The sequence below is a fragment of the Crocosphaera sp. genome, assembly GCF_030064895.1.
Taxonomy (GTDB): domain Bacteria; phylum Cyanobacteriota; class Cyanobacteriia; order Cyanobacteriales; family Microcystaceae; genus Crocosphaera.
On record NZ_JASJEB010000013.1, the window covers coordinates 1 to 56988 of the forward strand.

A 56988-nucleotide genomic window follows, 5' to 3' on the forward strand; every position below is an offset into this window, starting at 1 on the left:
CTTGAAACCAAAATGAAAGATGTTCAATGTTCAATGTTCAATGTTTGGTCAGTCTACTATAGCAATTTAGATGCTTAACAGTTTATATTTTATGATCCTAATTTAAGGGCTTCAATATATAAACTATAAGTTACCCCGATTTTAAAAAGATTGAGAATATCGAGACTGAGAGATCGCCCTTCTTTTTTGTTTCTACTATAGACAATTCTACTAATTCCTTCCGTAAAAATTAGTAAAAAGATTCCTACAGTAATATCCCAATAAGCTTCTTGTCCTGCGGTAATAGAAACAGCTTGACCGACAAAAAAGCCCAAAAGAACACTAATCAGACTTAAAGAAATACGTCGCCAAGGATTACTAAAAGTTTCATTAAACTTGGTTTGAGTTACTTCCACCAAAGTATTTAATCTCGTTCTTTGCATAGGTTAAATTTCCTCATTTTTTAGCTATAACATTACGCATTTATTTTATGAAATTAGGTCCAATTTTCCTTCTTAACCCATGATAGTTCAGAGGAAAAAAATGTCCTAACTAATTTTTGTATTGCTATAATTATCGATCCAAACGATCTAATAAATATAAACCTACAACAATACCAGCAAAGTGACAGAGAATTGTGTGAGTATTAGCGAGAAGTAATAAAATTTCACTAGGAGTCGGTAACTTACTGGTATCATAAACTGCCGCACCTTGAGGAATATTAGAAAGTTTGCGCCACAAAATTCCAACAAACCCTTCTGCACCAATAATTGAGAGGAAAATACCTACTAAATTGGATAATAAACCAGCCCTAATTAATTGTAGTGTAGATGATTTTTTTGGCCGTGATTTTGCCTCGGGGTTGCGCATCAATTGGGCAATTTTTTTATAACGAAAACAAATCAAAATACTGATCACCAATGCGATAACGCCGGCAATGGAACAAAAGACACTAAAAGAAGTTCCTTCGGTTGAGGTTTCTTGGGCCACTAAACCAGCTAAGGCCAAGAATAACAGAGCAGCAGCTAATACACCTAATACCAACTGTCCCCAGAAACCGATATTTCCAGACCATTGCAGAATTCTCGCAGCGCGTTTGACGTTGGGGGGAAGGGGGGGACGGGGTCGAGAAATTTCGTAGTTTTGACTCATAATCTGATGGTGAAAACTTTGATCGTTTGAACTCTGTGGGTTCTTCTTTCTAAATTTTACATTCTAAATTCTACATTCTCAACGATGGTAGCCTTTTCTTGCCCAATAGCAAAGGCCAGCAAACAATTTTCTAACATTTGGATTAACCATCGAGATTTATCTATAGAAGTTGACTCATAATACTCAAAGAGATGGGCTAATTTTTGTCGTAAAGAATATTTCAGTTTGGGACTCAAAAAAGTCAATTTTAAAAGTAACCCAACTAACTGGGTTGAGCCTAAACAGCTTCTCAAGTTCATCATATCAAGACGGTTTGAGGGTTGATTCGGATTAAATATTAGTTTATTTAATAATTGATTTCCGATGCGTAATATTATAAATTCTTTGAGTAATTTTTCGTGTGAATTAGTGAGATTTATATCGATATTTTTTATTAAATATTGATGTACTTGAAGTTGCTTACGTTCTTCTTTAATATCTTCGACTAAATAATTTATAAACTCTATTTTAAAGTCCTGGTAGGATAGGGATTCAATTTTTTCAAAAAAAAGACTTGATTTCCGATTCTTTATGTTATTTTTGGTTAATTCTGTAAAAGTTTTTGTCGCTTGATTGAAAGCTTGATTCTTTAACAAGCTTGGATTAGGAACAGCCTCAATTATTTGTGGAAGTTTAGTTTCTAAGGTGCGAAGACGAGCAACTTCAATTTTTTGTTTCTGACGTATGATAGTTCTGCTTAATTTTTGATTAAAAGACTTTTGTTGATGCCTTTTGAAACAACCTAAAAAATCAATATATTGCTGAACACTATGATTATTCAGTAAACAATCTTTATATAAAAAGGGATAACGTCCTAATAAATCTCCCAAAACTTGGGGTTTTCCTTGATGATAATTTTTACGTTGATTGGTAATATGAATTAATCTTTGTAGTTTTAAATATTCAGTTGTTTCTGAAAAAGCTTGACTCTCTTCTTGCCATATTGTGATAAATTTTTGCTGCTCTATTTGATAAATATTGGTTTTTTTAAATAAATCTAATAACTCGAAAATAGCTTGTTTAGTTTCTTTATTAATTATCCAATGAGCAATACACACTTGACAAAGACGATTGAAAAATGATAAGCAATTAGTTTTAGCTGTTGGTGAATAAACTAGATTCTTTACCATTTCTTGAACTTCACTATCAGGATAATTGTCTATTTCTACTAATAGTAAACGTATTCTATACAATACCTCACAGCTATGTTTAGTTTTGAGCAGTCTGAGAAAATATTGATAGAGACTATCATCCATCATTATAGTTTCTTCAGACATATAGCCTAATGTATCAAATGCTGCTTGTTTCACCATCATATTAATTACTTTCATTCATATAATTTTACCCAATTATTACGGAAATTACTGATAAACTCAAGAAAAAAGATCAACAAGATGATGTGATATATTCTATCGACATTTAACTAAAACTATGATAAGCAAATTAAACTCAATATTGTCCTCCTATTGTTTCACAAATAGGAGGCATTTGGTATTAGCCAAAAGAACCCAAAAAGGAGTAAGTAATACTACGTGGATTAAGAACAAAAGTTATCAATGGATAAAAGCTTTACTTTTATAGCAGTCGCCAAAGCTATTAGGACATTTTTCTGTTCCCTGTTCCCTGTTCCCTGTTCCCTTAAAATATAATTTATGTGTCCTAACTAGCCTGTCTATTGCTATATATTGCCACCTGGTGATAAAGTTTTTCTGTTTATGCTCAGTATATTCCCAGTTTTTGAATAAATTTAGTAAGCAAAAAATACTATTTTGTGTCTCTTACTCAATTATCCAATAGGCAATATAAATTTGAAAAATATGATCTTTTCTATTGACACTATTGACTTACTATGATAGTCCAAAATACTATAGTAATCTTCCACAAAATAGAACTGGAAGTATAGTTGAGAAGAGTTATTTTTACTGAAACCTAGATACTTTTGCCTGTTTAAGTTCTAACTTCAAACTTCTGAGTTTTGACTTCTGCATAAGGGGAGATTTCAGGGTAATCTAGAAGATATGGCAGTTCAAGTTTGGGTGTTTCAATAAGGCCGATTCTCACATTTTAGGTAAATACACCTTCATTAATCACTCACTTTTGCTATTACTCATCACAACCACAGAGATTAAAAAATATAATGGCTCATCCTCTATACGTTGCATTTATTTGGCATCAACACCAACCCTTGTATAAATCCCGTGAAGCGATTAATGATCCCAATGGACAGTATCGTATGCCTTGGGCCCGTTTACACGGTGTCAAAGATTATTTAGACCTAATTCTTGTCTTAGAAGAGTTTCCCAAGCTGCACCAAACCGTTAACCTCGTTCCTTCTTTGATTCTACAGTTAGAAGATTATGCCCGAGGAACAGCACTGGATCGCTACATGGCCTTAACCTTAACTTCTGCTATTGATCTCACAGATGAAGATAAAGGATTTATTTTTGACCACTTTTTTGATGCCCACCATCGCACCTTAATCGATCCCTATTATCGTTATTCTGAATTGAATATGCAAAAGCACGATAAAGGTCGAGAATGGTGCTTTGAAAACTGGAGTGTCCATGATTATAGCGATCTTTTGGCTTGGCACAACCTAGCTTGGATCGATCCCATTTTCCGAGAAAAAGATCCCGAAATTGCTGCTTGGTTTGAACAAGGAAAAGGCTTTTCTTTGGAAGATCGCAAAAAAATTATTGCTAAACATCGGGAAATTATCGGACAAATTATCCCGCAACACAAAAAAATGCAGGATTCTGGGCAGTTAGAATTAATGACAACGCCCTATACTCACCCCATTTTACCCTTACTAGCGGATACGGACTCAGGACAGGTAGCCATTCCTGAAATGACCTTACCGCAAAAACGTTTCCAGTATCCTCAAGATATTCCCTGTCATCTGCGTAAAGCCAAAGAAAATTACGTCGATCGCTTTGGTTGCCAACCGAAAGGACTCTGGCCCTCCGAACAGTCCGTTAGCCCTGCCATTCTACCCTATGTAGCGCAAGAAAACTTTAATTGGTTGTGTTCCGATGAATCAGTTTTAGGTTGGAGTGTGGAACACTATTTCTATCGGGATGAAACTGGCAATGTTTGTGATCCCCACAGAATGTATCTTCCCTATCGCTTAGAAACGGAATACGGAGATTTGGCCATTGTCTTCCGTGATCACCGTTTATCCGATTTAATCGGCTTTAGTTATAGTGGAATGGAACCCCGTCACGCGGCTTCTGATTTCCTCGGACATTTACAAGCCATTTCTCGTTCTTTGGTGGAACGTCAAAAAAGCAAAGTTACCACCCTGGAAGATCCCTGGTTAGTCACCATTGCCCTAGACGGAGAAAATTGTTGGGAATACTATCATGATGATGGTCTACACTTCCTCCGAGCCTTATATTCCCAGTTGAGCGAAGTTGATGATATAGAATTGGTCACTGTTTCCGAATTTATTGAGAAGTTTCCCCCAAAAGAAGAAATTAAGCCCCAGAAATTACATAGTGGTTCCTGGGTAGATGGTAGCTTTAGCACTTGGATCGGTGATCCCGTCAAAAATAAAGCTTGGGATCTATTAACAGATGCTCGTAAGATGATGGCCAAACACCCCGAAGCTACCGAAAAAACTAATCCCGAAGCTTGGGAAGCGTTATATGCAGCTGAAGGATCGGACTGGTGTTGGTGGTTTGGGGAAGGACATTCTTCCAGTCATGGGGCTTTATTTGATGAATTGTACCGCGAACATTTACGGGGAGTTTATTCGGCCTTGGGTGAACCCATTCCTGAAAACTTATATCAAGCTTTAGACGATCACAGCAAAAAAGGCGATCGCCCCCCAGAAGGCTTTATTCAACCGGTGATCGATGGTAATGTTGATGAAGAAGACTGGGAAAAAGCTGGACGCATCGAAATTGGGGGATCAACGGGAACTATGCACAAAGCGAGTACTGTACAACGCATTTATTATGGCGCAGATCACCTCAATTTATATCTACGCTTTGATGTGAAAATGGGGTCTCAACCTGGTCGAGATTTACCCAATGAGTTACATTTACTCTGGTATTATGCTGATACCGATGTCTTTACCAGTACGGTTCCTTTAGCGGATGTTCCGGACGAAGAGCCGGTTAACTATACTTTCCACCATCATGTAGGCATTAATTTGGTTTCTCAGTCGGCCTGGTTACAACAAGCTTGGCATAGTAATGACTGGCATCCCAAAAATCACCGTATTCAGGTGGCATTTAATCAATGCTTAGAAATTGCTATCCCTTGGAGTGATCTACACCGTGAACCGGACGCTTGGTTGCATTTAGTAGCTTTATTTGCTGATCATGGTAAGTTCCGTAGCTTTTTACCTGAAAACCAATTAGTGGAGTTGAAAGTTCCTTAAAGGTGGGTACGATATCAATCCTTTTACATACTCCCCCACTAAATTACAGATTGTAGTGGGGGATTTTTTCCAGTTGACTGTTAGAAATTCCTGTTTCAACTAGACGGTTTAAATTCTCAATTTCCCCAGTAAAAACGCCAAAATAATCTAATAATTCAAGATTATGGCATTTTTTTCTTTTTTTATTTAAAAATATTAAATACTTACTAATATTAAAAATGTTCTCATTCTGCTCTTGACCTAAGATTGAAGATTGAGTAAATATAAGCCTTTGCTTTTAAAAATTTTTAAATCTATAATAAAGCCTCTTAAATCAATAAGAAATCTGAAATCTACCCTTTTCTTTTCTCTTTTCCTGTCTTTTCAGCACGAGTCAATGTATAATCTGTACTCTGCGACCGGCAATTGCTTGACACTTTAGAAAAATGTGATAGCACAAATAAGTAAATAAAATAATAAAAAACTCATTAATTATCACTGATTTTCTCAGTTTTGCTCTTGACACTTTAGGAAAATATGATAGCACAAATAAGTAAATAAAATAATAAAAAACTTATTAATTTTCACCTATTTTTGAGAATCTTGTTGTTATCTTGGTGTTGTTACTTAAGGGTGTTTACTTAAGGGTGTTTACTTATTAATCATGATTAACAAAATTCAAACAAATTCTGCCTTAGCCGTTGTAGTTGCTCTTGCTTCCACTCTAATTGGTTCTTCAGCACAAGCCCAAACTTTCTCTGGTGATTTTTCTGGATTCATCTTAAACCAAACTACAATTGAGGACGCTATGGGTAATCCCTACACCGCAGTTGTCTTAGATAGTGGCTTAGCTAAATTAACATTTGATAACTTCAATTTTGACGGTGACTCTGAAACTGACTTTATTGAAGATGAAATTACAATTAGGTACGACCTAATACTTGACGAATTCATATTCGAGTATGCACCACTACCTACCCCTGTCCGAGCTAATGGCAAGATTTCTTATGATATCACTGGCACTGTATTACCTGTTCCTGGTGGAGAGTTTCAAACTGTTGTTACCGCTACAGAGGTTGGTAGTATCGTTAACGGATTTGATGGAGTATTCGAGATTGATGTAGATATCACCACCGATGTAGGCGGCCCATATACATTATCTTCTAATAACGGTAGTCCTGATGCTGAAGCTATTGTTCCAAATGCCAACAAACTTAGTGTTGTGAATACATTATCCGATGGTGGTGATACTATTAGTATGTTATCTAACTCTTACATCGCAGCAAACAACTTTGTACCGCAGAGTGTTCCCGAACCCGGAACTATTATTGGACTTCTTGCTTTAGGCGGATTAGGATTAGCTACCAAAGGCAAGAAACAAAAGTAAAAAGTTGTCAAGTCTTGTCAACATTGACAACCACTGTATCTATATATTTTTTATGTGGCTCTTATGAAGAGTATTTTAATAGTTCACGAGCCACTCTCCAAAACCAAATTGCCACCCATAGCTATCTAATTTTTCTGGGTTGAGAATACTAAAACGAAACCATTACCTACATTCTTTTTAACGGTTTCGCCTTGCTTATCAGCCTAGATTTATCATAACACAAAATTCAAATCTACCGACCTATAATCGGTAGATTTTTGTTAAGCGACATCTTACCGTGATTCTAGTCGGTTTGTTCGATGATATAAGGGAATTCTCCGCTATTAATGCTAAACCATTCTTTTTGTAGAATACGATTTTCTGGACTAAGAATAGTTAAATTAACCAATTGTTTAAATTCCGTATTTTCTTGAGGTAAAATACAGCCGTACAACTCTCTAGTAATGGGTTGAGAAGGCAATAAAACGAAGTCTCCAATACTACCACCTTGTTGAACAATTTCTCCTAATAACAAAATACCATCACTAACAACCGCTTTAACTTCATTTTGTTTGAGTTTTCTTACTCCTTCTTCTCGACTTTTGATATCTTTCCAGTTGGCTAAAGGATAGATTTGAGGAATAATTTCTTGAGTAGTGGTTCCTGGTAAAAATGCAATGGAAATGTCGGTTAAGTTGCCATTATAATTAAAGTTAGGAGCATCTTGTAGTTTAACTAAAAATTGCGCTCCTGTCATAAAAAAGGGAACGGAAAAATCGACTCTTGTTAAACGGGTTTGGGTGATAGTTGTCGCACCACACACAATATCAACATCTCCCCGTTGGATAATACGAAACCGACTATCTATAGTTGCTTCTCTCAGGTTTAACTTTATGGGTTGATTGAGTTCTTTTTCTAATTTTTTGTGAATTAAACGAATGAGATCAACAGAGTATCCTGTCCATTTTCCTTTTTTATTAACATAACCAAACGGAATAGCATCTTTTCTAACTCCTGCGTTTAATTCTCCTGTCCGTTTTATTTTTTCTAAGACAGTTTCCGCTAAAACAAAACGAGGTAAAAGAACAAATAAACTTAAAATTATTAAAACAGAAATTGAGTATTTCTTATTCATTTTATGATTATTTAACTATAGATATAATTCTTGAGACTCGTAAATTTTTCTAAAGTTCCTGTGATTAGTTATATCTTTTACATATTATATGGACTAACCTACAATGAATTTACCGGGCTGATCAATACGTTATCTAAAGATAACTGAATAGTAGATATATTAGACATTATAAGTCCAATCAATTGAACACCATTTGTTAGTCTTGAAATTAATTTCAATGAGCAAACATTGAACATTGAACATTGAACATTGAACATTGAACATTGAACATTTATCATTTATTGACTTTTTTTAGATTTTTTCTATATTTTTTTTGATAATTTGTTTTTGTTCTTCGTCGTATTCCCATTTCTCTAAAAAACCTTGATAACTGCCATTATTATTAATAATAGTTTGTTTTAATGCTTCTAATTTTTGGGAACTTAAATCTAAATTGGTTAACTTAATTAAATTTCCGTTTCTTTGAGCAACTTTTTCAGAACTTTGTGCTTGCTTTTCATCATTATTACGACGATGAGTGATTGCCATAGCTGAAGACATGGCGAGATTTTTTACTAATAGTTCACTAACAATCTCTGGGGAGGTTTTTAAAGCATTAATTACCCCTTCACTCGGATTATCCGCCAAAGAAAGATCGCTAGTTAAATAGATAACAAAAAAACCCCTTGCCCCATTTTCACTATTGACTAAAGTAGTAACTATTTCTTGAATCTCATCGTCTTTTAGTTTCTTGTTAACTATTGCTTCGGTGAGAGTTTCAGTTAACTGTAATGCTTCTTCAAAGGAAAGATTATTAGGAATATGCCAATTCATTTTAGTCAGTAGTTTTGATAATTATTAAGGTTGATTTTTTGGTAAATAGCTAACAGACGGGGCTAGGGTAATCAAGTCTTCAATGTTTTTCTCCATAGTATAACAAATCTGATCTAAGGGTAGATCATTAGCATCGTAACCGAAGGGATCTTCAATTTCTATGCCAATAGCTTCTATGCCGAGTATAGTAAAACTAATTAAAGCAACAATGGGTGCAGTCATCCACCCTAACTCATCTACAAATTGAAACGGTAATGTTAAACAATAAAGTAAAACTAATTGTTTCAAATGAATAGTATAGGCTAAAGGAATGGGGGTTTTGAGGATTCTTTCACAAGCACCTAATCCATCTACCATAGTATCTAATAATTTAAACATGGCAGTAAGTTGATAAGAATCAATAGCTTTTTTTTCATATTGTTGCTGTAAATAATCACCGATCCAAAAAGCGATCTCTAGAGGAGGATGATTCATGTTACACAATTGATCGTAAACCTCTTGAGGTAAAAATCGAGCGAGTTCTTCATTAACCCCTTCAGAACGCAAATGTAATTTAGTGGCGATCGCGAAAGCAATTAATAGTTTTAAATTGGTGATTTTTTCCCTGCGATCGCTACTATCATTTTCCTGAATTGTCACCCAGATAGTGCGGGATAAATTACGAACTGTGTTAATTAAAGTTCCCCAAAGTTTTCGCCCTTCCCAGTATCTTTCATAAGCTGTATTAGTGCGAAATACTAACAGTAAACCAAGAACAATACTAGGAACTAAACCACTTTTTAAGGGCAAAGCTACATTAACCCCAAAATGATACAAGCAGCTAACCCCCAGAGCAAAAAAAGCGCAGGCAGAAACTCTGGGCAAAATGGCGGGGATAACGGAACCTTGCCATTGCCAGATGAAACGAAACCAGGGGCGGTGATTAAGGTTTGGTACGAATTTTCCCCTGTTCATTGGCTATTTTTTTTCTTTAACCTTGGGACGGGGAAACTTAGAAGCAGCATGGAATTGCAGAACCGGCTGATTTTTCAGGGCTTCTGACATAAAACTACGCCAAATTGGTGCAGCATGACCACCCCCTGTGGTTCCCCTACCCAGAGGACGGTTAGCGTCGTCTCCAATCCATACTGCCGTAGATAACTGAGGTACATAACCCACAAACCAGACATTGCGTTCGTTATCGGTGGTTCCGGTTTTACCTGCGGCGGGACGGCCAATATTAGCGGCCCGTCCGGTTCCACTGGTAATCACCCCTCGTAAAACAGTGGTTAAGGAAGCAGTTGACCAAGGGTCAAGCACTAATTGTGGTTGCGGGGTATTATCTCTTAAAACATTGCCCCGACTGTCTGTAATGCGGACAATAATGGTCGGTTCAGAGTACCAACCGTTGCTGGCAAAAGTAGCATAGGCGTTGGCCATTTCTAGAGGGGTCATATCACCGGCACCCAAAGGAAGAGAAATCACCGGTTGCATGGGACTATTTATCCCCAAACGACGACAAACTTCAATCACCTTGCTAACACCGATTTTTTGCCCAATAACCACAGCAGGAATGTTGCGAGAACTAATCAAAGCTGCTTGGATGGACATGGGACCGGCAAAGCTACCACCGTAGTTTCTGGGGCTATAAACACCGCTACCGTCGCGATAACTGACGGGACTATCGTTAACCACTGAACCGGGGCCATATTTACCACTGGCAAAGGCTGCGTAATAAACAAAGGGTTTAAAAGAGGAACCCGGTTGACGAAGGGACTGAGTAGCGCGGTTTAATTGACTTTTTTCGTAATCTACGCCCCCAACAATGGCTTTGATAAAGTGGGTTCTTGGATCAACCGCTACTAGGGCAATTTGTAAATCTTTGGTTCTTAAACCTCTACGCCTTAGTTGTTTATAGCCTTTTTCAACGGTTTCTTGCGCTCTTTGCTGCATGAAATAGTCCACGGAGGTTTGAATACGCATCCCTCCTTTGGTGATTACTTCTTTGCTAAAGGTTTCTTGTAACTCCTTCATCACCGTATCGGTAACGTAGGGAAGTTTACTAGCTTGCCAGGAAGTGGGTTTTCCCACCCCTAGAGGGGTTTTGTGGGCTACTTGGGCTTCTTCTGGGGTGATCCAACCTAAATCAGCCATACGGTCTAGAACCATCTTCTGGCGTTGCTTAGCGTTGGCGTAGTTGTTAAAAGGACTATAGCTTTCAGGAGCCTGTATTAACCCAGCCATCATGGCAGCTTCGGGTAGGTTTAATTCCGAGGCGGGTTTATTGAAGTAACTTTGGGCTGCGGTTTGGGCCCCGTAGTTATTGTGACCCCAATAGATATTATTGAGGTACATTTCCATAATTTCTTCTTTCTCAAAGACTTGTTCGACACGAACGGCCAGAACTGCTTCTGAGAGTTTACGGCTAAAGGTTCGATCTTTGGTTAGGAAAATATTTTTCACTAACTGCATGGTGATAGTCGAAGCCCCTTCTACCACACCCCCACTTTTCCAGTTAACCCACAAGGCCCGTCCGATACTGTTGGGGTTAATACCTTGGTGTAAGTAAAAATGGCTGTCTTCAATGGCTAAGACGGCCCTTTTTAACTCAGGGGAAATTTTGTCGAGTGTTACTCCTTCTCGGTTGGCTTCTCCGTGGAGTCGAGTTAGGAGCCTTCCTTTGATATCGTAGACGTAACTGGTTTCTGATGGGGAATAGTTCCTCAGGGTCCGGACATCGGGAAGGTTACGGAAACTGATAGCTAAGCCTACTAAACCCCCGGCGACGAGGGAAGTGGCTAAGAGACTCACCCCCAGGGCTGTCCCTCCAGCAGTACGAACAACTCCCTTGATAAACGAAAGGTCGTTATTAGGGGAGTCCTGAGAGTTTTTTTGCTGTCTAATAGTGCTAGACGACACGATGTTTAATTTCCTCACTCCGAAAGTACAATATAGATAAATATAAACAGGTATTTACTTGTTTATGTTTTTTTAGTTATTGATATAGTAGCTTACTAGAATTTGACTGAGAGTCAATCCCTTAAGTTCATTATGGGGTACACTAAACCCAAAATTTAGGTATGTGATTAAATTGCTGTTATCTCTACAAAGGTAATTCGAGTTGGATAAACTCTTCCTTTTCAGAGCTTAAACGTCCCCGATACCCCATCGGGGGATATTCTGACTCTACAGCCAAAGCCTCTGACTTGAATTTAGTTGATAACCAACCATGTTCAAGAGCATAACTGACACTGTATCCAATAGAGTGCAGATATCGCACAGTACGATGCAACAATATCCGTCTAACGTCCCGATACTTCATATATCGAGTAATTTCTTCATCTGTACCACGATGAGCAATGACGTTAGCCGCATTGTAATCACTCTGCAATACCTCCCCATTGTAACGGTAAAAGCAATCTCCAACCCAACTCCCTAAGAGAGTCCCCGTCTGGAAATCAGTTTGCGAGGTATAGGCAGCACAAACGGTTTTAACGGTTGAACCCGTTTGTTGTCCAATTTCTTCGAGTGAAGTCTGTAATTCTCCTTTAACCCATTGATTAAGTTTTCGATTGATGCGCTTCGATTTTACTTTAGAGTTAATAGGAATTGATAAATCTTCTGCATAGATATTCGTCGGTTCAGTTAATACCTGTCTTAATCCATGTCTAATCATACTTTTAATTTCTGATTTATCTCGTTGTAATTTTCGATTTTGAACCTTTCTTCCTAAATTATTCGAGAAAATACTGTTTCTTTTTTGTCTATTTTTAAAATTAAAAGCATGATGATATAAACGAGAACGGTTCTGGCTAATTTTATTAATTCGCTCTGTTTTAGCCGTTAATTTTTCTCCCAATTTAGGGGCAACTACTCGACCATCACTTAGATAAAATCCTTCTGTATATCCTTTATCTAATCCCAGCTGTTTTTCTGGTTTATCTTGAGCCATAATTTCTTTTTCAAAAACTGTGTGAACTTCTAATTTTCCCTGATTATTCATCACTCTAATTTGACCAACAGGCAATCGATTAGACTTGATAATTAAACTAATTCTTTGACATCTCACTAATCCCTGAACTTCTAATCTAATTGTATAGCGAGATAGTCTTTTGGCTTTATAGCCTCCCTTTTGATAAACAACCTGGTTTCTATTAAAGGTATGTCCTCTTTTATATTGTTTTCTCCATTGGCGATGTAACCAAGGGTCTGTTGTTGGGTCTAATCGAAGTAATTTTATCAGTTCTTTTCTTGGTTTTTCTTCACTGTGTCTAGAATAAATTTTTCTAATTAAATACGTTTTCGCTGCTTCTTGTTGTGCCGTAATTGCCTTAAAGCAATCATTGACTGACCACTCAAACAACTTAGAAGGAAGTCCTATCTTCTCAGGATGCAATACTTTTCTGACAATATCATATTATAGTGGGGGGGAGTGGGGGAAGAGTAGAAACAATATTAATATTCTGCTCCCCCATCTCCGAATCTCCAAGTCTTACAAGGCCCCTGCGGCGGTTTTATCCAAAACTCCCCCTAAATGGGTGGTAATATTGATTGCTTGTAATACGGGATGTCCCTCAACTCCTTTAGGATAGTCAATGACACTAACACAGCCATTCCCCTGTTTAATGTTCCAAAAATTAGCTGGTTGCAATCCCAATAAGTGACATAAAATAACTTTATTAATGGCATCGTGGGCAACAACAATGCCTGTTTTGGGGTTGGCATCTTGGCTATAATCTTTAACAATCTCTTGCCAACAAGCAACGGCACGGTCCCAAACCTGTTGTAAGGTTTCTCCTTCTGGCATTTGCACGGTTTCTGGCGCATCTTTCCACTGTTGCAGCATTCCAGGAAAGTCGGCTTCAATCTCGCTTTCTAGTTTACCTTCCCAGAGTCCATGACAAATTTCTTCTAGGGGTTGGCGCAGGTCTAAGGTAATATTGGGATGATATTTGAGGATGATTTCGGCGGTTTCTTTGGGTCGTAATAATGGACTACTTACGCCAAAATTTATGTTAATTTCTTTAAGAAAATCGGCTGCTTTTTGTCCTTGTTTTTTGCCGTTTTCATTTAAGGGAATATCTCTAATTCCTTGGAATCTAGATTCACGGTTCCATTGGGTTTCTCCGTGACGAATAAAGAGTAATCGCAGCACATTATCTTGTGAACGAGGGGGAGGAATAGGAATGCCTAAATGAGAGGTTTGATTAAGGGATTCTAGCTGCACTGTTTCTCCCCAACTTCCTGTAAAATTTAAGATATTAATACAACAATTTGATTGTTGTATATGGTGATAATGGGAGGGAGGAACGCCGATAGCACTCATAATTAAACAGCGATTAATGCCGTTATGAGCTACTATTAGAATGGTCTGATCTTGGTGTTTATTTAGTAATTTTTGCCAGAATTCTTTGGCTTGTTCATAAAGAGAAAGCACGGGGAAATGATCTTTTTCTCCTTCAGGAGTCGGTAAGACCATTTTAAATTTATGGGGACGTTGTTTCCAGCGTTTATAGTCGTCGGGAAATTCCTGGGCAACTTTGTCTTTATGCAACTTTTCCCACAAAGGAAGGTCTACTTCTCTTAGTTGTTCATCTGGGGATAAAGTAGGAGGTTCTTGAAAACAATTTTGGATAATTTCTGCGGTGCTTTTTGCCCGTTGTAAAGGACTACAATAAATGGCATCAATGGCTAAAGAATTTAAGGTATTACCGACTTTTTCAGCGTCTTGGCGACCTTTTTCTGTTAGCACAGATTCATCATTACGCCCTTGAATTAATTTTTGAGCGTTGTAGCTGCTTTGTCCGTGACGCACTATAATAACGCGAGTAGTCAATCTTCTTATCCTCTCTCAGAATTATCATTTTCTAGATTACAGGTTATTGCCACTTTATACTTAACTTATTTTGCTATTTGTCAGATTTCTTATTAATATTTTTGAAGTATTTTTCATCTTCTATGGTTTTAAAGCAAAAAAAAATATCTAAATTGTCTTCTCAATCTTATTATAAAAGTAATCGTTTTGAAATAGTTTTAATAATAATTTTTGCTATCATTACCTTAATTGGTATCTTAAATCATGCCATGTGGCGTGATGAGTTAAACGGTTGGTTAATTGCTAGGGATAGTTCTTCTTTTATAAATTTTTTCGATAATATTAAGTATGAAGGACATCCTTTTATTTGGTACGTTTGCTTATGGCTTTTAAATCAAATAACGGCTAATCCTATTGCTATGCAGCTTTTTCATTGGTTAATTGCTGTTGCTACTATTTCTATTTTTGTTATTTTTTCTCCTTTTAATAAGACACAGAAAATTTTATTTAGCTTTGGTTATTTACCTTTATATGAATATTCCTTAATTAGTCGTAATTATGCTATTGGTGTTTTAGCAATTTTTCTTTTCTGTGCCTGTTTTAAAAGTCGTTATAGTTCTTATATCCCTTTAGCATTTATTCTCGCTGTTATGGCGAATACAAATGCTTATTGTTTACTAATATCTTTAGCATTAGGATTTAGTTTAACCATTGAATATATTTTTAGAGATTATTTTCAGTATCAAACCAAGGCAAATAAATATAATCTTATTGCTGCTTTATTTATATTTTTTGTGGGAATATTTATATCAGTTTTTATGTTATTACCTCCTGCTGATAGTACGCTACAAGGAGGAGCAAATCAATGGTTTTTTCACTTTGATTTTAATCGTTTAACTCAAACAATTACGAGAATTTGGCGCAGTTATGTTTTAGTAATTATTCCCAGTGATTCTAAACCGCTAGATTTATTTATTTTTTCGCTTTTCTCTCTTGGTTTATTTATTTTTTCTCTATTAATCTTGATTAAAAAGCCCATAGCTTTACTGTTTTATTTAGTGGGAAGTTTAGAAATTCTTGCTTTTACTTACGCTAAATTTTTGGGTTCTCAAAGACACTATGGACACCTATATATAATCCTTATTGCTGCTTTATGGATAGCACATTATTATGCTGATTCTCAAATTGTTATTAAGTTTATAAATAGGATTAATAATCGATTATCAAAAATAATGTTAAATGGCTACAATATTGTTAATCATCATCAAAAATATTTTTTATTAATCATCTTATGGCTACAACTTATTGCTGGAATCATTGCTTTTAGTCGTGATTTAATAACACCTTATTCCAGTAGTCACATCACAGCAGAATTTATAAAAAATAATCAGTTATCAAAGCATTTTATTGTAGGGAGCGAAGATTTTACAATTGCCCCTATTAGTGGTTATCTCAATCAGAAAATATACTATCCCGAAAGTCAAGAATTAGGGAGTTATGTTCTTTTTACCAATAATCGAAAAATAGTAAATGATACTGATATAATTAAGCAAATGAATCAGATTATAGATAAAGAAAATAAAGATATTTTATTAATTATGAATCGAGAATTTTCAGAGCGAGCGCCTAATTTAAAAATTAAATTTATAGAAAAGTTTACCGATTCTTTTATCTATAACGAAAAATATTATCTTTATTTAGTAAAATCAGCGCCTAATTTAAGTTAATCAATATGATGAAAATAAACACAAAAAATGATAGTTTTTGGTTCTTCTTTCTGTTAATACTAGCCTTATTTTTATGGCTTTTAAATTTAGGGAATGTTCCCTTAAGAGACTGGGATGAAGGATACTACGCTACTGTAGCACAAGATATGTTTCAATCAGGAAACTGGCTTTATTTAACCTATGCAGATCAACCTTTTTTATTAAAACCTCCTTTGATTATTTGGTTAATTAATATAAGTTATAACTTATCAGGTATTAATGAATTTACTACTCGTTTTCCTTGTGCTTTGATAACTGCTGTTGGTGTTCCCCTGTTATATTTAGTGGCAAAAAAATTATTTTTAAAACAACAACCAGCTATTTTTAGTAGTTTAGTTTATCTAACTTTATTACCCATAGTACGTCATGGCCGTTTAGCCATGATAGATGGTATTATAAACACGTTTTTTATCCTTGCTATTTTCTCTATAGTAAAATCAAAAAAACAACCTTTATGGGCCATAGGTTTTGGTTTTGGGATAGGATTAATTGCTTTAAGTAAAGGAATTTTAGCCTTAGCTTTAGGAGGAGTTTTAGGGATTTATATACTTTGGGATAGGGAAAAGGAAACTTTAACAATTTTCTTAAATAAGATAACACAACTACTAGGATTACAAACTATATTTAAACCAATTTTGAATACTTCTCAAAACAGTGAACAAAGTCTGCTTAAAAATTATTGGTTATGGATAGGTTTATGTCTAGGATTTTTACCTGTAATAATTTGGTATTATTTTCAAATAAAATATTATGGAGAACAATTTATACAAGTTCATTTTTTACAACAAAATTTTGATCGTTTATCTACTGCTGTTGAGGGAAATAGTGGTTCCCCTTGGTACTATTTTTTAGAATTAGTTAAATATAGTTTACCTTGGTTATTATTTTTACCCAATGGCTTATTTTTAGCCTGGAAAAAAAGAGAAGAAAGTTGGAGCAAATTAGTTTTAACTGGGTTTTTTGTCTTCTTAGGAATTATCACTATTATGGGTACTAAACTACCTTGGTATATTATGCCAATTTATCCTTTTTTTGCTTTAGCTATTGGCTATCATTTAAGTAATTTATATCAAGTCAAAAAAACCTATCCTAAAATATATATATTATTCTTCTTTGCTTTAAGTATTATAGCCATAGCTGGCGGTATTTATTTATGGAAAGACACCCAAGAAATAATAACAAGTATTATTTCTTCTCTTCTTTTTATTACCTTTCTTTTAACAAGTCAAAAACTCAAACAAAATTCACCAAATTTTATTAATATTCTTGTGATTGGTTTATACAGTAGCTTAATATTATTTATAACATCAAATGTTTGGGTATGGGAACTAAATGAAGCATTTGCAGTTAAACCTGTTGCTAACCTTATTAAAGAAAATACCCCTCCAAAAACCATTATTTATACTTCATTTGAGTATAGTCGTCCTAGTTTAGATTTTTATAGCGATCGCCAGATAGTTGCTGAGGATAACACAACATTAGAAAAACTCGCTTCAACTGCATCTTATTTATTATTAGATCAGGAAACTTTTGACAATTTAAAGTTAACTAATGTTAAAATACTAGGAGAAGTCAACGAATTTATTTTGATTTCCACAAATAATCAGTAGTCAAAATACTTAGAGAGAGTTTAATGACAACTAAAAGAGTAATATTAATTGTTTTAACTATCGTTTCACTTATCCCTGTAATTTTATCGTTAATTGGTAGTATTAATCAACCGCAAGTCCAATCGAACTTACAACTTTATCAAACAAACTTAGTGCTACAAGCAGCAGAATTTTCAGATGAAAATATTAATGGAATTGAGCAAATTCGTGAATCAGTATTGGGGAAAAATCCTTATAAATCAGCCCTAAAACAATATCAAGATGCTCGTAAACTCTCTGAGAAAAATTTAACAAAGTTAGAAAATAATCTAAAAATACTCGAAGAAGAAAGTCAAGGTATTAACCAGGAAGAAAATTACAATTCTCTGCCCATTTTATTAGGAAATAATGAGCAAACAAAATTACAGATAGAAGTAAATCAACAACTACAAGAAATTGAAAAAATAACCGTTAAAATAGCACTCTTAGAAATCGCAGAAGGAGAAGGAAATCCAAACAAAGGGTTAGGAACATTAAACGAACTACAAAAATTATCTTTTTCAACTTCTATAAAAAATACAGCTAATATACTCAGCTATTTATGGAACAATAATGAGCCTATTTTAGCAGAATCAGAAGCAACAATTAAACAAGAATTAAACGGATGGTTTCGGACTTATTCTCTTAACCAACTCTACCAAATTCAAGAGCGAAAAGATGATTTAATTAAATTGCAAGAAAGCCAACAAGAAGCAGCAAAACAAGCAATTATTAAGTTAACAATTATTGCTATTATTCCCGTAGTAGGTGGATTAATAGGAGTCGGAATTATTATCTTATGTTTGATTCAATTAGCTGTTAAGAAAGAATCAGCTATTTTAGTCATAGATGAAAGATTTAAGTGGGAAACTCCCTGGACAATAGAAATTCCTTGGCAAGTTTTAGTAGTTGGATTTCTCTTATTTGGGCAAATACTTCTCCCCATTTTAGCTAGTTTTCTTACTATTAATGTTGCTGAATTAAGCTTGCGAGGAAAAGCGTTTTATGTATTAGCAACCTATGTTGCCCTATCTTTAGGAGGAATAGGAGTGCTATATTTATCAATTAAATCCTTTTTTCCCTTACCGAAAGATTGGTTTAACTTTAATTTTTTCAATAACTGGATTATTTGGGGAACAGGAGGCTATTTAGTTGCTTTACCTTTAGTGATTATTATTTCATTGATTAATCAAAATATTTGGGATGGTCAAGGAGGAAGCAACCCCTTACTTTCTCTCGCATTAGAAGGACAAGATATAGTGGTTTTAGCTATCTTTTACTTCACCGCAGCTATCGCCGCACCTTTTTACGAAGAAATTATGTTTCGTGGCTTTTTATTACCCTCTTTAACTCGTTATTTTCCCCTATGGGGAGCCATTGGAATCAGTAGTTTAATCTTTGCTGTTGCTCATCTTAATCTTTCAGAAGTGCTGCCTTTAACTGTTTTAGGTATTGTTTTAGGAATTGTTTACACACGCTCTCGTAATCTTCTTTCTTCCATGCTATTACATAGTCTTTGGAATAGTGGTACTTTAATTAGTCTTTTCTTATTAGGGAGTGGAGGAAATTAAAAATTTATCGCATTTTCATTAACTTGGACTATAGATGTGGACTTTTTAGGGGTTAACTGCCATTAACCCCTAATTGATGAAAATTCTTCTAACAAAATATTGAGCAGTGATAACAAAATACGGATTTAAGGGAATAATATAAATAGTATAATCTCAACAAAATAGTAACTTAAATAATCAATGAATAGCACATTACCACAACAACAGTTAGGAAAAATGATAGGAACAATAGCTATTATTGCCCTCAGCTTAACCGGGGTAATTGGGCTACAAAAATCCCTAATTGCCCCTGAAAAACAAGCGTTAACCCCAGAGGAATATAAGAAACAACAACAACTAGAAAAAATACAATTGAACGTTTACAAAGGATTACCCAGTTTTGGATATGGTAACTTACTAGCAGATTGGTTTTACTTAAAGTTTGTTCAATATTTTGGAGATGGGGAAGCACGTAAACACACTGGGTATCCCCTTAGTCCAGATTATTTCCAATTAGTGATAGACAACGATCCTCGTTTTGTAGATGCTAATCTTAGAATAGCCGTGTCCACTTCTCTTTTCGCGGGTTTACCCCATAAAAGTGTCGAATTCTTAGAAGAAAGTTTAAAACATACCCCACCTAAAGTAACATCTCCTGTATATCCTCCTTATTATTTATGGATTTATAAAGGTGTAGATGAATTACTATTTTTAGGGAATGTAGAAGCAGCAAAAAACTCGAATACGATGGCTGCTAACTGGGCTGATACCTATCCTGAAAATGATAGATTTAATAGTAAAGGTGTAGCTAAAAGAAGACGACAAACGGTTAACTTTTTAGAAGAAAATCCCGACAGTCGAGCGGCACAAATTGGAGCTTGGTCCCAGATTTTAAGTAATGCTAATAGCCAAGAAATGATTGAGCGAGTATTAGCAGAAATTCAATCTCTAGGGGGTGAGATTTCTATAGATTCTGATGGCAATGTTAGGGTTCGTGTTCCTGAATGGATTGATTAGATATAGGTTATTAACTAGGTAGAGATAATGGGATAATTATCTCTACTAAATCGGTAAATTACGTACTCGAAAAGCACCATCACTAACTGAAATAATTGCCCCTGTTAACAACTCATTTTCACATTGACCGATAACTTTCTCTAATTGAGGATTGATTTTATCATAATTCTCGTTACCTAATCTAAAGATAATTACACTGGGTAATATATCTTTACTCCATGCTAATAAATTGGTAAAATCTAAGTCCATTGTTAATATAATTCTTTCCTCATTTTTTGCTTTAATTAAAATAGCTTCATCATCAAGTCTTTGTAACCCTTCTTCCCTTAAATGAACAGTATTATAGCCTTGGTTTCGTAGCCATTCTAACGTTTTTTGAGAGATTCCCATATCTGCTAAAAACTTCATTTTACTGACTCTAGTTTCTGATTTTGTTCAATGGGCATAACTCTTTCCTCAGCTAACCAAGCAGCATATAATAAACATTGTTTAATATCCTCTAATTCTAAATCAGGATATTCGTCTAAAATTTCTTGATTGGGTTTCCCATTAGCAACTAAATTAAGAATCAAAGACACAGGAATTCGCATTCCTCTAATACAGGCTTTACCCATCATGATTTTAGGTTCAAAAGTAATTCTGTCTAGTTGTTTTAACATTAAATTTATTCTCCTTTATTGTTGAATGAGTTGAATTATTAGTGTTTCAATAATATTAGAAGATAATCTATAACATGATTCTCGATTATCTTCTTTTTTATTTTTCTATTCCTCTACAGTTCGGTATACTTAAAAATTTAAACAGATTGATAACGCGCACCGCTTTGCGGATCTCTTCGAGATCGCAGTTCTAAATAAACTAATAAAGCGTTAATATCAGCAGGATTTACACCACCAATGCGAGAAGCTTGGCCAAGGGTCAAAGGACGTACTTTTGTCAATTTTTCCCTCGCTTCCATAGAAAGGGTGTCTATGGACATATAATCGATGTCTGAGGGCAATTTTTTGTTACTATGTCGGCTAATTTGTTCGATTTGAATTTGTTGACGTTTCAAATAACCTGAGTATTTAATGTCAATTTCTGCTCCTTGTTTTTCAACGGTTGTTAACTCTATATTGCCTAAACCATACTGTTCTAAATGTTGATAATGAAACTTGGGACGACGTAATAAATCAGCTAAGGTTACTGAACCTTTTATCTTCTGTTGGGTATCATTAACAATCTTAATTCCTACTTCATCTCTTTCTTTAATTCTTGTTTCATAAAGTCGTTCTTTTTCCCCTAAGATATTAGCTTGTTTTTCTTGGAATAAATTCCAACGACGGTCATCAATTAAGCCAATTTCTCGACCTAAAGGAGTCATTCTTTGATCCGCATTATCTGACCGTAAAATTAGACGATATTCAGAGCGAGAAGTTAACATTCTGTAAGGTTCTCGTAAATCTTTGGTACATAAATCATCGATTAATGTTCCTAGATAACTCTCTTCTCTGGGGAAGATAATCATCTCCTCATTTCTAACAAATTTAACTGCATTTATTCCAGCAACAATTCCTTGTGCTGCTGCTTCTTCGTAACCGGTTGTTCCATTAACTTGTCCAGCAGAAAATAACCCTTCAATCTTCTTAGTCATCAAAGTAGGATAACATTGGGTTGCCGGTAAAAAGTCATATTCTACTGCATAAGCAGGACGCAACATCACACAATTTTCTAACCCTGGCAAGGTTCTTAACATGGCTAATTGTATTTTTTCTGGGAGACCAGTAGAAAACCCTTGGATATACAATTCTGGTATTTCTCTTCCTTCGGGTTCAATAAAAATTTGATGGCTTTCTTTATCAGCAAACCTAACAATTTTATCCTCAATAGAAGGACAATAACGAGGCCCTTTAGAATCAATAAACCCCCCATAAATAGGAGACAAATGTAAGTTATCTTTGATTAATTGATGAGTTTTGGTAGTAGTTCGGGTCAAATAACAATTCATTTGTTCTCGTTGCACCCAAACCGCCGGATCAAAACTAAACCAACGCACTTCCTCATCTGGGGGTTGGGGTTCCAAGCGAGAATAGTCAACCGATCGCTTATCTACCCTAGCTGGTGTTCCTGTTTTCAATCTTCCTGTTTCAAACCCTAAGTTATTGAGAGTTTCCGTTAAACCCACTGCTGCAAACTCTCCAGCCCTTCCTGCTTCCATAGACTTATTACCGATCCAAATGCGACCCCCTAAAAAGGTTCCCGTGGTCAAAATAACGGCTTTAGCCTCAAAACAAGTGCCAAAATAGGTTTGGATGCCGATCACCTCGTCATTTTTCCCCAATACCAGATCCGTCACCATTCCTTCACGGATGCTTAAATTCTCTTGATTTTCGACAATTTCCTTCATTACTGCCGAATACTCTCGTTTATCCGTCTGCGCCCGTAACGCCCAAACAGCAGGCCCCCTTGAAGAGTTGAGAACCCGTTTTTGCAGATAGGTGCGATCAGCCATTTTGCCGATCTCTCCTCCCAAAGCGTCCACTTCGTGGGTTAACTGGGACTTTGCCGGACCGCCTACAGCCGGGTTACAGGGTTGCCAAGCGATGCGATCGAGGTTGAGGGTTAACATGAGGGTACGACACCCTAAACGCGCTGCTGCTAGGGCTGCTTCACACCCAGAATGGCCAGCACCTACAACAATAATATCAAAGCTATCCTGGAAGTCAACGGGAGTGGTAACGGTCATAATTTAGAACTCGGAAGTTAGAAATAACAGGCTTAATTTTTAGCTACTATATTTCATTTTAGCTGATGGATTTGATAGTGATTGTGCTGTTGAATATTTATCTTAATAATGCTTGAAAACCTGCTTGAATAAAATGAATATCTGAAGTGACAGCATCAGTTAAATTTTTTTCTTTCATAACAAGAAACGAAATGCAGTCGACTAACCCCCAATTTTTATCTTGTCTAGAACCATATAATATTAAACCTTTTTGAAAAAGTTGAGGGGTAATATTAATGACGAAAATGTTATCAGTAGAGTAACATTGTTGAATAAAAGCAATGACTTTTTCACGGTTATAGTTACTAAGCGCGTTAGCAACTTCCATAAAAATAGCTTCTGTTACCCAGATTTCTTTTGCATTTCTTACACGGGGTAAAAACTCTTTGGCAACTTGATGATATTGATCACGGGAGTTAAGAATTGCCTGAATGAAAACAGTATCTAGAAAAAGTCGCTCTTGATTCATTAATCATTATCTCTTTTCGGTGTACCATATAAGTAATGATCATGTTCACTTGACCAGTCTTCAGGTGCTTCATAAGTTCCTGTCATCTCTTCTAGGAGATCCCAAGCATTTTTAGAAGTGATTTGTTGAGTTTTTTCTTGAGAAATAATTTGAATGGTATAACGGGTATTTGGTTCCAATTTAATATTTTCTTCTGGATAAAAAGCTGAACCATCATAAGTTACTATTAATTTTTCTTGTATCATTTAATTTTTCCTTGGGATTGGTTAATTATAAGAGTAATATAAGACTATTGTTTCTTACCCCTTATCTATAGTATAAAGTAAGCTCTAGTAGTCAGTAATGATATATGAGAAACGAGATAGTATTATGTCCCTAAGAATAATCTTTGTCGGGGTTTAAGACTGTTAAAAATTGCTTCTAATTTTCTCACCACTGAAACCTGATCACCATATTGTGGACAGTTAGGACTGATTTAAGCTAAATTGGTAACGAGTATGTTTAAGTCAATCTTAGGAAAAAAATGGTCGAAGAAAACACACAAATTCGCTCTTTAGAAGATGCTTTAAACCGTTGTCAATGTCTAGGAATGCGTATTAGTAGGCAACGTCGCTATATCCTAGAATTACTCTGGAAAACTAAAGAACATCTCTCAGCTAGAGAAATTTATAATCGTCTGAGTCAAAACGGCAAAAATGTTGGTCACACATCAGTTTATCAAAATCTAGAAGCTTTATCCAGTCAAAGGATTATTGAATGTTTAGAACGATGTGATGGACGACTGTATGGAACCATAACCGACTCCCATAGTCATGTCAATTGTTTAGATACTCAGCAAATTATTGATGTTCATGTTCAGCTACCTTCTGACTTAATTGAACAGATAGAAGCGCAAACAGGGGTCACTATAACTGACTATCGTATCGATTTTTATGGCCATCAACAACCAGAACAGTCTAAACTAGATGAAGCCTTAACCAAGCCTTCACCGGTATAAACCTTGTGAGCGATCGCCCTATATCCCTTCTTATTGTAGACAAAGATCCTATTTTTCGCTTAGGACTGGAAACGATCTTAAGTAATAATTCTCAGTGGGAAATTTCTGGTCAAACGGATAATTTAACGGATGCTTTAAACCAGTTATCAAATAACAATTTTGATTTAATTAGTTTAGATTCTAATTTAATCGATGAGACGTTAACAGTTGAAACTTTCTATCAGCAAATAAAAGAAAGTCAACCGGAGATAAAACTATGTTTACTTAGTTATGATATTAGCTTAAAGCAACAACAAGAATTTAAAAAAATAGGTATCGAAGGCTATATTAATAAAGGAACAGTTATAGAAAGTTTACTTGAAAACTGGCAAAGAATTATCGAGGGGGAATTAATTTGGCCGACTATTGCTGGTGGTAAATTATCTGAAGTAAAGACGAAAAAAACTCAAAGAAATTGGTTATCTAAAGCAAGAAAATCGGGACTAGAACAAATTAATAGTAACTTGCAACTTATTAATAAAAATTTGAAAAAGCCTCCTACTTCTAAGTTAGATCGACTATTTTTGAAAGGAAGAAAAAGGGAATTATTAACAGCGAGGTGGTTAGTGGAACAGTTGTTACCTGTTGAGGTTATTGTCTTACCTTCTCAAGTAATCAGTAGGGAAAGTTCAGCATTAACAGCAAAAGTAACAGTAGAGGAAAAAGGGTTAACAATTTTTGATGACACTGTTTATAAACTGCAAAATAACCTTAATAACTTAACTAAATGTTCCTTAGAAATTGATATTTTAAAGTCTGAGAAGAAAAAAGAAGTATTAGAAATTGTTTTAAAACAATTGTACAGGATTATCAGTGATATTAAGTTTATCGAGAGAGATAATATTCAATTATCAAAAATAAGAAATAGCTTGTCAATTTTAGGTAGATTATGGCGAGAATCAGCTTTAATTTTTCTCAGTAAATACTGTAACGATCAAGAAAACTTTTCCCTAGAAGATATAGAAATAATTGTAGAAGACAACGAAGATATTGTCTCTCAAGAAATTTTAAAGAGAATACCTGGTATTCCAGAATTATTTGATTTTCTTTTATTAGCAAGTGATGAAAATATTCAGGAAATTGGCAAAGAAAAAGAAGAACAAGAAAAAATACTGCATAACCTTCTTATACAAGTTGCCAACGCTATTACATCATTGATTTTAAACTATTTTTCTAACAACGAAAAAATCAAAGAAAGATTGTATAATTTAGAAACAGTATCATCCAGAGAAATTGCCAAATTTAGAAACCGCTTAGCCTGGGAATACAGAAAAAAACAATATTGGGGAGAACCAAAAGACATTTTTGAAAGTCAGTATAGACTCTTCTTTTTCAACGAAAAAGGTATTGATTCCTCCGTTATTTATAGTCCCCGTCAACAAGAACTAAATAGTTTAAGGGGAATAAAATGGAGCGTAACCATACTATTAGAAATTAGAGACGCAACTTCTCCCTTATTGCGCTCATTAGTGGGGAAACTAGGCAAAGCATTAGTGTATATATTAACCCAAGTAATCGGGCGTGGAATTGGATTAGTTGGTAAAGGTATTTTACAAGGAATTGGTAATAGTCTTTCCGAAAGAGATTATCAGAAAAAACCAGCAAAACAAAAAACAAAATACTAAATTATTCGGAGTATCCAAAACAAGCTTTCTTACCCTTTATTATATAATAGCTAATCGGCTGAAATTTCCCCCCCTCTCCCCCTCTCCCCGTCTCCCCCTCTCCCCGTCTCCCCGTCTCCCCCTCTCCCCGTCTCCCCGTCAAACTCCAAAGATGATTTGTCCATAAAAATAAGATACTCCCAAATTATCCCTGAGAGACTCCCCTAGATACTGCTTAATGGTTCATAATAAAAGTAAAGAGTAATTTTTTAACAACAGACTGGTTATGAAAGATATCTGCTCCTTAACATCACGACAAAATCAAACTCAAACAACCATTCAAGAAAAACAACGGGAATTAACCCGTCCCCAACATAGTCGACAAAGTCGTTTCATGGGGTGGGGCAAATTAATAACCAGCACCCTTTTCCTACAATTATTGTTAATGGCCGGTCCAAGTTGGGGACAAGAGAAAGAAGAGAAATATAGTTATAGCCAACTTTTAAATGATATCAATGCAGGGAAAGTTACCCTGGTAGAAATTGATCCCAGACTACAAACAGCACAAGTAACCTTAAAAGGTCAAGAAGAACCCCGAGAAGTTCCCTTATTACAACAAAATCCCGAACTCATTAACAGTCTCAAAGCCAACAATGTCCAGATTGACTATAATCCTTCTCCCGACAACTCGGCTATGGTGCGGTTAATGCTACAACTCCCTATAGTTTTATTTATTTTATTCATAGTCATTGCCATTATTCGCCGTTCAGCTAGTATGTCCGGTCAAGCGATGAACTTTAGTAAATCCCGTGCTAGGTTTCAAATGGAAGCTAAAACAGGGATCTCTTTTGGAGATGTTGCCGGTATTGACGAAGCTAAAGAAGAACTAGAAGAAGTTGTTACCTTCCTTAAAGAACCCGAAAAATTTACTGCCATCGGTGCAAAAATTCCTAAAGGTGTGCTTTTAATCGGCCCTCCTGGAACAGGAAAAACCCTCCTCGCTAAAGCAGTGGCCGGAGAAGCAGGGGTTCCCTTCTTTAGTATTTCCGGGTCAGAGTTCGTTGAAATGTTTGTTGGTGTAGGTGCTTCACGGGTCAGAGATTTATTCAAAAAAGCTAAAGAAAACGCCCCTTGTCTCATATTTATCGATGAAATCGATGCAGTTGGCCGCCAACGTGGTGTTGGTTACGGTGGGGGGAACGATGAAAGGGAACAAACCCTCAACCAATTATTAACAGAAATGGACGGGTTTGAAGGGAATACCGGAATTATCGTTATTGCTGCTACCAACCGTCCCGATGTCTTGGACAGGGCCTTAATGCGGCCTGGACGCTTCGATCGCCAAGTTATGGTTGATTACCCGGATATGAAAGGCAGACAGGGTATATTAGAGGTTCATTCCCGTGATAAAAAGGTGGATGAGGAGGTATCCTTAGAAGCGATCGCCCGACGCACTCCAGGATTTACAGGTGCGGATCTCTCCAACTTACTCAACGAAGCTGCTATTTTTACGGCCAGACGACGCAAAGAAGCGATTACAATGGCAGAAATTAACGATGCGATCGATCGCGTGGTTGCTGGTATGGAAGGAACCCCATTGGTGGATAGTAAGAGTAAGCGATTGATCGCCTATCATGAAATCGGTCATGCTTTAGTAGGAACCATGATGGCCGGTCATGATCCGGTAGAAAAGGTTACTCTTATTCCCAGAGGTCAGGCCAAAGGGTTAACCTGGTTTACCCCGGATGAGGATGCAGGGTTAATTACCCGTAACCAATTATTAGCCCGTATTGCAGGGTTATTGGGGGGTAGAGCAGCCGAAGAAGTAATTTTTGGCGAAGATGAGGTAACGACCGGTGCAGGCAATGACATCGAAAAAGTGACTTCTTTAGCGAGACAGATGGTTACTCGTTTTGGGATGTCGGAACTGGGTTTATTGGCCTTGGAAGAGGATAATCAAGAAAATTATGCGGCCTTTGATGAAATTGCAACACAAATTGATTCACAGATTAATTTAATTGTAGAAAAATGTCATGAAAAGGCGCAAAATATTATCCGAGAAAATCGAGCGATGGTCGATCGTTTAGTGGAAATTTTGATTGATAAAGAAACTATTGAAGGGGACGAGTTTCGTCAGTTATTGGAGGAATTTAAGGAACCGGTTGATTCAGGCATTGAACTTTGTAAGTCAGTTTAATTCGTAGTGCAAGCATCTTGCTTGCTAACCTTAATTTAAGGGAACAGGCAACAGGCAACAGGCAACAGAAAAATGTCCTAATAGCCTTAGCCACTGCTATATGTATTGTATGATACTAACTTCGAGATTAGTACCCCCTTTTGTAGAGACGTTGCATGCAACGTCTCTACGGGGTTTTAGATGGAATAGATAAGCGGATTTTGTATTACACGGTAGTTTGACAGTTATAGCAGTCGCCAAAGCTATTAGGACATTTTTCTGTTCCCTGTTCCCTGTTCCCTGTTCCCTTAAAATATAATTTATGTGTCCTAACTAGCCTGTCTATTGCTATATAAAATTGTCACAATGGGACGTTGCTAATTCTTTGACTTAGTTTATACTAATGTTGTTTAAACATTTGTTATTTCTAGTGAGTAACATTTTTTATCTCTAGTTAGCAAGATTCTCACACTACTGGATCTCAAACGTACTGGAAACTACTATAATTGTCATTCCGAGATACGAGTAATCTCTCTTAACTGTAATTCCAATAAACCAGGAATCTCATATTAGATATCATTCCGAGTTAAGCTGACACGCATTTATTAGACAGTCTCTAAACCTTTATTTGTTACCTGTTACCTGTTACCTGTTCCCTTGTCTAAACTAGCGATTTGAATGTTTAAAAGCTTACGAAGAATATCTCTTAACTTCCTAACAACATATACTGGTGTAAATCATGATTAGTTACGAAAAGCTTTTCATTTATTCTGTAATTCCTTTTGTCTTAATAGGTGCCTTTTTGGTTAATGCTATGACTAATAAGGAAGAAGATTCTGTTTCGACTGCTACAAAAGAAGGCATAACCTTTACTTGTGAACAAGACGAATATAACGGTCAAATGGTTCCTGCAACTGTAGTTAATAAACCGAAGTCACAAACACAAACAACGATTATTTCCTGGAAACCTGAGAATTATTATTTTGGGGAAAAATGGAGTCCAGAAGAACGTTGTAAGGAGGTTGCTAAACGGTTTCAAAGAATACATAATCGTGATGGTTTAAAATATGTTGTTGCGGAAGTAGATACTTGGGTTCCTGATAGAGATGTTAATGTAGTTTGTGCAGTTAAAAATGAAAATGCTGTTTGTAATGAAGATGATTTATTGTTTACTTTAGAAGGAAAAGATAATCCTAATGAGGTGTTAAGAGATTTGATTAATCGTCGTCAGTTTCCTAGTAAAGAACCTGTGTTAGTTAGAGGAGAAAAAAAACCAGAAACTTTTGCAGAAGGTAAACGAGTTTATTATGATATGTCTGAAATTCTTATTGATGAAGAATCAGAAGAACCTGCTTTTTAGATTTTTAGAGGGAACAGGGAACAGGCAACAGGCAACAGTTGGAGTTTATTATGGCTTATTTTTCAGAAAGGCAACGGGGAACGGGGAACAGGCAACAGTCAGAGTATCTTATGTCTGAAGTTAGGGATTTTAAGGATCTGAAAGTATGGCAAAAAGGTATGATTATTGCTGAAAAATGTTATGTTCTAACACAAAAATTTCCTAAAGAAGAAATTTATGGTATGGTTCAACAAATTAGGCGATCAGCAACTTCTATTCCTGCTAATATTGCGGAAGGTTATGGGAGAAGATCAACAGGAGATTATGTAAGATTTTTGAATATTGCTCAAGGTTCTATCAATGAATTAGAAACTCATCTTATTTTATCCGCAAGAGTCAATCTATGTAATTTTAATGATATAGAATCAATTATTGATGAAATTAAGCAGGAAAGCAGAATGATTATTTCTCTTATCAAGAAGTTGAAATCATAAAATTCTGTTCCCTGTTCCCTGTTCCCTCTTGCCTCTATCAACCATTATCTAATTACTATTAATCATGAAATTATCTCAATTAGCAACAGCAGCAGTTATTACTTTAGCTTCTATATTTTCTAATCCTATAGAGACTATAACTCAGAAAAAGTTGACTATTTCTTCAGCTTCAGCGCAGGCAACTTATCAAGAATCAAGAATAGAAATAACAGAAAATACACCAGTAAATGAAATCAATCATTTTTTCTTTATGATAGAGAACTTATGGAGCTATAATGTATATGTTTCTGAATCAGATAAGAAAAATCTAATAGAAGATTTGGAAAAAATTGAAGCTATAACAAAATATCACGATGAATATCGTTGGGATAGTATATGTCAAGTTTATCTTATTGCTGAAGCTTATGATAAAGCTGTCAAAGCTTGTGAAAAAGATTTAGAATCTGGAGAAATACCAAATCCGTGGCATTCAATACACCAAGCTTATATTGCAACCAAACAATATGATAAAGCAATGAATTCTCTTACAAAAAGTATTAATAATGATGATAAAAATAATCAGGAACAAGACCCTTTTATTCATAAACTTATTGGAGATGTTTATTTTTCGTTGGGTAACTATAATAAAGCTATTAAAAACTATAAAGAACCAATAGATTCCTTAATAAATGCCAGAGAAGAAAAACAAAATGATGGGAGTTTAATTGCATTAATCCAATCAAATCTTGGATTAGCATTATTAAGAGAAGGAAAAGAAAGTGAAGCAGAGAATTTGTTTCTAGAAGCTATGAAAAATGATCAAATATATTGGAATTATGAGCTAGACGGCCTTAGTATGTATGGTAATGAATTGGGTGGACTTTGGGAAGGATATGTATTAGGACAAATTCAGGGAATATTCCCTCAAGGATTAACAGAATTAAGAATTAAACAAAACAACTATACAGATGCTTTAGCGTTTGCCGAATATGGACGTACTCGCACTCTTTCTTATTACATCAGTCGTAATACAGAATCATCTATAAGCATTGATGAAATTAAAGATATTGCCAAAGAACAAAACGCAACATTAATCAAATACTTTACACCTACAAGTATCGATTTTGGTTATGCCGCAATACCTCAAGAATACGAACCCAAAGTATATATCTGGGTAGTTAAACCAACGGGGGAAGTTCACTTTGCTAACGTTAACCTCAACCCAAAAGAATCAGTTTCTGCTGCTAATATTCCTGTTATTCCTATCCTTATACTCGTCATCGGTACAGGTTTAACCGTATATTTCCTTCGTAACCGAAAACCCTATTTAATTGCAGGACTAACCCTAACAGCTATTGCAACAGCAACAACCCTCTTTATACACCAAAATAATCCCGTCGCTACCAACGTTAACTATAATATTGATGGTTCCATTGCCGATCTTTCTAATAATACCTTTGCCACAGTTAGAGGAAGAAACAGCCAAGAAGTTACCGAAAACTTAAAAGAAGGAACCTGTCATAAAGATGACGACTGTTTACAACAACTGCACAAAATATTAATCGATCCTATCGCTCAACATTTACCCAGCAACCCAGAAGAAGAAATAGTTATTATTCCAGACGGGGAACTCTTTAAAGTTCCTTTTGCTGCACTAAAAAATAACAATAATCAATACCTGATTGAAAACCATACCCTGAGAGTTGCACCTTCCATTCAATTATTAAAATTTACCGCACAACAACAAGCTAAACAAACCCCTAAAAATTTTAAAACAGCCTTAATTGTTGGCAACCCAGAAATGCCTAGAGGTAACAATAATCAACCTCTTGATCCCTTACCCGGAACCGAAGAAGAAGCTTATGCGATCGCCGAATTATTGGATACAACTCCCCTTATTGGAGAAAATGCAACCGAATGGCTAATTAAAAATAATATAGAATATGCAGACATCATCCACTTTGCAACTCATGGAGATCCCACAAGCTTAGTTTTTGCCTCTTCCAGCAGCAATGATGGCTTTTTACGGGACGGAGAAATTTACGGTTTGGATCTACAAGCAGAATTAGTGGTTTTAAGCGCGTGTGAGACAGGTTTAGGAGAAATCACCAGTGATGGTATTGTCGGCATTTCTCGTCCCTTCATCGCTGCTGGAGTCCCCAGTGTGGTCATGTCTTTATGGTTAGTTCCCGATGCAGCAACCTCTGAATTAATGATTGACTTTCATAAGAACCTGCAAACAGGACAAAACAAAGCCCAAGCATTACGCCAAGCCATGTTAAGCACCATGAAAACCAACCCCGAACCGGTTAACTGGGCCGGTTTTATTCTTGTCGGGGAGTCTGATCCTATTCAGTGAACAGTGAACAGTTAAGTAGGGTGGGTTAGACGGCTATAATTTAGGTAATAATTAGAATATAAAAATCCGTCGTAACCCACCATTTTCATTAAGTAGGCTGCGTTTAGTCAATAGGTTTAACTGATATTTTTCACCAGTACATAAAAATTTAATAATAAAACAAATAAAATCAATTCCAAATTAGTTACAGTCAAAATCAACCCTTTTACCTATTTTATGTTCCCTGTTCCCTCTGTAAACTAGCTAATTTTATCAAAGGTGCAAGATGTGAGTTATAATTGATGAGAATTTTAGAATTGACGATAATGTATGAAAGGAATTCAATTTATTGTCGATGATCAGGGTCGAAAAACGGCCGTTGTTATTGATTTAAAACAATGGGGAAAAGAATGGGAAACTTTTTACCAGACTTTATGCGAAGATGTTCCATTAGATGAAAGTTGGTTACATAAATCTCCTTTCGTTGAAAAACTTGATCAAGCCTTAGAATGGAATGCAAATCATCCACCACAAACCTCAAATTTAGATGAATTAGAAACGAATATAGAACATAATGAGTAAAATATTACTCGATCTTAATAACCCAGTGTTTCAGAAAGATTTATTTAATTTACCTAAAGTAGAGGCAGTGGCTATCTTAAAGACTTTTCGGAAAATTTCTCAATTAACTTGGGAACAATTATATAAAGATAAAGGCTTGAAATGGGAGATGATTCGTTCCAAAAAAGGTAAAAAAGGAGAGACTCTATATAGTTTGAGAGTTACCCAAAAGTGTCGGTGTATTGTCTTGAGAGAAGGGGATTATTTAAGATTTTTATCCTTACATTCCGATCATGATTCAGCGTATAAATAATACACATCTATTCAATAATATCTATTGGTGTCAATTATCAATTCCACTTCTAATCAATCAGTAAGGGTAATATCCCATTCTGACCAATCTTCTTTTTCTTGTGCCATCTCTTGATAGGTTTCCTCCCATGATAGTTGTTCATCGCCACAATTGACTGGTTGTTTTTGACTTTGTTGTTCTAATAAGTGAAAGGCTTCGGTAATCACTTGATCAATGCTTTGATATCTTCCCGTTTTTAGTTTTTCTTTGACAAAATTTTCCTGTTCAAGAGTAAGAATAATTGACATAGCTGTAACTCTTTTTCTAATCTTATTTTTTGCCTTCTTCCATAGCATACATCATTTATCGCTAAACGCAGTTAAATAGGGTGGGTTAGAATGAACAATAAACAGTTATATTATCCAAAATCTTCTACGAGAATGAAAACGAAAAGAATTATTAGAGAATGTTGCAAAATCAGAACAAGATTATGTACAGGGTAAGATTGAGCGCGGTTCAGTTAGTGATTTTATGAAACCCTTAGAAAAATACGACAAATAGTAATAAAAAATTCTGCTTTTAGCAATTTGTTATCATAATGAAGTGTATTAAAATTCTACGAAAATGTCGATATTCAATGTCAATCAATTACATAATTTTTCAGATAAATTAGTACAAAAAATTCCTCATCTAAAAATACTAATTTTGTTTGGTTCGAGAGCAAGAGGTGATCATGATTCTCATAGTGACTGGGACTTTGCTATATTGTATGATGAAACCAAAAACCAAACTATGACAGGATTTAATCTTTTAGAAATTTATAGTATTCTAGCTGATATATTTAACATTCCTGATGATAAAATTGATCTGGTTAATCTTGAATATTGTTCTCCTTTAATTGCTCATTATGTAAGTCGTGATGGACAGCTTTTATATGAACAAGAAACAGGATTATTTGAAAATTTTAAAAATAAACACCTACTAAACCAACAACAATTATCTACTATTCAAACCTCTCTGCGAGAAAAATTAGAAAATTTTTTACAACGGAAAGGACTATGAAAACATTAGACTCAATTACCAATCATGATTAAATTACTTTTAATAGTTAGTTTGGTGGGTTTAATGGTATTAAACCCCTACAATAATCTTTATCCCCGAAAAAAGATCAAAAAGTTTCAAAATACTCATATACACAGGATCGCACGGTTGTCAACATCAGTTTACAAAAATTAAAATATCATTTTTAAAACGTTACAATCTGATGGATCAATTTAGATAAAAATTTCAACAGTAGGGAAGTGCTTTTAACGGAGTTTAGGCATTTGCCAGGAAAAAGCTAATCTGTAGGTACACTTATTTCCCGATCCTACCTGATAGGCAAGATAACACGAAAATAGCCAAAATGCAAATATGGAGCAAAATAAGTCAAAATCAGCCAAAAAAAAGACAATGTTAACTTGTGTAAATTCAGAGTTTTGTTTTGTAGATTAAATATCAATTAGTTTGATATATAACTATCCGTTATCAGTTACCAGTTATATTCATCTTAATTATTAACTGTTCGCTGCTAAAAAAAATTGTTTAGAAAATATTAAGAGTATAATGTAGTCTTAAGTTGTTGTGTGTGGGAATAGAATGCTTAAACCACTGAAAGATAAACGTCCTCTTCTGATTCTATCTAGTATCGCGTTACTAGGTTCTATCAGCACTGTTGCCTTAACTCCGAAAGTCCTAGAATGGTTTGAAACAAGACAACAAGCTAAAGTCGAAACTGCCCTAGAAGAAGACATTAACCAGCCATCCCTTGTCTTAACCCTAGCTGAAGTTCCGCCACAACAAAGACGAGAACAACTAGAAGCGATCGCAGCGTCTAAAAATCTCTCCCTAGAAAGAAGTCGGGCCCGTTACTTATTAGCCAGTGATCTCCTCAAAGAATACGAAGGCGGCCCAGCTTTACGGCAATTGGAAGGGTTAGAAAAAGAATATCCCCCCATGAAGCCCTATATTCTTCTTAAACGGGGTCGTGGTTACGAGTTAACCAATGAAACAGACTTAGCACAAAAAACCTGGAAAGAACTAATAAAAACCTATCCCGACTCTTTAGCCTCTGCTAAAGCATTATATAAACTGGGAAACTATGATCCGAGTTATTGGGACCAAGGTATTGAAAAATTTCCCCAACATCCCAATATTCAAACGGTGATCCGTAAAAGGTTAAAAGAAAACCCCAATCAACCTAAACTATTGCTCTTGTTAGCAAGATACGCAGCCAATGACCCCCAAACCAACCCCATACGAGATCGCTTAGTTAACCAATATGCGGCACAACTAACCCCCGAAGACTGGCAAATAATCGCCGACGGTTACTGGAGAGTCAATGATTTTTACAAAGCAGCCATCGCTTACCAAAAAGCCCCCAAAACTCCTCAAAATTACTATCGCATCGCTAGGGGACAACAAGTGCAACCCCGAGGTAATAACAGGGAAACGGTAATCGCTGCCTATCGTCAACTCATGTTTGGTTTCCCTCAAGCCCAAGAAACAGCCCTCGGGCTGAAACGATTAGCTCAATTATCCCCTCCACAGACCGCTATCACTTATTTGGACGAAATTATCAAAAAATTTCCCGAACAAGCCCCAGAAGCCCTTTTAGACAAGGCTAAATTGCTAGATAAATCGAATAGGGGGACGGAAGCGGCCGCAGTTCGTCAAACCCTTTTATCTCAATACGCCAACTCAGACGCAACAGCAAAATATCGTTGGCAAATGGCTCAACAAGCAGCAGAAAGAGGAGATGCTCTCGAAGCTTGGACTTGGGCCCAACCTATCACCACCAATAACTCTGATAGTTCTATTGCCCCCAAAGCTGCTTTTTGGGTCGGAAAATGGGCAGCAAAATTGGGTCGGGTACAAGATTCTCAATCCGCTTTTGAATACGTAGTTGCCCGTCATCCTCAATCTTACTATGCTTGGCGATCGGCGGTACAGTTAGGCTGGAATGTGGGGAATTTTAACAATATTCGTCAAATGTTGCCCCAAGTTAATAAACCTACAAGTCGTCCTCTTCCTCCTGCTGGTTCTCCCATGTTTAAGGAGTTGTATCGTTTAGGAGAAGATCAAGATGCGATCGCTTTATTCCAAGCAGAAATCGCTGATAGCCAAGAATTAAGCGTTAATGAAGGATTTACCGATGCTTTATTAAAGTTAGTTCAAGGGAAAAATCTGCAAGGAATTAATCAAGTTTGGGCCCTTCAGAAAAAAGATGATCCCGAACAACAAAAACAATGGCAAGAACTCAGAGAAACGGATAAATATTGGCAAACTTTATTCCCTTTTCCTTACTATGGTCCCATTACAGAATGGTCTAACCGTCGTCAATTAAACCCTCTTTTAGTTACCTCTTTAATGCGTCAAGAATCACGTTTTGAAAAGGAAATTAAGTCTCCAGTTGGTGCAACCGGTTTAATGCAGGTAATGCCGGCAACAGGGGAATGGGTAGCTAATCAAATTAATTTAGACAATTATTCTTTAACCGATCCTGATGACAACATTAATTTAGGAACTTGGTACTTAAATTATACCCATTCTAAATATAGTAATAACTCTTTATTAGCGATCGCTAGTTACAACGCCGGACCCGGTAATGTTTCAAAATGGGTAAGAAGATATCAGGAAAGTGATCCTGATGCTTTTGTGGAAAAAATACCTTTCCGAGAAACAAAAGGATATGTAGAAACTGTGTTTGGTAATTATTGGAATTATCTACGGATATATAACCCGGAAATTTCTCAATTATTAGAAAGATACTCCAAATAAGAAGTTTTTCAGTGAACAGTGACCAGTGGCCAATAATTAATAACTGGTAACTGTTCACTGGTCACTGTATAGTTAAACAGGTAAATTCAGTAAAAGTAAAATACTAGAATCTATATCATCCCCTAGATTTGTATACTTTATAATCTCATTTAAGATTTGATTTTTAGGAATACGTAAAACTTCAATTATTTCATCTTCATGAATATTTTGCTCTCCCGATTTTTCACTGTATTTACTAACAAAAATATGTGCCTTTTCATTTGTTAAGCCAGGAGAACGATCAATGGTCAAAAAATAGTTGATATCTAGAATCTTATAACCTGTTTCTCCTTCCGCTTCTTTGGCTGCAATTGGTATTATTTTATCTAATGAAGCATCAGGAAAAGCTCCCATAGGCGCACTAATTACAAATTTATTAACGGGAGGTCGATATTGACGTATTAAAATTAGAGAATTGGTTTTTTCTGTAAATCCAAAAACAATTAATAACACTTTTTTGGCATCAGCATAAACCCATTTTCCATTCATAAATGGTTTAGTTTTAACCGAAAAAAAATCATTTTCCATAAGGATTAAACTTTTAAGAATTAGATAGTTTGATATTGTCTAAAACAATCAAAGGATGATTTTCAGGCAAGATATTATTTTCCACAATATTGCTACCCTCATTATTTTCTCCCTTATAAAAGAAGACAATATTATGATAAAAATGAATCTCAATCAGATTTTTATCAAAGTAAGAAGGAACATACCCAGGACGATCAAATTCTTCATAGTTTAGACAGTCCACTAAACTTTTGAATAGTCCCATTGTAGTTGTCACACTGTTTAAATCATTACTATTCCCTCCAAACATTTTCCAGTAGGAAGTCTGAGTATCTTCAACCACATAAATTCCTCCATCTCTAAGCAAAGGAAAAAGAGTTTTGAAAGATGTAATTACATAGCTATTAATATGACAGCCATCATCAATAATAATATTAAATCCGCCAACTTGCTCAACAATATTTTCTAAAAAAATAGCATCATCTTGACTTCCTTGAAAAATTTTTATTCTTTCTTCTTCAAGACCTGATTTATCATAGATATCAATGCCATAAATTACACTATTAGGAAAAAAATCCCTCCACATTTTTAAAGAAGCACCACCAGAATTAGTATCACTAAATCCACCAACACCTATTTCCAGAATATTCAATTTTTCAAATCTTAGGGATTCAAAATGCTTTTGATAATGCTGTGCATAGGAATGACTATTCCATTTATCACTTTGGTAATAAGTAGCTAAACTCATTAAGTTATTACTATCAGGACTAGACATAGTTGATATTTGCTGAAAAATCCATAATATTTGATATTTTTGCTTCATTTGATTTTAGCTAATCAATTAGCAAAAGTCAATAGTAAATTTAAAAGAGCTAACCAGTTACGCTAAGCTGGTAGTATACTGAGAAGTATGAATATGAAGCAACTTCGAGAACAAGCGGGGCTAAGAACCATTGATGTGGCCTATCATTTAGATGTAGCTGAAAGCACTGTCCGCAATTGGGAGTATGGACGGACTATGCCTAGACTGCGTGCAGATCAATTTGCTCAATTGTGTGAACTCTACAAATGTTCAATCCATAAGTTAGCTCAAGCATCTCAGAATTCCCAAGCTGAAGCTCTTGGAAATAATCGTCAATAATATTAGTTAATATTCTAATAGTTTTCCTTTAGTTTACCCTCATAACATAGAGAATTTAGGGGTATTATAGAATAATAAGTCTAATTTATTCCCATTGTCTCATTTTTTCCCTTATTAATCATTATTTCAAATTAATTGCGCTCTTGCTTGAGTGAGAACTTTCCCCGCAGATTGAGCAAAAACAAAAGTGAGTAATAACCCCAAAATAAAATCTGGCCAAAAAGAACCTGTTAAGAAAACTAAGCCAGCAGTTAGCAATACTGAGGTATTGGCAATAATATCGTTACGAGAACACAGCCAAACTGAAGACATATTAATATTATCGTTACGGTGACGAATTAACAGAAAAAAGCAGATTAAGTTAGCTATCAAAGCTAAAAGACCAATTTCGCTCATTACTTGCACTGTGGGGACTGTTTGAGCAAATAATTGATAGGTGGCTCTGGCAAATACTGCGATCGCGGACATAAACATAATACCACCTTTAAGGATTGCTGCTCGTGCCTGGGCTTTATTGCCTCTTTGAATTACATAAAGGCTACAACCATAAACTAGAGCATCACCAAGCATATCTAAAGAATCTCCAGTTAAAGACAATGAATCAGCCTTAATACCTCCAATAAACTCTACTAAAAACATTACTGCATTAATTACCAAAATAATCCATAACACCTTACTCTGGCGTTTTTGCAGCTTTTGTAATTCCTTTGCTTTGTTTTGACAACAGTGTTCTGACATAATGTACAATTTGACGTTCAAATGAATGTTTGAATAATATCAATGATATCGTGCAAACGTTCAAAAGAACATTAGAATGTAAATTAAATTAATAATGACGGTTATTCAAAAAGAGAAAAATAAAGTAAATAATATTTAAACTAACTTTTGCAAAGAATAAATAAGAATATCAGTTACACGCTCATCTTTTAAAGAATAATAAGCTAATTTGCCGTCATTACGGTATTTAACTAATTTTAAATCTCGCATTTTTCGTAGATGATGGGAAGCAGTTGCGATCTTGACATTTAACATAGCAGCAATATCGCAGACACAAAGCTCATCGCCGTTTCTGAGAGCATAAAGGATCTTAACCCGCAAGCGATCGGCTAAAACATTAAATATAACCGTCATTTCCTCTAAAGTATCTTCTGAGGGTAAAGTTTCCCTAATTTGCGCAACTAAATCGGTGTTGAAACATCTTACTTGACAAATATCGTCTGCTTTGGTTTTACTCACGGGTATTTAAGGGCAACGGTTAAATATATTTATTTCAATGTTACAGGATACAAATTACTTAAGTCATTGGTGCAATCTCCCCTTGCGAGGTAAGCTTAAAACAGAAAGCGGATATAGGAAGAATTATTTGCCCAAGAAAATTAGAGAATTAAAAGCTATGCTATTGAAAGCAGATTGTATTTGCGAACAAGGAAACGGAAGCCACACTAAATGGAGTCATCCTTTGTTAAATTACAAAATAACTATATCTGGTAAAGATGGGAATGATGCTAAACGCTATCAAGAGAAAGATGTAAAAGATTTTCTTAAAGATATCAAGGAGGTTCAAAAATGAAATCACGCTACAGCATTGTAATTCAATGGTCAGATGAAGACCAATGTTATATTGTTTCTCTACCCGAATTTGGCAAATATGCTCGAACTCATGGCGATACTTATGAAGAAGCCGTAAAAAATGCTCAAGATGTTTTAGAGTTACTAATAGAAGATAATAAAAATCTTCCACAACCAAACATTTATCAAAGCTTTGCTGCTAAATCCTCATAAAATAACTAATCTAATCAAGACTTATATGCTAAGGCAAAAACTGAAACTACCTTTTGAGTTAGAACTTTACAGACAAAAAATAGAAGCTACTCTTAAGCCTTATATCAAAATAAAAGAAAGAGCAAACAATAAACTCGATCTATGGCAAAGTAAGTTTGGTGGTTTACTATACCTGCCCAAAGGTGTAGATTATCCTAAAAATGCCAAAGGAGAATATTTATATTTGTTGGCGCAAATTAATTTCTCAGAAGTACCTAATTTAAAAAACTTTCCAAAAACAGGAATTTTACAGTTTTATATTTTACCTAATGAATTTTATGGTAAATACCTTCAATCTCCAGTAGATCAGGAAGATTTTCGCATTCTATATATTCCAGAAATAACCTATGATTCCAAGAAAATAATTACTGATTTTGATTTCTTACCAAAATTACAGTTAGATACTAATATTTTTCCAATTAAAAATAGTTGCTCGTTAGAATTTAGTTGTGAAATAGCACCCATGAGTTTTAGTGATGGTAATTTTACTTCTCAAATAGGTTATGAACTTTACGATATTTTGTGCAGTAATCACCAACTTTGGGATGAATATACTCAAATTGCAGATTGTGGCTCAAATATTGGAGGATATCCTACTTTTGTCGTTGAAGGTGATGAACGCTTTTATCATTTACCAGATGAAGATTATAGACATTTTATTCTACTGCTACAAATAGACTCTAATAACAGTGAAAATATATGTTGGAAAAATAGTGATGGAGTTGGAAATTTCTTCATAGAGCAATCTGCTTTAAAAAAACTAGATTTTTCTGAAGTATTTTATGCTTGGGATTGTAGTGATTAAGATAAAGGCAGGACATTTATGTTATTGTAAGACATTACTTTACTAACCTTAGTCAAACCTAGCTATTCTTAGAATAATCGGGCCAAAATTTGTATTAGCGATCGCAATTTTCAGCATTTAGATGAGGAAGAAGATATCTGTAATACCTAAACCTCAACCTGGAGAAATATGGCTAAATTATTTATTATTTTCGGCTATTTTTGTGATATCGTTTGTAAAGTGGTTAGAAAATGCGATCGCTCAAATGAAACAAACAGAAGAACCGATAGTTTTAACACTGAATGATAAAGCTGAAAGTTTACCCATATAAGTTATCCGACTGAAGATGTAAGTTGTTATGTTTTTGAGGAGATATTGTGGATACTAATGAGTGCTATGTATATTTTGCTTTGGACGGTGAAGATTTTGAACCAAATGATGTGACTGATTATCTAAATATTGAACCTACATCAGTGAGAAGGAAAGGAGAAAGATTACCAGGTAGAATACCCAGATACAGTTCTTGGGTATTATCAACACAAAAGATAATAAACGAAATAATTGATGTTGATGAAATGGCATCAGAACTAATTAAAATTTTGGAACCAAAAACTAATCAAATAAATGAAATTGCCGAAAAATTAAATCTTGCTACTCGATTAGAAGTGGTACTTTGGATTACAACGGATGATACTCAAACTACTCCAATGATAAGCTTTAATGTCAATAGTATTAATTTTTTATCAAATGTGAATGCGTATATTGATATTGATATTGATATTTATCGAAATTAAAATTAAGAAGTATAATCACGGTCTGTAATCAATTGCGATCGCCTAATTTTTGAAAAGCTATTATACCATTTTCATCAACTTAGACTACATAAATTCATCTTGTAGGGGTTAACGAATGAAATAAGAAAAAAGTCCTATTAATCAAATGACTAACAAAAAGAATAAGCAAAAAATCACCTAATCGCCAAACTAGGTTTAACAATTGCTGGAACGATACTTTTACAAGCCATTCTTGCACCACCAATATTTCTGGCAACAGGGCCAATGCGTAAAGCAGCTAAACCACCCATAATAAAAAAGTTAGACTTGGGCAGACGTAAATATTCATCTAATACGGGTAAACCGTTAACTATTTCTGTGGGATAAACCTCAAGTACCTCTTGCAACAGAGGATGTTCTATAACACTAAATCTCGTACCAGTAGCCAACCAGATACGGTTAAATTTATGTTGACTTCCGTTGTCACAATCAATCTGCCAGAGATTATCTTGCCATTGCGCAGTGCTAACTTGACAGCATTCATTGATTATCATTGTACCTTCAGACACTGCCTTTCTTAATTGCAGCATCATTTCAGGAGTCATTGAACCACCATTACGGGCCTGCTGTATTTGCTGGTAACGCATAGACCAATCAGTTTCGGCGTGAAAGTCCTTGAGATATTTCGGTCCTAACCAACCTGGGTCCGCATCAAAAATTTTTTCTTGTAACTGTTTTCTGGTCATTAAAGTAACAGTCGCCCCCAGTTTGATCGCACCTTTAGCTAAATGTCCGCTAGTTAACCCACCACCAACAATTAAAACTCTTTCTCCTGTTAATTTAAGTTGGTTGAGATTTACCTGTTGAGAATGACATAATCTCTCTGAGGGGTAATCTGAGGTAATCTTCTCTACCCAATCAGGAAACTGTCTTTTTCCGCTTCCCGTAGCTAATACCACTCTACGAGTCAGAATAGTTTCTCCCGTGTCTAAAACCAATTGAAATCGCGAACGTAAAGCACATTTAATTGGTAGAATCTGGATAACTTTAGCTGGATAAACCTTATCAGTTAACTTCCAGCGACGAATAAGCTCATCACAGAAATCGTTAAATAGTTTTGTCCCTGGTCTATCATAGGGAGAAAACAATTCATGATGGCGATGTTCAGCAAAAGTTCTTAATTGATGTGGGTTAGGATCAGGATGATGAACCGCCGGCGATCGCAAAGCAGGAATTTGTTGCGCTGCAAATTGTTGTTGCCATTGACTCATCCACGTTTGACTGGGATCGAAAATTAAAACTTTATGATCATACTTTGCACTTTTTTGTAAGAGGTGTGTGGTTAGCGTTAGTGCCTGAACCCCTGCCCCAATCATCGCTAGGTCTATATAATTAGGTAGTGTCACTGTGGATTAATAAAGGGAATAATAATGATTATTATACAATGAGAATGATTATCATTTTAATTGAGCATTTATCCACTAGATTATATGAGTTCTATGAATCAATATTTATCCCTAGTCCATGGCCTTCGTTCAAAAGCATCTTTACAACGTATTTTCATTACTGCTTTCACTTTTTTAAGTGCGATCGCTTGTAGTCCAGAAACAACTCCACCAACAAGTTCTGATCCTACACCAGAAACAAGTTCTGGTCCCAAGATTGTCACTACTTTTTTACCAGTTCATTTGTTTACTAAAGCTGTAGTAGGAGAGACGGGACAAGTAGATATTTTGATTTCCCCTGGGAACGAAGTTCACGACTATCAAGCGACCCCAGAAGATGCAAAATTGTTAGCACAAGCCGATGTTTTAGTAGAAAACGGTTTGGGGATGGAAGCGTTTTTATCAGATTTAGTTGCCAATGCAGGTAATTCTGAACTTCAGCAAATTGATTCTAGTAAAGGAATAGAAGCAATGGACGGGGAGCATGGACATGATGAACATGGACATGATGAACATGGACATGATGAACACAAACATGATGAACACAAACATGATGAACATGGACATCACCATCCAGAGGGAAATCCTCACGTTTGGTTAGATCCTGTTTTAGCGCAACAACAGGTAGCGAATATTAGAGATAGGTTAATTGAAATCGACCCCGATAATGCAGATAGCTATCGTAGCAATGCTCAAGCTTATATTGAACAACTACAACAGCTAGACAGTGAATTTAAAGAAAAATTAGCCCCCGTTCAAGGTTGTAACTTTATTACTTTTCACGATGCTTTTCCCTATCTAGCACAACGCTACGGACTGGAACAAGAAGCAATAGTGGAAATTCCTGAAGAGAGCATTACTCCCCAAAATATCCAACGGATAAAACAAATAACTGAGGAACATTCTGTTAAAGCTTTATTAACTGAACCAGGAATTAAAGACAAACGGGTTGAGCAAATATCCAGTGACTTAAATCTATCTCTCGAAGAAATCAACCCTCTTGAGGCAGGAGAAACAGATCCACAATATTATTTTGTAGCGATGCAAGGTAATTTGGAAGCGTTATTAAGAGCGTGTCAGTAAACATTTATCATTGAACATTGAACATTGAACATTTATCATTGAACAATAAATACTGATAAATGGAAAATACTAAATGTTAAATGAAAAAAATGTTACCTACGATAAGGCTTATAAATTCGCCATCAGAATTCTTAATGCCTACAAATATTTACAAGAAGATAAGAAGGAGTTTGTTTTGTCCAAACAATTATTAAGAAGCGGTACATCTATCGGAGCAAATATTGCAGAAGCGAATGGCGGAATTTCTCCAGCAGATTTCTCAGCAAAAATATCTATCGCTTATAAAGAAACCCTAGAAACAAAATACTGGCTTTCTCTACTCAAAGATACAGACTACATCGACGAAAAATCATTCAGCAGCATACATCAAGATGCCGATGAAATAGCCAAAATACTCTTTTCTATTCTGAAAAACTCCAGAATCAAAAAACAGTGAACATTAAACATAAATGATAAATGTTAAATGCTCAATGATAAATGATGAATGATACCATTGTTACAGTCAAAAATCTATCGGTAATGCGTGGGGAATATCTAGCAGTAGATAATGTGTCTTTTGAATTATTGCCAGGTACTCATACTGCCATTATTGGTCCAAATGGTGCAGGGAAAAGTACCTTGATTAAATCTATTTTAGGGTTGCTTGAAGCGCAGTCAGGTGAAATTAGCTTTTTTGATAGTAATGGTAAACGGTTAAAGCGATTAAAACAGGAAATTGGTTATATTCCCCAAAAGTTTCCCTTTGAGCGCACTTTTCCGCTAATAGTATCAGAGTTAGTTGGTTTAGGCTTAAATAGCAAATACTGGTGGTGCGATCGTAAACGTAAACGAGAGATTATCTACCAAGCTTTAGAAAAAGTTCATCTAACCAAACAAGCAAACCAAAAAATCGGGACTCTTAGCGGAGGGGAGTTAAAGCGAGTTTTATTAGCTTACTGTTTAGTAGTTCCCCGTCGTCTTTTAATTCTCGATGAAGCTTTAGCCGGGGTAGATGCGACAGGAGAAATGGAATTTGCTGCTTTACTTAATAGTCTCAAAAAAGAACAAAACTGGACAATATTGGAAGTTTCCCACGATTTAGATTTAGTTAGTCGCTATTGTGACTCAGTAATTTGTTTAAACCGTCGCTTACTTTATCAAGGTTCCCCTAAAACCACTCTCACTGCCGAAAATCTCTTGCACATATACGGTGCTTTAGTCAGTCCTACTTGTCATCATCATAATGAATCTAGTCAACTTCCTGAATCTTTTTAGTTTACCCTTTATGCAACGAGCGGTACTAGGTGGTGTACTGCTTGGTATTTTAGGGGGTATTTTAGGTAGCTTTTTAATCCTGCGTCGTCTCTCCCTATTCGGGGATACGGTGGGACATTCAGCCATGCTAGGAGTGGTTTTGGCTGCTTTATTAGGACTTCCTACCACTTGGACGTTAATTGGTTTTACCGTTGCTTTTGGTTTAGGTGTAATTTATTTAATTGACAAAACCGATCTCGGTAGCGATACAGTCTTGTGTATTTCCCTATCGGGTTCCATCGCTTTAGGTACAATTGGTTTTAGTTATTTAAAGGGATATCGGGGTAATTTATTATCGATTTTATTTGGTGATATTTTAGCTATTAGTAATACAGATTTAATTTTATTGTTATTAATTTTAGGCGTAACTATAGCCTGGATTATCATTAGTTTACCAGAACAAATTTTACTTACCCTGAATAGCGATTTAGCTGTAGTAAAAGGTGTACCTGTTCGCAGCCATCGTTATTTTTTTATCATGCTTTTAGCAATTACTATCGCTCTAACTATTCGTGCTGTTGGTATTTTATTGGTCAATGGTTTTTTAGTTATTCCTGCGGCAACTGCCAGATTAATTTGTCAGCAGTTTGTCCCTTTTTTAGTTACTGCTGCTGCCATAGGTGCCACCAGTGGAGTAATGGGAATGGTTATTTCTGGGGCGATCGATTTACCTAGTGGTCCGAGTATTGTTTTGGTTCAGTTATTTGCGTTTTTGGTTGTAGCTTTATGGTGTCGGCAAGTTTGATAGAATATGTTTAAAGTTTATCTTTTTATGGGGAAACTATGCGGTCAATTGAGCAACTAACAGAGGAAATATTATCCTTGCCTAATGCTTCAAGGGTAATTCTTGCAGACAAATTGGTAGAAAGCTTAGAATTTGATACCGATTCAACAATTCAGTCAATTTGGATAACTGAAGCCAAAAAGCGACGGGATGAAGTTCGGGATGGTTCTGTGCAAGTAATTCCAGGAGATCAGGCGTTGGCTCAAGTTAGAGGTATGATTGAGCCGTGAAGTATGTATTTCATCCTGAAGCACTGACAGAATATGCTGATGCTGTATACCATGATTATTGGCTATGATATCCAGACGTTTTCTTGATGTCACCTACAAATATACTGAATAATAAATAGTTAGGGCTTTTGTGTAAATGACCTCATAGTAGCGGGGAACAAAAAATGGCATCAAAAGGAAAGACATGGTTGGCTTTGCTCAAAAAACCGTTAAATATATTTTTGCATAAGACGGATTTTGAAATAAAGGTTGACGATGCCTTAAATCAAATAGGAACTCAGTCAGCACTTATTACTGGTTTCTCATTTGCAATAATGATGCAAGAATTAAGCTCAATCAATAAACTAGGAATATTTTCTACGCTATATCTTATCTTATCTGCAATAACCATTATATTGGAGTTATTCGTAACATTTGGTTCAGGCGTTCTTGCTATTTCAGTAAAGCCTAATGGAAACCCCAACGCAATCCCTCAAAGCACGATATATCAAATATGGTGGGCATATATGATAGGAATCATTGCATTTGCAATATCAGTCTTTCTTATTTTGTATGATAAATTGCATATTCTAGGTAATGGAGGTGCAGCAATATCACTTTTAATTTTATTTTTAATGGTGATTGCTATTTTTTATTCTAGAAATTTAATGAGAACAATACATGATTACCAAAATCCACCAGCTAATTAGCGAAACGGCTTATTATTTGTATATTAGCTGCATTGCCTAATGAATCAAAAATGCGAATAATTTTAATTATGAACTATAGAAACTACATCACAGTTGAAGCGAATAAACGCGGTGGGAAGCCTTGTGTACGGGGTTTGCGAATTACAGTATATGAAGTTCTTGAATACTTAGCTTCTGATATGACTGAAGCAGAAATTCTCGATGATTTTCCCGATCTGACACGAGAAGACTTAAAAGCTTGTATTGCTTACGATCGCCTGAAAGTTGGTCAAGCAAATACATGGTACGATCTCCTAAACTATAAATAAGTCAATTACGCAAACATATACCCATGACACTTGCTGATGTACTTCCTGCTATTAGACAACTATCTGCAACAGAAAAACTAAAACTAATCCGCATTTTGGCAGAAGATTTAGATGTAGCTGACAATATTGCTCCTTTAGAACCTTTTAAAACCTACGAGCTACCAACGCCATACGATAATTTTGGGGTTGGTGATGTTTTAATAGAAGCCTTAAATGAATCTGAGGAAAATTGCCAATAAAGTATGAGATTTAAGTATTCAACTAACAGTCCAAATCAAAACGAATTCGATAGTTTACCCAGAATACCAATTACTTTACATAAAAATAATCTAAGTATTCAAACAAATGGTTTAGTAGATAGTGGAGCAACAGTTAATGTCTTACCTTATCAATTTGGTATTCAATTGGGTGAGGTTTGGGATAATAATCAAGCTGTTATTCAATTAGCAGGCAATTTAAGCAATCAATCAGCAATACCTGTTTCGGCAATGGTCAAAATTGCAGATTTTCCTTCTACTAGATTGGTATTTGCCTGGACAAATCGGCCTAATTTACCTTTGATTTTAGGTCAGACCAATTTCTTTCTTGAATTTGATGTTTGTTTTTATCGCTCTAAGTTAGAGTTTGAAGTTAACCCTAAGTCTTAGTATGATGAGTGTTGATTATTTTCCCTCTGAGATTTACCAAGTAAATACATAATGCGATCGCCCGTAATTTTAAAGCAGTAAAAAAGGCGATCGTATAAGGTTCATTGATAATCAAATCAAGAAATACCATAACCAAGATATAATCTAAAAAAATCAAAGATATAACAACCAAATTATGAGCTTTAGTGATGTAGTAGAAACAATTAAAAACCTTTCAGTAGAAGAAAAGCAGGAAATCCAAGCTTTATTAACTCAATATCTGCGTGAAGAGCGAAGAGAAGAAATATATAACAATTATCGAAAAAGCATCAGCGAAGAGCAACAGGGGGAATTAAACTTTTGTTCAAGTATTGACGAATTAAAACAATTAATAGGAGATTTTATATAATATTAAATTTAATTTTCTTGTATCTGATCTGTTTTGAAAAGAAGAAAAAACAAAATTAAAGAAATTAGCGATCGCCATACAAAAAAAATAATAAGTAGTCGGACATAAATAGATACCACTATATTAAGAAATATTAATAAATCTGCAACCCTTATCTGTTGCCTGTTCCCCTTTCTCTGTTACTTTTTCTGACAATTAACTTTAAATATGTTTGACTACTTAATAATAATCAAAATCATTGTATGATAATTATAGTCATATTAATTGCATCCATTTCCGATTTCTCTAAAGCTCTTTTTTTGTAAAATTATGGTTCAATTACATCGTCCCCGTCGTTTACGTCGTACTGAAGCTCTACGTTCGTTAGTACGAGAAACCCAATTAACGGTTAATGACTTGATTTATCCCGTGTTTGTCATGGAAGGAGAAAACCAACAAGAAGAAATCCCTTCTATGCCCGGAATTTATCGTTATACCCTCGATTTACTACTCAAAGAAATAGCTGATGCTGCTAACTTAGGAATCAATGCGATCGCACTTTTTCCCCTCATTGCTACTGACAAAAAAGATAACGCAGGAACAGAAAGCTATAACCCTGATGGTTTAGTACAGCGTACTATCAAAGCCATTAAACAAGAAATTCCTGAAATTATTGTCATTACTGATGTAGCACTTGATCCTTTTTCTAGCTATGGTCATGATGGCATAGTTAAAGACGGTGAAATTCTCAACGACGAAACAGTAGAAGTATTAGTCAAACAAGCAGTCTCCCAAGCAGAAGCAGGAGCAGACATAGTAGCCCCTTCCGATATGATGGATGGTAGAATAGGGGCGATTCGTCAAGGTTTAGATGCTGCTGGTTATTTTGATGTAGGAATCCTGGCTTATTCGGCAAAATACGCCTCAGCTTATTATGGACCTTTCCGCGATGCGTTAGAATCTGCCCCTCAATTTGGGGACAAACAAACCTATCAAATGAACCCGGCTAATAGTCGAGAAGCGATTAAAGAAGTGGCTTTGGATATTGCTGAAGGTGCGGATATTGTTATGGTTAAACCAGCTTTAGCTTATCTCGATATTATTTGTCGCATCAAAGAATATACCAACTTACCTGTTGCTGCTTATAACGTCAGTGGTGAATATGCAATGGTTAAAGCTGCTGCGGAAAAAGGTTGGATTGATGAAAAGAAAATCATTTTGGAAACTCTTACCAGTATGAAACGGGCAGGGGCAGACTTAATTTTGACTTATTTTGCCAAACAAGTCGCTTTGATGTTGCAGTAGGGATAATTTCGCTCTTTATACAAAAGGATTGTAGTAAAGAACATCGCATCGCATAATATCCTTAGTGTTCCGCGTCACGAAAATACAATTATGTACCTTGGCTGTGGCTGCAAGTAGCCCGTCTACAGTAGAGATAGGGTCAGGTACATTCATTTTCCCCCATGTTTCGGCAATTTCTTGGGTTATGGGAAAAATCCGATCGCTGTATTCTCGAATGATTTTTTTGAGCCAGACATCCAAATTTGACGCGGCATCAGGATCACGTCTTCTAATCAATTCAACACCACAACGAAGTTCGCCAATTACTAGCACACTCAAATAAATTTCTTGTTCGTCAATAGTTGTGTACCAATTTCTAACGCCTAAATTACAGCGATTTTTCTTCCGTAGTTCGGAGATAACATTTGTATCAAGCAAATATTTGGTTACAGTGAAATTTCTCTATAATTGTCTCTAACACGGTTAAAATCCTCATCTTCGCCCACATCAGGCATAGCAAGAAGTAACTCTTTAAGAGAATTGTCTGCGGTTTTTTGTTCAAACACGATGGTTAAAATTGAATCTAGTTCTGATTCGAGCGATTGCCCATGAATTGCTGCTCTTTGCTTTAGGCGATCGCAATTATCTTTACTTAAATCGTCAAGGTTTATACTGGCCATGGTTGATCGTATATTGAGAGTAAATATTATTTTACTTCTTTAGTTGATGCTGGCTTAATGAGAGGCAAACAATTTTAACAACTCATACGAGTATAAAACGGGCAGTGACAGATTTGATTTTGACTTATTTTGCCAAACAAGTCGCTTTGATGTTGCAGTAGTCAGTGAATTACAATTGATCGAGCAATGATGTAATAATTCTGGCATCAGCAAATAAAGGTATGAGGAGTGCAAAGCGATTGCTATTCGATCAAATTAAGTTGAAACCAGCTTAACCACTGGCAATGATTTATTTTCTGCTCGAAACTGTAAAATTAATTCTTCCATTACATCCAAACCATTTTGCAAAGCCGATTGATAAGTATCTCCATGAGTTACAGGCTGCATAATTTCATCAGCGAAATCGGGAAGATAAGCTAAATAACATTCATCTTCTTGACTCCAAACAATTGTGATTTGATACTTATGATTCATTTTTGGCTCTTTCAATGGCTTGTTTTACCTGTTTTTCTGAATATGCTTTAGCATCAGATCCATCTTTTCCAGGTAAGTTTACTCTTATTGTAGTCCCTGGATATTGATATATGGCATGACTGCCTTTACCTCGTTTTGGCACTAGCTCAAATCCTGCCTTCAACAACATTGCTTTTAACTCACGAATTTTCTTAGGCAAATTGCTGATTTCCTAAACTTATCTAACTTCAATATATTATAGCGATCGCCCATGAATTACTGCTCTTTGTTGTAGGCGATGGCAATTATCTTTACTTAAATCGTTAAGGTTTATACTGGTCATGGTTGATCGTATATCGCTCATAATTTTAATAATGAAATCGACACTGAGCGATCAATATTGCATCTTTTTCTACTACATAAACTAAACGATGTTCTTTAGTAATTCTTCTCGACCAAAAACCTGACCAATTATATTTAAGTGGTTCGGGATCGCCAATTCCTGAATAAGGATTTCGTTTAATATCTTTGATCAAAGTATTGATGCGTTTGAGAATTTTTTTATCTGTCCGTTGCCAATACAAATAATCATCCCAGGCTGTTTGCGCAAATGTTAGCTTCATTCCTCTATTAATTCCCGTTCTGTTCCACCTCCAGAACGAAGTTCATCGATCGCATCATTTAATCTATCTGCATTATTTTTACTAGACAATAGATGGAAAGTTGCCTCGTAAGCTTTAAAATCATCTAAGCTCATTACTACTACCGAGGGTGCATTTTGCCTAGTAACGATTAACGGAGTGCGCTCTACTTCAATTTTGTTGAGATATCCAGCCAGCTTTTGTCTAAATTCTGTATAGTTAACAGTATCCATAGTTAAGTAGTTGCTGTATGTACATATCATTGTACATATACTAAGCGAAATTTAGTAATGGAAAGATTAAAGCGATCGCTTTAGTTTTAATTCTCTAACAAGACTATTCTAATTTTTAGATATAATGATAACCGTTATCAAAAATTCTCGTTATGATTATTGCTGTTGCTAGTCCCCCAGGTGCGGGCAAAACCCACTGGATTCATCAACAAATAGCCAAAAAAAATGAACCTATGGGCTATTTTAGTCCCCAAACCGATTCTATACCAATTGATGCAATTTATCTGCAAAGTGAATATCCTCAATTGAAGCTTTATCAAACAGGAGAAGAAGCAGCATTAAGTGATACCATCACTTATGTTGAAATTCCCTGGTATTTGGATTTAGCAGGAATTGAATCTTTACTGCAAACTGTTAATTCTCATCGAGTCGCTATCATTCCAGATGATACAGATAGTACAGAATTAAAGAGTTGGGCAGACGAAATTATTCCAGGAACTAACATCATTAACCCAACCACAGCTTTACAGATTCATAGGGGCGTTTTGACGGGAGAAATCCTAGATTTTGATAGTTTAGCTACTTTTTGGCTGGAGCTTACCCAAGGTGCTTACGGTGAGGTAGTTCGGGCCAAGGGAATTTTTGATTTAGCAGACGGACAAAGTTATTATGGTGACTTTACATCAGAAAAATCGGAAATAGAATTTAAACCCTTAGATTTACCCCGTTGGTTAGATGGTAGGCCAGATCGTTTTAGTGGTTTTGAAATAGTGGGTAGTAATTTAGATAAGGCTGAAATTGTTCAGACTGTCCGAGATTGCTGCGTTCCCGAAGACGCTATTAATTATTATCAACAACAAGTCAAAGAATCTTTAGGAACTGAATTAGAGGTAGAAGTCGTATGAAAATAGCAGTAATATCCGATATTCATGGTAACTATGAAGCTTTAGATGCTGTTTTACTAGATATTGATCAACAAAAAGCGGAAAAGATTTATTGTCTTGGGGATTTAGTGGGTTATGGTCCTTTTCCCAATGCAGTAACCGCACAAATTCGTTCTTTAGATATTCCCACTGTACAAGGTTGTTGGGATGAAGATATTGTGGAGGGACTTAACTCCTGTGAGTGTAGTTATCCTTCTCTGTTAGCGGAAAAAAGAGGTGTAATCGCCCACGAATGGACAAATAAGCACGTGCATCCAGAAGTTGTGGAATATTTAGCCCAACTCCCCCATACTTATAAGGAAGGTAATCTCTGTTTCGCACATGGTAGTCCTCATAGCAACCACGAATATTTGTTACCGGAAATGGATGCTTTTACTGCTTTAGAAAGAGTCCTTGCTAGTGATGCAGAGATATTATTTTGCGGACATACCCATGTTCCCTACGTTCGTACCCTAGATGCTGGACAATTACAGGTAAGCGTTCATCAACCTGATAAAAAGGAACAACCTACTGTTAGTTTTAATACTCCTCTCAAACGTATTATCAATGTTGGTTCCGTAGGGGAACCCCGTCATGGTCGTCCTAATGCTACCTATGTTATCTATGATACTGAGACACAAGAGGTAGACTTACGAGAAGTGGAGTATGACTATAAAATAACCTGTAAAGCTATTTTAGATGCAGGTTTACCACCGATTTTTGCTTGGCGTTTGGCTAGAGGCTTAGAATTTGCTGAAAAAGCCGACGATCCAACTCATGTTTGCGAACGTTAATAATACGAATTTCCTAAACTAGGGGTCAACGGCCGTTGACCCCTACAATATAAACTTATGTAGTCCAAGTGATTAGAAATTATCTCTAAACTATAGATAATTATCTCAGATTTGAAAACCTTTTTCTCTTATTCTAATAGAAACTTAGAAATGTTTGGCATGGTAGGTTGGTCAGTGGTCATTCCTACTCTAAACAGTTTAACCACCTCTTCAAAATCAGTAATTTTTGAACGTTCATCCAGTTATTGCCCCTAAAATATCAATTTAAAAGTGCTATTCACAATGTTTTCAACCTAATTTATTTTACTCTTAGTTTTCCTCAATTAGTTGTGAAAATTAAGATCGGAACATCAAAAAATAAAACTATTTTTGCAAGAGGTACAAATTAAAAACTATGGCAGTACACAAAATTGATATATATACTTATGTGCGTCGCTTTTGCCCTTAACTAAATACTGATAAAATTTAAAAGCGATCGCTTAACACAGGAATTATATGTTACGTAAACTTTCATTAGCACGAGTCGGATTGACAGTCGGAGGAATTTTAACCATTATTGGCTTTGTGGCCTATGCTGTGGACAATCCTACCCTCAACTTAGCAGGATTTTTCTATGGTGTCCCCATTTTATTGGGGGGACTCGCTCTTAAGGCCGCCGAATTAAAACCCATTCCTTATAGTCAAAGCACATCTCCAGAAATTATCGCCTTAAGAGAGGAAAAAGCGACCCCAACCCAAAATCAAATTCGTAAAGATGTCACCCGTTATCGTTATGGACAAGAAGCTCATCTCGATGATTCCCTAGAAAGATTAGGGTTGAGTCCTTCTGATGAAGATCGACCGGTATTAGTGGCTATTCGTGAGGAAAATATTGAGGGGAATTATGGGTTAATCTTAGAATTTGAATCCCCCTTTATTACCTTGGAAACTTGGCAGGATAAAAAGGAAAAAATTGCCAAGTTTTTTGGACCAGGTATCACCGTAAAAATTGATCCTAAAGAAGATAATGAAATTGATGTTTTTTTAATTACCGTAGAAGTTAAATTAGATAAAAATCAAGAAACATAAAATAAAGGTAACAGGATTATTTTATCTCCTGTTACCTTTACCAATTATTTAATTTTTTACAGTTTATTTAGGACATTCTTTCCAGAATTTTTTGTACAATTTCCATACCACTAATTGCTTGCCAACCAAATAAACCAACAATGGCAATATTGAGGGTAATGTGAGTATAACGGGCTAATTCATTGCCTTTCTGCATCAAAGGAGAAAGAGAAGCAGAAACAGCAATTAAACCAGTCATGGCTAAACCAATTAATAAATGAGGACCAACGAATAATTTACCGTTGTTGATATAAGTAACAGCCATACCGCCAATGTTACCTAATACCATTAAACTTAAGACGACCGAACCTATTTGATAGTGTCGATTGCGAAAATCTTTTTTTACTAATTCTTTTTTGATATCTTTATCAGCAAAGCGAATTCGTCGCCATTGAAGCCCTAAATATAGAGCATAAATAGTGAGGCCAAATAAAGACCACATAAGAATAGGATGGCCAAATTGTGACCAGACTTTGATTGGTTCTGGAATATTTATAGACATAAGTGTTTCCTTACAGAATTTAAGAATAGTTACAAAACTTAACTTAACATCAATTGTATACCATCAAGTGGTTTGACACAATCAGAAGGTGAAACAAAATTTTTAGGAGTTATCTTAAAATGCTGCTCAAAATGCGTCAAGTTATTGTTGTTTTTTCTCTCAGTCTCCTTCTATTAACATCCTGTGCTACTCAGGCCCCATCTCGGTTTGAGCAAGCGCAACAAGAAAGCTCTGGGAGGGGTAGTAGTGCGGTTGTCCGAGAATCAGAGTCTGGAGGCAGTTTTAATAAGTTTTTCCCCCCTTCTGGTGGCGGATATGACCGTGTTTATAGTCAAGAGAAAAAAGGTTTTGCTGAAGCTAAGTTGAAAAAAGACGGTAAAGAGGTGGCAGTATTAGCTATTTCCGATACTCTTAATAATCCCAGTGCTGTCAAAAAATTTGAGAAAAGTACCCAAAATATTAAGGGTTATCCTGCTGTTTCTCAAGGCAAAACCGGCACTGCTGTTTTAGTGGGCGATCGCTTTCAAGTGAAGGTTTTGTCCCGTGATCCTGCTTTTTCTGAGAGCGATCGTCAAGCTTGGTTAGAAAAGTTCGATCTCAAGGGTTTATCTAAAGTTAAATAATGAACAATGGATAATGGATAATGGATAATGGACAATGAAAAATTAATTAGTTGAATTATTTAAACTAGAGATTGTCAACTGAATTAATTATCCATTAATAAAGAACTTTTCATTATTTATAGGGCTATTTATAAGATTAGCTTGTGTCCATAATAAAGAAATACCCTTTCTTGGGACATAAGCTGATGCTTATAAGGTTCAGGAATAATATTTAAAAAGTTTAAAAGCTTTTATAAACAAGAATACATAGATAGATATTAATATGAATGCAAAACGACTAGAAATCTGGGCATTAAATGTTATTGATCTGGTTAAATCTGGTAAAACTAATGAGGATGATTTAGTAGAATTTAAAACAGAA

General features: G+C 35.6%; 65 protein-coding genes and 1 pseudogene (1 of these 66 only partly in view). 38 read left to right on the plus strand and 28 right to left on the minus strand.

From position 1 onward, the window contains the following. Window positions 1-89: 89 nt before the first annotated feature. The 3 genes from QNJ66_RS05485 to QNJ66_RS05495 all read right to left on the minus strand — a co-directional run bounded on the left by QNJ66_RS05485 (window position 90) and on the right by QNJ66_RS05495 (window position 2501). Window positions 90-422, minus strand: coding sequence for a DUF565 domain-containing protein (locus QNJ66_RS05485; RefSeq protein WP_300503801.1), 333 nt, complete (start codon window positions 420-422; stop codon window positions 90-92). Window positions 423-552: 130 nt separating this feature from the next. Next, window positions 553-1131: a DUF3611 family protein gene (locus tag QNJ66_RS05490; protein WP_300503803.1), complete on the minus strand. Its 579-nt coding sequence runs from the start codon at window positions 1129-1131 to the stop codon at window positions 553-555. Window positions 1132-1187: 56 nt separating this feature from the next. Beyond that, the gene (locus tag QNJ66_RS05495) at window positions 1188-2501 is read right to left on the minus strand and encodes a hypothetical protein (RefSeq protein ID WP_300503805.1); all 1314 of its coding nucleotides are present in this window, start codon (window positions 2499-2501) and stop codon (window positions 1188-1190) included. Between the two features lie 806 nt (window positions 2502-3307). On the opposite strand from QNJ66_RS05495, the gene QNJ66_RS05500 reads away from it, so the two are divergent. Together QNJ66_RS05500 and QNJ66_RS05505 are read left to right on the plus strand one after the other, a co-directional pair. Next, on the plus strand, window positions 3308-5557 hold the full coding sequence (locus tag QNJ66_RS05500) for a glycoside hydrolase (protein WP_300503807.1): 2250 nt from the start codon (window positions 3308-3310) through the stop codon (window positions 5555-5557). A gap of 643 nt (window positions 5558-6200) precedes the next feature. Beyond that, complete coding sequence (locus tag QNJ66_RS05505) at window positions 6201-6923, plus strand: PEP-CTERM sorting domain-containing protein (RefSeq protein ID WP_300503808.1); 723 nt, start codon at window positions 6201-6203, stop codon at window positions 6921-6923. A 283-nt stretch (window positions 6924-7206) separates the two neighbouring features. Here QNJ66_RS05505 and QNJ66_RS05510 read toward each other — a convergent pair whose 3' ends face one another. The 6 genes from QNJ66_RS05510 to QNJ66_RS05535 form a co-directional block, all read right to left on the minus strand. Continuing rightward, entirely contained in the window at window positions 7207-8037 is an 831-nt protein-coding gene (locus tag QNJ66_RS05510; protein ID WP_300503810.1) for an amino acid ABC transporter substrate-binding protein, read from the minus strand. A 291-nt stretch (window positions 8038-8328) separates the two neighbouring features. Then, window positions 8329-8850 (minus strand): hypothetical protein, encoded by a 522-nt coding sequence (locus QNJ66_RS05515; RefSeq protein WP_300503812.1) that lies wholly within the window; start codon window positions 8848-8850, stop codon window positions 8329-8331. Window positions 8851-8874: 24 nt separating this feature from the next. Next, entirely contained in the window at window positions 8875-9804 is a 930-nt protein-coding gene (locus QNJ66_RS05520; protein ID WP_300503814.1) for a bestrophin family ion channel, read from the minus strand. A gap of 3 nt (window positions 9805-9807) precedes the next feature. Continuing rightward, entirely contained in the window at window positions 9808-11748 is a 1941-nt protein-coding gene (locus QNJ66_RS05525; RefSeq protein ID WP_300503816.1) for a transglycosylase domain-containing protein, read from the minus strand. 184 nt (window positions 11749-11932) lie between these two features. After that, entirely contained in the window at window positions 11933-13192 is a 1260-nt protein-coding gene (locus QNJ66_RS05530; protein WP_300503818.1) for a hypothetical protein, read from the minus strand. A gap of 129 nt (window positions 13193-13321) precedes the next feature. Beyond that, entirely contained in the window at window positions 13322-14665 is a 1344-nt protein-coding gene (locus tag QNJ66_RS05535) for a histidine phosphatase family protein (RefSeq protein ID WP_300503819.1), read from the minus strand. A gap of 122 nt (window positions 14666-14787) precedes the next feature. Between QNJ66_RS05535 and QNJ66_RS05540 the strand changes: the two genes are divergently transcribed. The 4 genes from QNJ66_RS05540 (at window position 14788) to QNJ66_RS05555 (ending at window position 20605) form a co-directional block, all read left to right on the plus strand. Further along, window positions 14788-16371 (plus strand): hypothetical protein, encoded by a 1584-nt coding sequence (locus tag QNJ66_RS05540; protein ID WP_300503821.1) that lies wholly within the window; start codon window positions 14788-14790, stop codon window positions 16369-16371. Between the two features lie 5 nt (window positions 16372-16376). Continuing rightward, the gene (locus QNJ66_RS05545) at window positions 16377-18020 is read left to right on the plus strand and encodes a glycosyltransferase family 39 protein (RefSeq protein ID WP_300503823.1); all 1644 of its coding nucleotides are present in this window, start codon (window positions 16377-16379) and stop codon (window positions 18018-18020) included. Between the two features lie 23 nt (window positions 18021-18043). Continuing rightward, on the plus strand, window positions 18044-19609 hold the full coding sequence (locus QNJ66_RS05550) for a CPBP family intramembrane glutamic endopeptidase (protein ID WP_300503825.1): 1566 nt from the start codon (window positions 18044-18046) through the stop codon (window positions 19607-19609). Between the two features lie 180 nt (window positions 19610-19789). Next, the gene (locus tag QNJ66_RS05555) at window positions 19790-20605 is read left to right on the plus strand and encodes a hypothetical protein (RefSeq protein WP_300503827.1); all 816 of its coding nucleotides are present in this window, start codon (window positions 19790-19792) and stop codon (window positions 20603-20605) included. 45 nt (window positions 20606-20650) lie between these two features. Here QNJ66_RS05555 and QNJ66_RS05560 read toward each other — a convergent pair whose 3' ends face one another. The 5 genes from QNJ66_RS05560 to QNJ66_RS05580 form a co-directional block, all read right to left on the minus strand. Next, the gene (locus tag QNJ66_RS05560; protein WP_300503828.1) at window positions 20651-21013 is read right to left on the minus strand and encodes a DUF5615 family PIN-like protein; all 363 of its coding nucleotides are present in this window, start codon (window positions 21011-21013) and stop codon (window positions 20651-20653) included. Next, a complete protein-coding gene (locus tag QNJ66_RS05565; protein WP_300503830.1) occupies window positions 21010-21264 on the minus strand; it encodes a DUF433 domain-containing protein in 255 nt (84 codons plus the stop codon). The genes QNJ66_RS05560 and QNJ66_RS05565 overlap by 4 nt, the downstream gene beginning before the upstream one ends. A gap of 137 nt (window positions 21265-21401) precedes the next feature. Further along, entirely contained in the window at window positions 21402-23330 is a 1929-nt protein-coding gene (mnmG, locus tag QNJ66_RS05570) for a tRNA uridine-5-carboxymethylaminomethyl(34) synthesis enzyme MnmG (protein WP_300503832.1), read from the minus strand. A 97-nt stretch (window positions 23331-23427) separates the two neighbouring features. After that, the gene (locus QNJ66_RS05575) at window positions 23428-23838 is read right to left on the minus strand and encodes a PIN domain-containing protein (RefSeq protein WP_300503833.1); all 411 of its coding nucleotides are present in this window, start codon (window positions 23836-23838) and stop codon (window positions 23428-23430) included. Then, entirely contained in the window at window positions 23838-24083 is a 246-nt protein-coding gene (locus QNJ66_RS05580; RefSeq protein ID WP_300503835.1) for a hypothetical protein, read from the minus strand. Before QNJ66_RS05580 ends, QNJ66_RS05575 begins: the two co-directional genes overlap by 1 nt. Window positions 24084-24361: 278 nt before the next feature. Between QNJ66_RS05580 and QNJ66_RS05585 the strand changes: the two genes are divergently transcribed. From QNJ66_RS05585 to QNJ66_RS05620, 8 genes are all read left to right on the plus strand, one after another. After that, window positions 24362-24835 carry a Fur family transcriptional regulator gene (locus QNJ66_RS05585; protein ID WP_300503837.1) on the plus strand — a complete coding sequence of 158 codons (474 nt, stop codon included), beginning with the start codon at window positions 24362-24364 and terminating at the stop codon, window positions 24833-24835. A 5-nt stretch (window positions 24836-24840) separates the two neighbouring features. Further along, window positions 24841-26499 carry a DUF3685 domain-containing protein gene (locus QNJ66_RS05590; protein WP_300503838.1) on the plus strand — a complete coding sequence of 553 codons (1659 nt, stop codon included), beginning with the start codon at window positions 24841-24843 and terminating at the stop codon, window positions 26497-26499. Between the two features lie 373 nt (window positions 26500-26872). Then, window positions 26873-28675 (plus strand): ATP-dependent zinc metalloprotease FtsH, encoded by a 1803-nt coding sequence (gene ftsH, locus QNJ66_RS05595; RefSeq protein WP_300503933.1) that lies wholly within the window; start codon window positions 26873-26875, stop codon window positions 28673-28675. A 718-nt stretch (window positions 28676-29393) separates the two neighbouring features. Next, on the plus strand, window positions 29394-30014 hold the full coding sequence (locus tag QNJ66_RS05600; RefSeq protein WP_300503840.1) for a COP23 domain-containing protein: 621 nt from the start codon (window positions 29394-29396) through the stop codon (window positions 30012-30014). 50 nt (window positions 30015-30064) lie between these two features. Continuing rightward, window positions 30065-30487, plus strand: a complete 423-nt coding sequence (locus QNJ66_RS05605) for a four helix bundle protein (protein WP_300503842.1) — start codon at window positions 30065-30067, stop codon at window positions 30485-30487. 64 nt (window positions 30488-30551) lie between these two features. Then, window positions 30552-32825, plus strand: a complete 2274-nt coding sequence (locus QNJ66_RS05610) for a CHAT domain-containing tetratricopeptide repeat protein (RefSeq protein WP_300503844.1) — start codon at window positions 30552-30554, stop codon at window positions 32823-32825. A gap of 309 nt (window positions 32826-33134) precedes the next feature. Continuing rightward, window positions 33135-33386 carry a hypothetical protein gene (locus tag QNJ66_RS05615; RefSeq protein WP_300503845.1) on the plus strand — a complete coding sequence of 84 codons (252 nt, stop codon included), beginning with the start codon at window positions 33135-33137 and terminating at the stop codon, window positions 33384-33386. Then, window positions 33379-33678, plus strand: a complete 300-nt coding sequence (locus QNJ66_RS05620) for a hypothetical protein (RefSeq protein ID WP_300503847.1) — start codon at window positions 33379-33381, stop codon at window positions 33676-33678. The genes QNJ66_RS05615 and QNJ66_RS05620 overlap by 8 nt, the downstream gene beginning before the upstream one ends. Window positions 33679-33731: 53 nt before the next feature. Here the strand turns inward: QNJ66_RS05620 and QNJ66_RS05625 are convergent, their stop codons facing one another. Further along, window positions 33732-33965 carry a type II toxin-antitoxin system ParD family antitoxin gene (locus tag QNJ66_RS05625; RefSeq protein ID WP_300503849.1) on the minus strand — a complete coding sequence of 78 codons (234 nt, stop codon included), beginning with the start codon at window positions 33963-33965 and terminating at the stop codon, window positions 33732-33734. A gap of 316 nt (window positions 33966-34281) precedes the next feature. Between QNJ66_RS05625 and QNJ66_RS05630 the strand changes: the two genes are divergently transcribed. Next, window positions 34282-34719, plus strand: a complete 438-nt coding sequence (locus tag QNJ66_RS05630; protein WP_300503850.1) for a nucleotidyltransferase domain-containing protein — start codon at window positions 34282-34284, stop codon at window positions 34717-34719. Window positions 34720-35295: 576 nt separating this feature from the next. After that, on the plus strand, window positions 35296-37476 hold the full coding sequence (locus tag QNJ66_RS05635; protein ID WP_300503852.1) for a transglycosylase SLT domain-containing protein: 2181 nt from the start codon (window positions 35296-35298) through the stop codon (window positions 37474-37476). Window positions 37477-37548: 72 nt separating this feature from the next. On the opposite strand, the gene QNJ66_RS05640 is transcribed toward QNJ66_RS05635, so the two are convergent. Further along, window positions 37549-38043, minus strand: a complete 495-nt coding sequence (locus tag QNJ66_RS05640; protein ID WP_300503854.1) for an NUDIX hydrolase — start codon at window positions 38041-38043, stop codon at window positions 37549-37551. A gap of 13 nt (window positions 38044-38056) precedes the next feature. Further along, window positions 38057-38845: a hypothetical protein gene (locus QNJ66_RS05645; protein WP_300503856.1), complete on the minus strand. Its 789-nt coding sequence runs from the start codon at window positions 38843-38845 to the stop codon at window positions 38057-38059. Between the two features lie 93 nt (window positions 38846-38938). Here QNJ66_RS05645 and QNJ66_RS05650 point away from each other — a divergent pair, with 93 nt between their 5' ends. Beyond that, complete coding sequence (locus QNJ66_RS05650) at window positions 38939-39163, plus strand: helix-turn-helix transcriptional regulator (protein WP_300503858.1); 225 nt, start codon at window positions 38939-38941, stop codon at window positions 39161-39163. Window positions 39164-39289: 126 nt separating this feature from the next. Here the strand turns inward: QNJ66_RS05650 and QNJ66_RS05655 are convergent, their stop codons facing one another. Continuing rightward, window positions 39290-39901: a cation transporter gene (locus tag QNJ66_RS05655; protein ID WP_300503859.1), complete on the minus strand. Its 612-nt coding sequence runs from the start codon at window positions 39899-39901 to the stop codon at window positions 39290-39292. Between the two features lie 135 nt (window positions 39902-40036). Next, window positions 40037-40405 (minus strand): metalloregulator ArsR/SmtB family transcription factor, encoded by a 369-nt coding sequence (locus QNJ66_RS05660; protein WP_300503934.1) that lies wholly within the window; start codon window positions 40403-40405, stop codon window positions 40037-40039. A 31-nt stretch (window positions 40406-40436) separates the two neighbouring features. Here QNJ66_RS05660 and QNJ66_RS05665 point away from each other — a divergent pair, with 31 nt between their 5' ends. The 4 genes from QNJ66_RS05665 (at window position 40437) to QNJ66_RS05680 (ending at window position 42562) form a co-directional block, all read left to right on the plus strand. Next, complete coding sequence (locus QNJ66_RS05665; RefSeq protein WP_366146273.1) at window positions 40437-40733, plus strand: type II toxin-antitoxin system HicA family toxin; 297 nt, start codon at window positions 40437-40439, stop codon at window positions 40731-40733. Next, window positions 40730-40945: a type II toxin-antitoxin system HicB family antitoxin gene (locus QNJ66_RS05670; RefSeq protein ID WP_300503861.1), complete on the plus strand. Its 216-nt coding sequence runs from the start codon at window positions 40730-40732 to the stop codon at window positions 40943-40945. The genes QNJ66_RS05665 and QNJ66_RS05670 overlap by 4 nt, the downstream gene beginning before the upstream one ends. Before the next feature lie 25 nt (window positions 40946-40970). Next, window positions 40971-41789: a YwqG family protein gene (locus QNJ66_RS05675; protein WP_300503863.1), complete on the plus strand. Its 819-nt coding sequence runs from the start codon at window positions 40971-40973 to the stop codon at window positions 41787-41789. Between the two features lie 356 nt (window positions 41790-42145). Continuing rightward, window positions 42146-42562 carry a DUF4279 domain-containing protein gene (locus QNJ66_RS05680; RefSeq protein ID WP_300503865.1) on the plus strand — a complete coding sequence of 139 codons (417 nt, stop codon included), beginning with the start codon at window positions 42146-42148 and terminating at the stop codon, window positions 42560-42562. Between the two features lie 173 nt (window positions 42563-42735). Here QNJ66_RS05680 and QNJ66_RS05685 read toward each other — a convergent pair whose 3' ends face one another. Continuing rightward, entirely contained in the window at window positions 42736-43947 is a 1212-nt protein-coding gene (locus QNJ66_RS05685) for an FAD/NAD(P)-binding protein (RefSeq protein ID WP_300503867.1), read from the minus strand. A gap of 93 nt (window positions 43948-44040) precedes the next feature. On the opposite strand from QNJ66_RS05685, the gene QNJ66_RS05690 reads away from it, so the two are divergent. From QNJ66_RS05690 to QNJ66_RS05730, 9 genes are all read left to right on the plus strand, one after another. Continuing rightward, window positions 44041-45069 (plus strand): zinc ABC transporter substrate-binding protein, encoded by a 1029-nt coding sequence (locus tag QNJ66_RS05690; RefSeq protein ID WP_300503869.1) that lies wholly within the window; start codon window positions 44041-44043, stop codon window positions 45067-45069. A 73-nt stretch (window positions 45070-45142) separates the two neighbouring features. Next, on the plus strand, window positions 45143-45505 hold the full coding sequence (locus tag QNJ66_RS05695; RefSeq protein WP_300503870.1) for a four helix bundle protein: 363 nt from the start codon (window positions 45143-45145) through the stop codon (window positions 45503-45505). Window positions 45506-45546: 41 nt separating this feature from the next. Further along, window positions 45547-46323, plus strand: a complete 777-nt coding sequence (locus QNJ66_RS05700; protein ID WP_300503872.1) for a metal ABC transporter ATP-binding protein — start codon at window positions 45547-45549, stop codon at window positions 46321-46323. Further along, window positions 46292-47107 carry a metal ABC transporter permease gene (locus QNJ66_RS05705; protein ID WP_300503874.1) on the plus strand — a complete coding sequence of 272 codons (816 nt, stop codon included), beginning with the start codon at window positions 46292-46294 and terminating at the stop codon, window positions 47105-47107. Before QNJ66_RS05700 ends, QNJ66_RS05705 begins: the two co-directional genes overlap by 32 nt. A gap of 38 nt (window positions 47108-47145) precedes the next feature. Continuing rightward, a complete protein-coding gene (locus tag QNJ66_RS05710; protein WP_300503876.1) occupies window positions 47146-47376 on the plus strand; it encodes an addiction module protein in 231 nt (76 codons plus the stop codon). Window positions 47377-47540: 164 nt separating this feature from the next. Then, window positions 47541-48065 (plus strand): hypothetical protein, encoded by a 525-nt coding sequence (locus tag QNJ66_RS05715; protein WP_300503878.1) that lies wholly within the window; start codon window positions 47541-47543, stop codon window positions 48063-48065. Between the two features lie 68 nt (window positions 48066-48133). Beyond that, window positions 48134-48373: a DUF433 domain-containing protein gene (locus QNJ66_RS05720; RefSeq protein WP_300503879.1), complete on the plus strand. Its 240-nt coding sequence runs from the start codon at window positions 48134-48136 to the stop codon at window positions 48371-48373. 23 nt (window positions 48374-48396) lie between these two features. Then, window positions 48397-48612 (plus strand): hypothetical protein, encoded by a 216-nt coding sequence (locus QNJ66_RS05725; protein ID WP_300503881.1) that lies wholly within the window; start codon window positions 48397-48399, stop codon window positions 48610-48612. 3 nt (window positions 48613-48615) lie between these two features. After that, window positions 48616-49020, plus strand: a complete 405-nt coding sequence (locus tag QNJ66_RS05730) for a hypothetical protein (protein ID WP_300503883.1) — start codon at window positions 48616-48618, stop codon at window positions 49018-49020. Here the strand turns inward: QNJ66_RS05730 and QNJ66_RS05735 are convergent. Beyond that, on the minus strand, window positions 49010-49150 hold the full coding sequence (locus QNJ66_RS05735; protein WP_300503885.1) for a hypothetical protein: 141 nt from the start codon (window positions 49148-49150) through the stop codon (window positions 49010-49012). The two genes, QNJ66_RS05730 and QNJ66_RS05735, sit on opposite strands and share 11 nt — an antisense overlap. Before the next feature lie 45 nt (window positions 49151-49195). On the opposite strand from QNJ66_RS05735, the gene QNJ66_RS05740 reads away from it, so the two are divergent. Beyond that, window positions 49196-49408 carry a hypothetical protein gene (locus QNJ66_RS05740; protein WP_300503886.1) on the plus strand — a complete coding sequence of 71 codons (213 nt, stop codon included), beginning with the start codon at window positions 49196-49198 and terminating at the stop codon, window positions 49406-49408. 309 nt (window positions 49409-49717) lie between these two features. Beyond that, window positions 49718-50692, plus strand: coding sequence for a porphobilinogen synthase (gene hemB, locus QNJ66_RS05745; protein WP_300503888.1), 975 nt, complete (start codon window positions 49718-49720; stop codon window positions 50690-50692). A 15-nt stretch (window positions 50693-50707) separates the two neighbouring features. On the opposite strand, the gene QNJ66_RS05750 is transcribed toward hemB, so the two are convergent. Both QNJ66_RS05750 and QNJ66_RS05755 read right to left on the minus strand, forming a co-directional pair. Further along, window positions 50708-51109, minus strand: coding sequence for a type II toxin-antitoxin system VapC family toxin (locus QNJ66_RS05750; RefSeq protein WP_300503889.1), 402 nt, complete (start codon window positions 51107-51109; stop codon window positions 50708-50710). Window positions 51110-51117: 8 nt separating this feature from the next. Further along, complete coding sequence (locus QNJ66_RS05755; RefSeq protein ID WP_300503891.1) at window positions 51118-51351, minus strand: hypothetical protein; 234 nt, start codon at window positions 51349-51351, stop codon at window positions 51118-51120. Window positions 51352-51401: 50 nt separating this feature from the next. Between QNJ66_RS05755 and QNJ66_RS05760 the strand changes: the two are divergent. Next, a pseudogene (locus tag QNJ66_RS05760) lies at window positions 51402-51512 on the plus strand (porphobilinogen synthase); the annotation flags it as partial. Between the two features lie 94 nt (window positions 51513-51606). Here QNJ66_RS05760 and QNJ66_RS05765 read toward each other — a convergent pair. From QNJ66_RS05765 to QNJ66_RS05780, 4 genes are all read right to left on the minus strand, one after another. Beyond that, on the minus strand, window positions 51607-51825 hold the full coding sequence (locus tag QNJ66_RS05765) for a type II toxin-antitoxin system HicB family antitoxin (protein ID WP_300503893.1): 219 nt from the start codon (window positions 51823-51825) through the stop codon (window positions 51607-51609). Continuing rightward, window positions 51815-52024 (minus strand): type II toxin-antitoxin system HicA family toxin, encoded by a 210-nt coding sequence (locus tag QNJ66_RS05770; protein ID WP_300503895.1) that lies wholly within the window; start codon window positions 52022-52024, stop codon window positions 51815-51817. Before QNJ66_RS05770 ends, QNJ66_RS05765 begins: the two co-directional genes overlap by 11 nt. Before the next feature lie 148 nt (window positions 52025-52172). Then, window positions 52173-52427: a Txe/YoeB family addiction module toxin gene (locus tag QNJ66_RS05775; RefSeq protein WP_300503897.1), complete on the minus strand. Its 255-nt coding sequence runs from the start codon at window positions 52425-52427 to the stop codon at window positions 52173-52175. Further along, window positions 52424-52678, minus strand: coding sequence for a type II toxin-antitoxin system prevent-host-death family antitoxin (locus tag QNJ66_RS05780; RefSeq protein ID WP_300503899.1), 255 nt, complete (start codon window positions 52676-52678; stop codon window positions 52424-52426). Before QNJ66_RS05780 ends, QNJ66_RS05775 begins: the two co-directional genes overlap by 4 nt. A 152-nt stretch (window positions 52679-52830) precedes the next feature. Between QNJ66_RS05780 and QNJ66_RS05785 the strand changes: the two genes are divergently transcribed. From QNJ66_RS05785 to QNJ66_RS05795, 3 genes are all read left to right on the plus strand, one after another. Next, window positions 52831-53583, plus strand: coding sequence for a GTP-binding protein (locus QNJ66_RS05785; RefSeq protein ID WP_300503901.1), 753 nt, complete (start codon window positions 52831-52833; stop codon window positions 53581-53583). Further along, a complete protein-coding gene (locus tag QNJ66_RS05790) occupies window positions 53580-54395 on the plus strand; it encodes a metallophosphoesterase family protein (RefSeq protein ID WP_300503903.1) in 816 nt (271 codons plus the stop codon). The genes QNJ66_RS05785 and QNJ66_RS05790 overlap by 4 nt, the downstream gene beginning before the upstream one ends. Before the next feature lie 495 nt (window positions 54396-54890). After that, window positions 54891-55463, plus strand: a complete 573-nt coding sequence (locus tag QNJ66_RS05795; RefSeq protein ID WP_300503905.1) for a DUF2854 domain-containing protein — start codon at window positions 54891-54893, stop codon at window positions 55461-55463. 67 nt (window positions 55464-55530) lie between these two features. On the opposite strand, the gene QNJ66_RS05800 is transcribed toward QNJ66_RS05795, so the two are convergent. Further along, window positions 55531-56004, minus strand: a complete 474-nt coding sequence (locus QNJ66_RS05800) for a DUF4079 domain-containing protein (protein WP_300503907.1) — start codon at window positions 56002-56004, stop codon at window positions 55531-55533. A gap of 119 nt (window positions 56005-56123) precedes the next feature. On the opposite strand from QNJ66_RS05800, the gene QNJ66_RS05805 reads away from it, so the two are divergent. Both QNJ66_RS05805 and QNJ66_RS05810 read left to right on the plus strand, forming a co-directional pair. Then, on the plus strand, window positions 56124-56627 hold the full coding sequence (locus tag QNJ66_RS05805; RefSeq protein WP_300503909.1) for a hypothetical protein: 504 nt from the start codon (window positions 56124-56126) through the stop codon (window positions 56625-56627). Window positions 56628-56889: 262 nt separating this feature from the next. Beyond that, on the plus strand, window positions 56890-56988 hold the beginning of the coding sequence (locus tag QNJ66_RS05810; protein ID WP_300503911.1) for a hypothetical protein. 954 nt of this gene lie beyond the right edge of the window; the window shows 99 of its 1053 coding nt (coding positions 1-99); it begins with the start codon at window positions 56890-56892; the stop codon falls past the right edge of the window.

Coding starts and splice junctions, on each gene's coding strand:
- QNJ66_RS05710 (WP_300503876.1), top strand. CDS start 47,146: ATGCGGTCAATTGAGCAACTAACAGAGGAAATATTATCCTTGCCTAAT.
- QNJ66_RS05620 (WP_300503847.1), top strand. CDS start 33,379: ATGAGTAAAATATTACTCGATCTTAATAACCCAGTGTTTCAGAAAGAT.
- QNJ66_RS05695 (WP_300503870.1), top strand. CDS start 45,143: ATGTTAAATGAAAAAAATGTTACCTACGATAAGGCTTATAAATTCGCC.
- QNJ66_RS05555 (WP_300503827.1), top strand. CDS start 19,790: ATGAATAGCACATTACCACAACAACAGTTAGGAAAAATGATAGGAACA.
- QNJ66_RS05725 (WP_300503881.1), top strand. CDS start 48,397: ATGACACTTGCTGATGTACTTCCTGCTATTAGACAACTATCTGCAACA.
- QNJ66_RS05615 (WP_300503845.1), top strand. CDS start 33,135: ATGAAAGGAATTCAATTTATTGTCGATGATCAGGGTCGAAAAACGGCC.
- QNJ66_RS05540 (WP_300503821.1), top strand. CDS start 14,788: ATGGTTTTAAAGCAAAAAAAAATATCTAAATTGTCTTCTCAATCTTAT.
- QNJ66_RS05630 (WP_300503850.1), top strand. CDS start 34,282: ATGTCGATATTCAATGTCAATCAATTACATAATTTTTCAGATAAATTA.
- QNJ66_RS05690 (WP_300503869.1), top strand. CDS start 44,041: ATGAATCAATATTTATCCCTAGTCCATGGCCTTCGTTCAAAAGCATCT.
- ftsH (WP_300503933.1), top strand. CDS start 26,873: ATGGGGTGGGGCAAATTAATAACCAGCACCCTTTTCCTACAATTATTG.
- QNJ66_RS05755 (WP_300503891.1), bottom strand. CDS start 51,351: ATGGCCAGTATAAACCTTGACGATTTAAGTAAAGATAATTGCGATCGC.
- QNJ66_RS05780 (WP_300503899.1), bottom strand. CDS start 52,678: ATGGATACTGTTAACTATACAGAATTTAGACAAAAGCTGGCTGGATAT.
- QNJ66_RS05610 (WP_300503844.1), top strand. CDS start 30,552: ATGAAATTATCTCAATTAGCAACAGCAGCAGTTATTACTTTAGCTTCT.
- QNJ66_RS05600 (WP_300503840.1), top strand. CDS start 29,394: ATGATTAGTTACGAAAAGCTTTTCATTTATTCTGTAATTCCTTTTGTC.
- QNJ66_RS05635 (WP_300503852.1), top strand. CDS start 35,296: ATGCTTAAACCACTGAAAGATAAACGTCCTCTTCTGATTCTATCTAGT.
- QNJ66_RS05575 (WP_300503833.1), bottom strand. CDS start 23,838: ATGAATCAAGAGCGACTTTTTCTAGATACTGTTTTCATTCAGGCAATT.
- QNJ66_RS05730 (WP_300503883.1), top strand. CDS start 48,616: ATGAGATTTAAGTATTCAACTAACAGTCCAAATCAAAACGAATTCGAT.
- QNJ66_RS05735 (WP_300503885.1), bottom strand. CDS start 49,150: ATGGTATTTCTTGATTTGATTATCAATGAACCTTATACGATCGCCTTT.
- QNJ66_RS05800 (WP_300503907.1), bottom strand. CDS start 56,004: ATGTCTATAAATATTCCAGAACCAATCAAAGTCTGGTCACAATTTGGC.
- QNJ66_RS05655 (WP_300503859.1), bottom strand. CDS start 39,901: ATGTCAGAACACTGTTGTCAAAACAAAGCAAAGGAATTACAAAAGCTG.
- QNJ66_RS05495 (WP_300503805.1), bottom strand. CDS start 2,501: ATGAAAGTAATTAATATGATGGTGAAACAAGCAGCATTTGATACATTA.
- QNJ66_RS05795 (WP_300503905.1), top strand. CDS start 54,891: ATGTTACGTAAACTTTCATTAGCACGAGTCGGATTGACAGTCGGAGGA.
- QNJ66_RS05765 (WP_300503893.1), bottom strand. CDS start 51,825: ATGAATCATAAGTATCAAATCACAATTGTTTGGAGTCAAGAAGATGAA.
- QNJ66_RS05720 (WP_300503879.1), top strand. CDS start 48,134: ATGAACTATAGAAACTACATCACAGTTGAAGCGAATAAACGCGGTGGG.
- QNJ66_RS05640 (WP_300503854.1), bottom strand. CDS start 38,043: ATGGAAAATGATTTTTTTTCGGTTAAAACTAAACCATTTATGAATGGA.
- QNJ66_RS05580 (WP_300503835.1), bottom strand. CDS start 24,083: ATGATACAAGAAAAATTAATAGTAACTTATGATGGTTCAGCTTTTTAT.
- QNJ66_RS05500 (WP_300503807.1), top strand. CDS start 3,308: ATGGCTCATCCTCTATACGTTGCATTTATTTGGCATCAACACCAACCC.
- QNJ66_RS05545 (WP_300503823.1), top strand. CDS start 16,377: ATGATGAAAATAAACACAAAAAATGATAGTTTTTGGTTCTTCTTTCTG.
- QNJ66_RS05565 (WP_300503830.1), bottom strand. CDS start 21,264: ATGTTAAAACAACTAGACAGAATTACTTTTGAACCTAAAATCATGATG.
- QNJ66_RS05490 (WP_300503803.1), bottom strand. CDS start 1,131: ATGAGTCAAAACTACGAAATTTCTCGACCCCGTCCCCCCCTTCCCCCC.
- QNJ66_RS05740 (WP_300503886.1), top strand. CDS start 49,196: ATGAGCTTTAGTGATGTAGTAGAAACAATTAAAAACCTTTCAGTAGAA.
- QNJ66_RS05805 (WP_300503909.1), top strand. CDS start 56,124: ATGCTGCTCAAAATGCGTCAAGTTATTGTTGTTTTTTCTCTCAGTCTC.
- QNJ66_RS05605 (WP_300503842.1), top strand. CDS start 30,065: ATGGCTTATTTTTCAGAAAGGCAACGGGGAACGGGGAACAGGCAACAG.
- QNJ66_RS05665 (WP_366146273.1), top strand. CDS start 40,437: ATGTTACAGGATACAAATTACTTAAGTCATTGGTGCAATCTCCCCTTG.
- QNJ66_RS05625 (WP_300503849.1), bottom strand. CDS start 33,965: ATGTCAATTATTCTTACTCTTGAACAGGAAAATTTTGTCAAAGAAAAA.
- QNJ66_RS05705 (WP_300503874.1), top strand. CDS start 46,292: ATGAATCTAGTCAACTTCCTGAATCTTTTTAGTTTACCCTTTATGCAA.
- QNJ66_RS05670 (WP_300503861.1), top strand. CDS start 40,730: ATGAAATCACGCTACAGCATTGTAATTCAATGGTCAGATGAAGACCAA.
- QNJ66_RS05485 (WP_300503801.1), bottom strand. CDS start 422: ATGCAAAGAACGAGATTAAATACTTTGGTGGAAGTAACTCAAACCAAG.
- hemB (WP_300503888.1), top strand. CDS start 49,718: ATGGTTCAATTACATCGTCCCCGTCGTTTACGTCGTACTGAAGCTCTA.
- QNJ66_RS05715 (WP_300503878.1), top strand. CDS start 47,541: ATGGCATCAAAAGGAAAGACATGGTTGGCTTTGCTCAAAAAACCGTTA.
- QNJ66_RS05560 (WP_300503828.1), bottom strand. CDS start 21,013: ATGAAGTTTTTAGCAGATATGGGAATCTCTCAAAAAACGTTAGAATGG.
- QNJ66_RS05520 (WP_300503814.1), bottom strand. CDS start 9,804: ATGAACAGGGGAAAATTCGTACCAAACCTTAATCACCGCCCCTGGTTT.
- QNJ66_RS05505 (WP_300503808.1), top strand. CDS start 6,201: ATGATTAACAAAATTCAAACAAATTCTGCCTTAGCCGTTGTAGTTGCT.
- QNJ66_RS05785 (WP_300503901.1), top strand. CDS start 52,831: ATGATTATTGCTGTTGCTAGTCCCCCAGGTGCGGGCAAAACCCACTGG.
- mnmG (WP_300503832.1), bottom strand. CDS start 23,330: ATGACCGTTACCACTCCCGTTGACTTCCAGGATAGCTTTGATATTATT.
- QNJ66_RS05515 (WP_300503812.1), bottom strand. CDS start 8,850: ATGAATTGGCATATTCCTAATAATCTTTCCTTTGAAGAAGCATTACAG.
- QNJ66_RS05510 (WP_300503810.1), bottom strand. CDS start 8,037: ATGAATAAGAAATACTCAATTTCTGTTTTAATAATTTTAAGTTTATTT.
- QNJ66_RS05700 (WP_300503872.1), top strand. CDS start 45,547: ATGATGAATGATACCATTGTTACAGTCAAAAATCTATCGGTAATGCGT.
- QNJ66_RS05650 (WP_300503858.1), top strand. CDS start 38,939: ATGAAGCAACTTCGAGAACAAGCGGGGCTAAGAACCATTGATGTGGCC.
- QNJ66_RS05790 (WP_300503903.1), top strand. CDS start 53,580: ATGAAAATAGCAGTAATATCCGATATTCATGGTAACTATGAAGCTTTA.
- QNJ66_RS05675 (WP_300503863.1), top strand. CDS start 40,971: ATGCTAAGGCAAAAACTGAAACTACCTTTTGAGTTAGAACTTTACAGA.
- QNJ66_RS05775 (WP_300503897.1), bottom strand. CDS start 52,427: ATGAAGCTAACATTTGCGCAAACAGCCTGGGATGATTATTTGTATTGG.
- QNJ66_RS05550 (WP_300503825.1), top strand. CDS start 18,044: ATGACAACTAAAAGAGTAATATTAATTGTTTTAACTATCGTTTCACTT.
- QNJ66_RS05585 (WP_300503837.1), top strand. CDS start 24,362: ATGGTCGAAGAAAACACACAAATTCGCTCTTTAGAAGATGCTTTAAAC.
- QNJ66_RS05645 (WP_300503856.1), bottom strand. CDS start 38,845: ATGAAGCAAAAATATCAAATATTATGGATTTTTCAGCAAATATCAACT.